Genomic DNA, 46,368 nt, shown 5'->3' on the forward strand with positions numbered 1-46,368 from the left:
AGGGCTGACGAAAAATGACTCACAGTTAGCCATGCTATTCACCTTGGCGAACCTGTTTAAAGTAGACCAGATGTTACGACGACAGCCAAGATCTGTCTGAAATCCGGGAACTGCCTGGAATTAGGTCGAAATTCGGCGTAAAACGGCAGTATGTTGGCCAAAATTGAACAGTTAGCGTTCAAAAATCAGGCGGGCCGCTCAAAACCTCGCTCTATACCTAAATTGCAGGACTTGTTCGCAGTTTCCCTAGACGAGCCCGGCAGTGAGGTGGAGTTTGACTACACTATAAGCCTGAGACAAATTCGAGGCAATCTCAAACAGTAGCGCACGGCTCTGCAAAGAGCCATTCCCCTAGACCCAGAACAATTGGAATAGTTTTGGGTCTTTTTTTATCTGTTTCTCTTAGGGCCTGTTTATCTTTCGCGTTCATTTTTGCAGCATTCTGTATCGATTTTATACAAGGCAGAGCGATTGTAATCTAGTGTGCTACATCAATGAGCGATAACGCAGTAGAAAAATGATACAGACGCTGCCCGCAGGGTTCGTCTTGAGCACGTTCAACGCTTTGTTACTCGGCTTTTATATAGAATAACTATACTCCAAGCCTCCTTCCGCGATTTGAACGTGCTCAATTAGAACAAAATTTGTTCTCAAAAGGTCAACAGGCCCTAGCTGTTTAACTCTTCTTTTAAATACTACCAAAGCGGCAAGGCATTAAACCTGCACCAGTTTGGTCGCGTCTTTAAACAATCTAAAGAAGTTGTCGCCTGTATATTGGGCCAGCTCTTCGTACTTCTCGCCACGCAGCTCGGCGACAAATTCCGCCACATCCCTTACAAAGGCAGGTTGATTCTCTTCGCCGCGATGAGGCACTGGCGCAAGATAGGGCGCATCGGTTTCCACCAAGAGTCTGTCTCTTGGCACCTTACGGATCACCGAGCGTAACTCGCCAGCGTTCTTAAAGGTTACTATGCCGGATACTGAAATATAGAAACCCAGGTCTATGGCGGCCTTCGCCATCTCCCAGTTTTCGGTGAAGCAATGCAGCACGCCCCCCACTTTATCGGCCTGGCCGGCCTTAAGCATGGCGATGGTATCTTCTCGGGCATCTCGGGTATGAACGATCAGTGGCTTATCCACCTCAACCGCCAGGGCGATCTGCTGCTCGAAACATTGCTGTTGCAGCGCCTTAGTCTCGCCCGAGTAGTAATAATCCAGGCCAGTCTCACCGATGGCGATCACCTTAGGGTCTTGCAGATAGCTGTGCAGCTGCTGTGTATCCAGCCCCTCCTGCACATCCAGCGGATGCACGCCCGCCGACAGAAATACCTGGTCGAACGCTGCCATTTTCGCCTGCATAGACGCAAAACCTTGCTGGCGCACGTTGACGCACAGGAAATACTCCACGCCGCGATCCTTGGCTTGGGCTAGCAATGTTTTCAACGAATCTTGATCGGGCGCCGCTTTAAGGCGATCGAGATGGCAATGGGAATCGATAAGCACGCAAAAATCCTAAGTCACTACAAAAGGAGGCAAAGGATAGCTATCTACATGGTGCAGGTCAAATCGCCTGAGGCGAGTTCACGGGAAAGTAGGTTTTCAATATGATGTTTATGGGTTGAGGCGTCGGTAATGATCTTCACCCCGATACCTGCCGGTCGCCCACCCGATGCCCCCAGGGGGTTGATCCACACCACCAGGCCTTGAAACTCATGACGCACGGTCGAACCCGGTAGTTGATAGGCGATGGTAAGCTCTTGTCCTAGATAGTGGCTTTCGGTGGTCGCCACAAACAGGCCCGCGGGCTGAATAAAAGGCATGTAGGCTCTATATAGCTGATGTAATGTATCAAAATTAACCACGAGATCGACCATATTATTTTAACTTGTTGTTAGCGACTGATACTCTAAGATAAACGACTGAAAAACAGCCATAAAATTCACATTAGGCATCATACTCAGGCTATGATACGTGTCCATGACCTTGGCTGCAAATTTTGTTATCTTGATGTTAATTAATGCATCAGCACTTTTCTGCTTCACCAGTTTTTGTCGCAAGACAACATACAAAACTTTAAGTGCATCAGAAACTTGCTTTTCATCTATATTAGTTAAGTTAGCACACAGGTGCCCAGACGACAAACTTTGCACCCAGGCTTTTCTCAGGCCGATCAAGGCCTCGTATCGTCCGTCATTTAAGGCGATAAGCAGATCCACAGGGCCACCGACAACCGGCAGACACCAGGTCACATCGCTGCTCAAGGTAAGCTGTGCAGCCAGCCAGTCTTGCATCGCTTCGCGGCTCGGTAGCTGGCAATGCAGGCGCTGACAACGACTGCTTATGGTGGCCATCAAACGGCTTGGGGTATCACTCTGCAGCAACAGCAGCGTCCCCTTGCCCGGCTCCTCCAGGGTTTTGAGTAGCGCATTGGCCGCCACGGTATTGAGTCGCTCACAGTTCTTAATCACGGCGACCCGCCTGCCCCCCTGCTGGGCGGTGGCTGTCAATTTCTGGCACAGTTCCCTGACTTGGTCCACCTTGATCTGATTGCCGTCGGCCTCGACGAAATAACAATCTGGATGGTTACTTGCGATAAACAGCTGACAGCTCTTACAGACACCGCAGCCACCACTTTGGGTCGGCGACATACACAGACTGGCCTGGGCCAAGGTTTCCGCCAGCTGCATGCCGCCATAGCCCTGGTGGATCCCCAAGAGGTAGGCATGTCCCTGTTGGCCAGTCATCAACTGACCACAGAAAGATTCACGAACAGGCGTTAACCAAGGTAGCTCCATCATCAAATCCGCCGTTGTTATGACCAATCTTGTTGCTGCAACACGGCCAGGATCTCTTTATGCACCTCGGCCATGGTCTGACTGGCATCGATCACTTTGATAGTCTCGTCTTGCTCGGCCAGTTGCAGGTAAGTTGCCCTGGCGCGCTCGAAAAAGCTCAGTGCCTGCTGCTCGATTCTATCCAGTTCGCCTCTGTCTCGGGCGCGCTGCAAACCAAGTTGCGGGTCGATATCTAAGTACAAGGTCAGGTCGGGTTTAAAGTCTTTCAATGTCGCCTGACTCACTGCCTCGACCAGAGGCATGAGTTGACGTCCGCCACCTTGGTAAGCCAGAGAAGAGAGGTTGTGACGATCGCCTAGCACCCAGTTGCCCTGCGCCAATGCAGGTTTAATCACGTTAGCCACCAGCTGCGCCCTGGCCGCATAGATGAGCAAACACTCTGACTCATCACACAGGGGATCGCTAGGGTCGGCGATCTTTACCAGATCCCTAATTCGCTCGGCGAGCGGCGTGCCGCCGGGCTCACGGGTACACACGGGTGCCTGGCCGGTATGCTTCTCGATAAAATCTCTTACCAGGGCAATGGCACTCGACTTGCCCGCCCCTTCCAATCCTTCGATAACGATAAATTTCGCGCTGTTTTGCTTCATCGATTTCTCTGATACTTGTCTACAGCACGATTGTGCTCGGTTAATGTTTTAGAAAAAATATGGCTGCCGTCATTCTTCGACACGAAATAGAGGTAGTCGACATCGGCCGGGCGCGCCGCCGCCATCAAGGATGCGCCGCTCGGGGCCGCAATGGGGGTCGGCGTCAGGCCATGAATGCGATAGGTGTTATAGGGGGTCTGCTCACGCAGATCTTTGCGGGTAATGTTGCCCTGATAACGATCTCCCATGCCATAGATCACCGTAGGATCTGTCTGCAAACGCATCCCCTTACGTAACCTATTGGTAAAAACCGCCGAGATCCAGGGGCGCTCGCTGGCCTTGCCTGTCTCTTTCTCGATAATCGATGCCATGGTCAACAGCTCATAAGGGCTCTTAAGCGGGATGCTCTGATCGCGCTCCTGCCAGGCCTTGTCCAGCTCTTGCTGCATTTTCTGATAGCTCTGCTGCAGGATCACCTTAACCGAATCACCGGCGCCATAGTGGTAGGTGTCGGGATAAAACTTGCCCTCGGGCAGCTTAGACTCATCGCCATTATCCTCGAGCACCTGCATAAAGGCCCCATCCTGCCATTTCAGGCGCGGTAACTGTTTGAGCTGCTCGCGCCACTCTTTAATGCTCTGGCCTTCGACAAGCGTCACGGTAAAGACCATCTCCTTGCCCTGACGAAGCTTTTCGAGTAACTCCACCACAGTGTCGTTGGGGGAGAGTTGATACAGGCCGCTGCGGATCTTGGCAAGCTCAGGGCGCAGCCTAACCAGCAGTTTAAGTTTCCAAAGCTCATCCACCGCGCCGGTTTGCGCCAAGGCGGTGGCCATCTTTGAAAAGGAGGTGCCGCGCGCCAGCTCAAATTCGACGGGCGCATCTAACTTAAGTTGTGCCTGGCCGTAACTCACCACGCTCTGATAGCCCCAATAGAGGCCAATCGCACTCACGGTGAGTAAGGTAAAGAGTGTGGCGAGCACACCTATGATCATTTTTTTCATAAAGTTAGTTTTAGATCGTGCAGCAATTGGGTTAGCAGTGGGCTGTGGCTAAAGCTATGCTCTGCGATGCCGGTCACGGCGACCGCGCCAAACAGGCTATTACTGGCCAAGACGTGGTCAAAATGAGCTAGCTCGCGAGGTAAGACGCTGCGCACCTCAAGATTAAAGCCAGCCTCAACAAACCACAGCATCAACTGCTCGCGCATCACACCGGCCACACCGGCCTGTTGCAGACTAGGCGTGACGATGTTGCGCCCCTGAATAAAGAAGAGGTTAGCCATTGAGGCTTCGATGATATTACCGGCAGTATCGCAAACCAACCAGTCATCATAGCCCTCACTCAGTGTTTGACGGCGAATCAGCACCTGCTCGAGACGGTTAAGATGTTTGATGCCGGCAAGCAGCGGCTGCCGGGCCAGGCTTACCTGACTCGTCTGTAGCCTGATCCCCTGAGTCTGCCAATCACTATAGTGACTTGGGATCTCGTGAAGTGAGATCACCTCAGTCAGCGTCGGCGCAGCAGGCGGTAGGTATCCGCGTCCACCACAGCCTCTGCTAATGAGTAACTTGAGGCAAAAATCCTGTGAGAAGGCGCTAACGCCTTGCGCGCAGGCCTCGGCTAGGTGTTGGCGCAGCGCGTCGTCATCTAGCGTTGGCAAGCCTAACCTGGCGGCGCCTTGGGCTAAACGCGACAACTGACTGTCGAGGAAGCGCACCTCATTGCCACTGCAACGCATGGTGGCAAACAGGCCATCGCCATAGGCGAGTCCCCTATCGAACGCCGAAATGCTGTCCTCTTGCTGCCCGTTTACCCAGATAGCCTTCGACATCACTTGTCCTGGCTAATGCGGCTGGCAAGGGCTTCTTGCTGATCCCTATATTTAGCGCTCTCACGCTGATTATAGGGGCGCGCCACGGGCGAACTTAGGCGCTCGAAGTTGAGGGCACCTATGGTCATCATGGGCTTCAAGGCCAGGGGGAGCTTGCCGCTGTTGTAGAACTCAAGCACTATCTTTCCCTGCCAACCTGGGTCAATACGATGAGCCGTGACATGCACCATGAGCCCGAGCCTTGCCTGGGAGGATCGGCCATCCAACCAGCCGACAATGTCGGCAGGCAGGGTCAGGCTCTCATGGGTCACCGCCAACGCCAGCTCACCCGGGTGAAGGAAAAACGCCTCCCCTTCCGGGATCACTATCTTGTCGCTCATCACCCTGTCTAGCGCCGCCTGTACCTCGGCCTTAGGACCGCTGAGATCGATATAGGGCGCCTTATGATCTTGAAAGACGCGGAACTGATCGCCGAGTTTTACATCGACGCTGACACCGTTGATGGCATCATTGCTCGGACGAGGCTCAAGGATAATAGACCCATCGTCCAGACATGCTTCAATCTCTAAATCAGTTAAACGCATCTCAGCCAAACTCCCCGTAAACAGCGATTATTTTGCTAAAAGGTGCTGAATTCTCGCCTTTAATATATCGGTTGCGATGCGGTTTTTACCACCCCGCGGCACGATAATATCGGCGTATTGCTTTGAAGGATCAATAAATTGCAGGAACATAGGACGTACCGTCTGAGTGTACTGCTGCATCACAGACTCCATGGTACGGCCACGCTCGGCCACATCGCGGGTCAGGCGGCGCATGAAACAGATATCCAGTGGCGTATCCATAAAGACGCTCGCATCCATCTGCTCGCGCAGATGAGGATCTGTCAGTAGCAAGATCCCCTCGAGAATGATCACCTTCTTTGGCGTCATGGTGACTGTCTCGGCCATACGGGTATGCTCGGTGTAACTGTACTGTGGGATCTCCACCGACTCACCATTCTTTAGGGCGCTAAGGTGTTCACACAAAAGCTGATGATCCAGTGCCTTAGGGTGATCGTAATTCGTCAGGACACGCTGGTCCATCGACAGGTGGCTCTGATCCTTATAGTAGGCATCCTCGGCGATAACCCCTATCTGATCTGTGCCTAGATCACGGCATAGCTCCTCGAAAATCGTCTTCGCGATTAGGCTCTTACCCGATGCCGATGCCCCTGCGATACCAATTATGACACATTGCGAATTCATGCTTTGTAAACCTTACTCATCATCTGAAATTGAAATAGATACGACACTCTGTGTCTGGCTCAGGGCAAGTTGTGCCCCCACCTTTCTGGCGATCTCCTTATACAACAAGGCCACTTGGCTCTCACCATCCGCCACTACGCTCGGCGTGCCTCTATCCACATCCTCGCGGATATTAAGTTGCAGCGGTAGCTGCCCCAATAGTGGTACATTATAACGCGCTGCCATCTTAAGGCCGCCATCCTCACCGAAGAGGTGCTCCTTATGACCACAGTCGCTACAAATATGGAAACTCATGTTCTCGACAATCCCTAATACGGGAATGTTGACCTTCTGGAACATGCTGATCCCCTTCTTGGCATCGGCCAGGGCGATATCTTGCGGGGTGGTCACTACCACGGCGCCGCTTACAGGCACCTTCTGTGACAGGGTCAGCTGAATGTCGCCTGTGCCCGGTGGCATGTCGATCACCAGGTAATCCAACTCGGGCCACAGGGTCTCATTAAGCAGCTGCGCCAGTGCGCCCGCCGCCATTGGGCCGCGCCATACGGCGGCCTCATCACCACTGACGATAAAACCGATAGACTGGGCGGCGATGCCATGGGCCTCGGCTGCGGTCATCATCTTGCCGTCTGGTGAGACAGGGTTAAAATTGGGGACACCGAGCATTAAAGGAATAGAAGGGCCATAGATATCGGCATCGAGAATGCCGACCTTGGCGCCTTCTGCCGCGAGCGCCAGCGCCAGGTTAACCGAGGTGGTCGATTTACCCACACCGCCCTTGCCCGAGGCAACGGCAATCACTTGCTTTACATTGGGCAGCGGCTCGACGGCGCCGGCCGAGATCACCGCGGGTTGGAAATCGATTTCACACTCGACTTCGTCGATGGCATCGAGTACCGCCAGCTTGTTGGTGATTGCCATTACCGTATCACGATACTGGCTCTGACAGGGGTAAGGGTAACACAGCCCGAGTTGCAATCGCTTGCCTTCAATATCCAGCTTGGTAACACAACCTGCGCTGACGAGACCTTGCATTAAATAGGGGTCTTGATGGGCATCTAAAATGGCCAAAACCGGACCGAGCAGATCATCATGAAGATGATAATTCTGAGACGCTGAAGACAAAACGACTACCTCCAAAAATAAATTTGGCTAAGTGTATCAGAAAAACTCCTCATATTCGGATAGATTTAGTTCACTTAAAGCAGCTTTTGATGAAACTTTAGCGATGATCGGTTAGTATCTATGCCATTCTTTTTGGGCACTTACTGATTTAGAGACAAGATGGCAACTTCACAACGTAAAATTCTCGTGACCAGCGCACTTCCGTACGCTAATGGCCCTATTCATTTAGGTCACATGCTTGAATATATTCAAACCGATATCTGGGCGCGTTTTCAAAAGCTACGCGGCCACGAGTGTCACTATATCTGTGCAGACGATGCCCACGGCACGCCCATCATGCTTAAGGCACAGCAACTCGGCATGGCGCCCGAGGAGATGATCGCTCAGGTACAGAAAGAGCATCAGCAGGATTTTGCCGACTTTAATATCCAGTTCGATAACTTCCACAGCACTCACAGCGACGAGAACCGTGAGCTGGCGAGCGAGATCTACCTGAAACTGCGCGATGGCGGCTATATCAAGTCTAAAACCATCTCTCAGCTGTTCGATCCAGAAAAGTCTATGTTCCTGCCGGATCGCTTCGTTAAGGGCACCTGCCCTAAGTGTAAGTCTGTGGATCAATATGGCGACAACTGTGACAGCTGCGGCGCAACCTATAGCCCGACGGATCTGATCGATCCTAAGTCGGCGGTATCCGGTGCCACACCTGTGATGAAGGAGACAGAACACTTCTTCTTCGACCTGCCTGCCTTCGAAGAGATGTTGAAAGAGTGGACCCGTTCAGGTTCGCTGCAACAAGAGATGGCGAATAAGCTGGGCGAGTGGTTCGAACAAGGCCTGCAGCAATGGGACATCACCCGTGATGCACCTTACTTCGGTTTCGAGATCCCCGATGCACCGGGTAAGTTTTTCTACGTCTGGCTGGACGCCCCTATCGGTTACATGGGCTCGTTCAAGAACCTGTGTAACAAGCGCGGCGACCTCAACTTCGACGAGTTCTGGGCAAAAGACTCTACCGCCGAGGTTTACCACTTCATCGGAAAAGATATCGTCTACTTCCACAGCCTCTTCTGGCCAGCCATGCTCGAAGGCGCGGGTTTCCGTAAGCCAAACAGCGTGTATGCTCATGGCTATGTAACGGTGAATGGTGCCAAGATGTCAAAGTCTAAAGGTACCTTCATCAAGGCCAGAACCTATCTGGATAACTTAAACCCCGAGTACCTGCGTTATTACTACGCCGCCAAGCTCAGCAGCCGTATCGACGATCTCGACCTGAACCTGGAAGACTTCGCCCAGCGTGTCAACTCAGATCTCGTGGGTAAACTGGTTAACCTCGCCTCTCGTACCGCTGGTTTTATCAGCAAGCGCTTCGATGGCAAGCTGGCCAAGGTAGCCGATAATAGCCTGAGCGAGACCTTCCTTGCCAAGGCCGATGCTATTGCCGAGTTTTACGAGACTCGCGAATTTGGCAAGGCGATGCGTGAGATCATGGCCCTGGCCGATATCGCCAACGCCTATGTGGCTGATGCCGCGCCATGGCAGCTGGTGAAGCAGGAAGATAAGCAAGAAGAAGCCCATCAGGTATGTAGCAATGCGCTGAATCTGTTCCGTATTCTGGTGACCTACCTCAAGCCTGTGCTGCCAAAACTGGCCCAGGATGTTGAAGCCTTCCTGCAACTTGAGCTGACTTGGAATGATCTGGCCAAGGATCTGAGCGGCCATGAAATTGCGCCGTTCAAGGCCTTGATGCAACGTGTCGAGATGAAAAACATCGAAGCCATCATCGAAGCGTCTACCGAAAACCTGCTGGTCGCCGAGGCGCCGAAGAGCCAGCTGGATCTTGACCCGATCAGCGAAGAGATCAGCTTCGATGACTTTGCCAAGTTAGATCTGCGTATCGCCCGCATCGCCAAGGCGGAACATGTGCCAGAAGCCAACAAGCTACTCAAGCTTCAGCTGGATCTGGGCGGCGAGACTAAGCAGGTGTTTGCCGGTATCAAGTCTGCCTACGCACCAGAAGATCTGGAAGGCAAGCTAACCGTGATGGTGGCCAACCTGGCGCCACGTAAGATGCGTTTCGGCATGTCTGAAGGCATGGTGCTGGCCGCGGGGCCAGGTAAGAAAGATCTGTGGATCCTGGAGCCCCATGAAGGCGCGCAGCCTGGCATGCGCGTTAAATAAGTCGCTATGCAGATGATTGGTTGTGTACCGATATGACAAAAAAGGCCGCTACTAGCGGCCTTTTCTTTTAGTTGAGTCGCTAAAAGGTGCGTTACACAGGATTGTCGATATCCACAAAATGGTGAGCCAGGCCAAACTCATTAGCCAGGTGTTCACCCAATGCCCTGATGCCGAACCTTTCCGTGGCGTGATGGCCTGCGGCGTAATAATGAATATCCTGTTCAACCGCACTGTGGAAGGTACGCTCAGACACCTCGCCACTGATAAAGGCATCGACGCCCAGTTCGACGGCGATATCGATATAGTCTTGCGCGCCGCCGCTGCACCAGGCCAGGCGATGAATCGGCTTATCACTCTCTCCAAGGTGTAGGGCCTGACGACCTAGGACGCCGGCAAGATGCGCGGCAAACGCACTCGGCGCCATCGGCTCATCGAGACGCCCCTGCCAGACCAGCCCCTGGGCGACCCCTTCAACCGATTCGGCATCTATGATCCCAAGCTCGCGGGCCAACTCCGCGTTGTTACCCAGCATAGGGTGACCATCTAACGGCAGATGGTAACCAAAGAGGTTAATATCATTGGTGATCAGCGACTTGATTCGGCGATGCTTCATGCCGGTAATGGTTTCAGGCTCTCCCTTCCAGAAGAAACCATGGTGCACCAGCAAGGCATCGGCGTTTAGCTCAACCGCCCTATCGATCAATGCCTGACAGGCGGTCACCCCAGTGACAATCGTCTTGATCCGCTCTTTCCCCTCGACCTGGAGCCCGTTGGGGGCATAATCCTTATATTTGCCTACCTGCAGAAATTCCGTGAGGTATCGAGTCAATGCTGTGCGATTCATCTAAGCTCCTCATATGAATCAGATAACTTTGGCCAATTCTCCGTTCAAAAACGAAAAAAATGGCCGTGGCGATAGCGCCTAGTTTAGCCATATCTGGGCCTCAGTTCATAGAAATACGTTGAATTTCTGTGAAAATTGGACAATTCAGGCCTTTGGACTATAAAATTAGGCCAAACCTTCAATTACACATTAAAAGAAATAGGTTAATACTATGTCAAAGTTGACCAAAGAAGAGGTGATCAGCGCACTCGAGTCTGCATTGAGCAAGGCGCAGGGTAAGAGTGTTACTATCGAGCAGAAAGGAAGCTGGTATAAGATCGATGGTGGTAAGTCTCTTCGCTTTAGTGATTTAGAAGCTATGTTGGCTGAACAAGGTGAGCAAGCTCCAGCAGCTAAGGCACCGGCAAAAGCGGAAAAAGCTAAGGCTGCACCTAAGAAGGCCGCGCCTGCGAAAGCAGCCAAGCCTAAGGCGGAAGCAAAAGCCAGCAAGTCTACCTCTGGTGGCATGACACCGAAAGAACTATGGCGTGCTAAGCTGGCGGGTAAAGGACAGCTTCCTCGCGGCTTCTAACCAAGCAAGATGTTGTTATAAAAAAGGAGCCCTGAGGCTCCTTTTTTATTGAATATAACTCCGCAATAGCTACACGGCTGCTACATCGCCAGATCGACGCGCACGCCTCCCTGAAGATAAACCACGCGTACCTCGTCATCGACGTTGAAGATCATACCGGGATCTAAATCTTGGATCACCATCACCTCCTGGCCATCTTCATAACGTATCATCAGCTCGACCAGCTTTAGTTGCTGATAATAGTCGCCGCCGGCACTATGCCCTATACCGCCCCCTATCAGGGCGCCCAACACTGTGGCCACATCCTGACCGCTGCCGCCACCAAACTGATGGCCTATGACACCGCCTATCAGGGCGCCTCCAAAAGTACGCCAACCTTGGTTACGGTCTTCCACCAACTGAGTCTGAGTAATGTTACGTACCGAGGTGACATAACCATACTCTACCTTCTCGACAGGGACGGCTTGATTGCGCTCATAAGCCGCACTGGCACTAGCACTCAGTCCCAGGCTGGCAACCAAGATAAAAACTGACCAAATGAAGCGAAAGAGGCTGGGTGTAGGTTTCAACATAAGAGGTTTTCCGCTAACTTATAAAGAGGCCGATAACTAATTTTACGCAATTGTGAACTCACTGTCCTATTTAAATCATGAGCTGGCAAAGTTCCCTTCTCCGGAGTTTGCCCTGACCGATCCAAACGGACTCTTGGCCATCGGTGGCGATCTACACCCCAAACGCCTACTCAATGCCTACTATGAGGGGATTTTCCCCTGGTTTAACGAAAACGCCCCTATCCTCTGGTGGTCGCCCGACCCTAGAGCCGTGTTCGTGCCCGGCGCGCTCAAGGTGAGTCGCAGCTTGAAACGTGATATTAAACGCCGTCAATGGCGCTTTAGCGTCAACCGCGCCTTTAATCGGGTGATAGAGCACTGTGCCCTCACCCGCCAAGGCAAGGAAGGCACCTGGATCACCTTAGAGATACAGCAGGCCTATAAGGCATTGCACCAATATAACAAGGCCCATTCGGTCGAGGTGTGGGACGGCGACAAACTCATTGGTGGCCTCTATGGGGTCGCGGTTGGCCAGGTATTTTGTGGCGAATCCATGTTTCACCTGCAAAGCAATGCCTCCAAGGCGGCCATGGCCATGTTGCATCAGCACCTGTTGTCACACAGGTACCGATTAATCGACGCACAGGTCATGAATCCTCATCTGGCCTCACTGGGCGCCAAGGCGTTAAAACGCGCAGACTTCATCAATTTATTGAAGCGCTTTCGCGATACCGAGGTCGCCAGCGACGCCTGGCACCCACAAGAGGTGCAGATTGAACTCTAGATCCGACACCATACAGGTGGGTATGACACATACCTTCGACTGCAGTTACCTGCCCAATCAGCAGGAACAGCTATTGGTGCTGCAGGAGGAGTCGCTCGACTTGACCTTGTTTGAGAAACTGCTCGCCCTGGGGTTTCGTCGTAGTGGTGAGACCATCTATAAGCCACATTGCCCCCACTGTCAGGCCTGTCTGCCCATTCGCATTCCGGTCGATGCCTTTATCCCCTCACGGCGCCAGAAACGCACCCTGAAACAGAACAAGGACGTAAGTTGGCACTTAGTCGACACCTGCACCGATGAGCACTATGCGCTCTATGACAGGTACATCAAGGCGCGTCATCATGACGGTCCCATGTATCCACCATCGAGAGAGCAGTACGATCATTTCGTGCAGTGTAGCTGGCACCCCCCAAAACTGTTGGAGCTTCGCCTGAACGACGAGCTGATTGGCGTGGCGGTCACCGACCTCCTACCCAACAGCCTGTCGGCCATCTATAGCTTTTTTGCGCCAGAATTAGACAAACGCTCTCTGGGTTCTTTGATGATCCTGCTGCAGTGCGAACTTGCCAAGCAGATGCGCAAGGAGTACCTCTACCTGGGTTATCAAATCCATGAGTCACGTAAAATGAATTACAAGACGGCCTATCATCCCTATGAGATATTGACCGCAAACGGTTGGCAACGAAGCGAATAACGGCATTTAATTAGAAAAAATAAAGCAAACAGATATTTGCCCAGATAACGAACACCTCTTTACAGAAGCGCTAATTTGCGGCATGATACGCCCGTTTTTAATATTTGAAGGCTAACAGGATAACTGATTAATGGCGAAAGAAGACAACATTGAGATGCAAGGCACTATTCTTGAAACCTTGCCAAATACAATGTTTCGAGTAGAGCTAGAGAATGGTCACGTAGTAATCGCCCATATCTCAGGCAAAATGCGTAAAAACTACATCCGTATTCTAACGGGTGACAAGGTCACTGTTCAGCTGACCCCTTATGATTTGAGCAAAGGGCGCATAGTCTTCCGTTCACGCTAAACGTTAGCTTACGAATGATAAAAACCGGCAGTGCCGGTTTTTTTGTTCCTAATAGATAACGATACCGGGCTAACGACGCGCAATATTAATGCGCGCCCTCATCGCCTAAGGCGAATTATAGCAATCACAGTAAGTGAGCAGAAATAGCACAGGAAAAACGCTTGGGAACAAAGCAGGATTTTTAGGGAAGGTGCGAACAAGTCGTCGCACAGCTCTGGCTTTGATAGCAGCGACAGTTCAAGGCATTCAACTGAGGGCATGCCGAGGCCTGCTGAAGTTGAATAACGCCGAAATGGTGTTGCTATCAAAGCCCCGCAGGGCGAGGCTTACAGCGGTATTTGCTGCGTTACAGTTCTTGCGAAGGACTAGGGCCATTCGCTGCAAACTGTGCCTTGCATCTATCCACTTTAAGCACACGCAGAGCAAGCACACAGCTCTGGCTTTGATAGCAGCGACAGTTCAAGGCATTCAACTGAGGGCATGCCGAGGCCTGCTGAAGTTGAATAACGCCGAAATGGTGTTGCTATCAAAGCCCCGCAGGGCGAGGCTTACAGCGGTATTTGCTGCGTTACAGTTCTTGCGAAGGACTAGGGCCATTCGCTGCAAACTGTGCCTTGCATCTATCCACTTTAAGCACACGCAGAGCAAGCACGGGACTTATTCGCACCTTCCTTAGATAAGTAGTTATTCTACAATTAAAAATACTGATGCCGTTATTGAGCGTTTTAACAAGCTTAAATGCTCAGTTAATTATGACGATTGGTATTAGCCAAATCATGAAAAAAGGCTGCAGATGCAGCCTTTTTATTACCTCTGTATATTATGCCTGTGTCAGCCGCTCCGACTGTTCGACCTTGATGGTCAACTTGTCGCCGTCGACATCCACATGGGCAATACCACCCTTCTCCAGCTTGCCAAAGAGGATCTCATCGGCAAGTGGCCGCTTGATCATCTCGGTAACCACTCGAGCCATCGGCCGTGCCCCCATCGCCTTATCATAGCCCTTCTCGGCCAATAAGGTTCTGGCATCGTCGCTGACATCCAGCACCACAGATTTCTCATCCAGTTGCGCCTGTAGCTCGACCAGGAACTTGTCGACCACCTTGGCGATGACCGTCATATCCAGATGATTGAACCAGATGATCTCATCTAAGCGGTTTCTAAACTCAGGCGAAAAGACGCGATTGATCTCCGACAGCGCATCCTGACTATGATCCTGCTGCTTAAAGCCGATAGATTTACGCACCGTCTCCTGAACGCCCGCGTTGGTGGTCATCACCAGGGTTACGTGCCTAAAGTCCGCCTTGCGGCCATTGTTGTCGGTCAAGGTACCGTGGTCCATCACCTGAAGCAGCAGGTTATAGACATCGGGGTGAGCCTTTTCTATCTCATCAAGCAACACCACACAGTGCGGGTTCTTGATCACCGCATCGGTTAACAAGCCGCCTTGATCGTAGCCAACATAGCCTGGTGGTGCACCAATAAGGCGAGACACTGTGTGACTCTCCATATACTCGGACATGTCGAAGCGCACAAACTTAAGGCTGAGACATGACGCCAGCTGGCTGGTCACCTCTGTCTTACCCACACCGGTCGGGCCTGCAAACAGGAAGCTCCCCACGGGCTTGTGGGCGCCGCTCAAACCACTGCGTGACAGGCGAATCGCCGAGCTTAAGGCTTCTATCGCCTTATCCTGACCAAACACCACCATCTTGAGATTGCGCTCGAGATTCTTCAGCATATCCTTGTCGGTTGCCGATACTGTCTTCTCAGGAATGCGCGCCATCTTGGCAATAATCGACTCGATCTCCGCCTGGCCTATGGTCTTCTTGCGTTTACTCACTGGCTGCATCGCCATACGCGCGCCCGCCTCGTCGATCACATCGATCGCCTTATCCGGCAGGTGCCTGTCGTTGATATGCTTATCGGCTAAACGCGCGGCTACCGACAGGGCCGCCAGGGTATAACGCACCCCGTGATGCTCCTCGTACTTGCTCTTGAGGCCCTGCAGAATCTTGGTGGTTTCTGCCACCGAAGGCTCGTTAATATCGACCTTCTGGAAACGCCTGGCCAGGGCACGATCTTTCTCGAAGATGCTCTGATACTCCTGGAAAGTGGTCGAGCCCATACAGCGAAGATGACCGCTAGAGAGCAAGGGTTTTAGCAGGTTCGAGGCGTCCATCACGCCACCGGACGCAGCCCCAGCGCCGATAATGGTGTGGATCTCATCGATAAACAAGATAGCGTGTTTGTCTTGCGAGAGCTCTTTAAGCAGGCTCTTAAAGCGTTTCTCGAAGTCACCACGGTACTTGGTTCCCGCCAACAGAGCGCCGAGGTCCAGCGAGTAAACCGTGGCATCGGCCATCACCTCGGGCACCTCTTCGTTGACGATACGATAGGCGAGCCCCTCGGCGATCGCCGTCTTACCGACACCGGCCTCACCCACCAGCAATGGGTTATTCTTGCGGCGACGACAGAGGATCTGAATCGAACGCTCGATTTCATCGCTGCGGCCGATCAGGGGATCTATGTTGCCCTTACGTGCCTCTTCATTCAGGTTTGCGGTAAATTGCGACAGCTTGCTACGCTCTTCCGATTCGCTGTGATCTTCAATCTGCTCAGGTTCCTGGGCATTATCCAGCTCATCACGCGCCACGCCATGGGAGATGTAATTCACCACATCCAGGCGGGTGATCTCACCGTTGCGTAGCAGGTAAACCGCCTGAGACTCCTGTTCACTGAATATGGCCACCAATACGTTGGCACCAGTGACTTCGTTACGCCCAGAGGATTGCACATGAAAGACGGCTCGCTGCAATACACGCTGAAAACCTAAGGTGGGCTGGGTTTCTCTGTCGTCGTTAGGATCGCTGATGATAGGTGTGGTCTGTTCGATAAAACTCGACACCTCTTCTCTTAACTTGTCGAGGTTTGCACCGCAGGCGAGCAGCGCCTCTTGCGCCGCTGGATTATCGATTAACGCCAATAGCAGATGCTCTACGGTCATGTATTCGTGTCGCGCGTCTCTGGCTTGTTGAAATGCCAGATTCAAGGTGACCTCTAAATCTTTATTTAACATAAGCACCCCCTAAAATAATCACAAAACTTCGATATTCAGGCTTTCTCTAATGAACACAGTAACGGATGTTGGTTTTGTCTTGCAAACTGATTTACCTGTGCGACCTTGGTTTCTGCAATGCCGAAAGGGAAAACGCCGCAAATTCCCTTACCCTGATGATGAATTGCCAACATGATATCTGTGGCTTCTTGTTCATTTTTATTAAAAAAGAGTTGTAACACCTCGATGACAAAGTCCATCGGGGTATAGTCATCGTTGTTTAAGATCACTTTGTACATCGAAGGCGGCATGAGTTCTGTTTCCGCACGCTCTTCAATATGCTCAATATTACCTACTTTACCCATATTTCAATATTAGCCTCTAGTTTTGGCTTCTTCCAAAAGTTGCTGACCAGCCGGGATAAACCTGTTACTCATCCGACCATTAGAACCAATTGCTGACGAATATAACGCAAATGTTGCCTTTTTGTTAAATTGATCTTGACATCCGCTTTTACTGGTTTCATTCTGTTCAACGAGCGGTGAATTTACCCCGTCTCATAAGTTTTACTATCTTACTGGTCAGTAAACAACAGAAGGAAGTGGAAGTATGGCAAACGGAACTGTGAAATGGTTCAACAACGCCAAAGGATTCGGGTTTATCTGCCCTGAAGCTGGTGGTGAAGACGTTTTCGCACACTATTCTACCATTGAAATGGAAGGCTATCGAACTCTAAAAGCAGGCCAATCAGTCCAATTCGAGGTGGAACAGGGGCCTAAAGGGATGCACGCGTCAGCGATATCGCCCACTAAATAGTTAGTGGGGCCAAAACAAAAAAGGCAGGGTTATCCCTGCCTTTTTTATTGCATTTTTAAACGCCCATCAACACCTAAAACAATCAATAAAAAAGGGCGCCATGGCGCCCTCTTTATTTACTTAACTTTTATTAGCTCAGCAACTGATTCAGCGTTGCGCTCGGACGCATCGCCGCTTCGGCCTTAGTGATATCCAGGCGATAGTAACCACCTAAATCAACCGCAGGACCCTGAGCACCATTTAACTCGGCAACTATCTTGGCTTCGTTACTGGTCAAGGCTTCGGCTAGCGGTGCAAACTGCGCCTTTAGCTGGCCATCAGTCTCCTGAGCGGCCAGCGCCTGTGCCCAGTACATCGCCAGATAGAAGTGACTACCACGGTTATCCAGCTCACCCACACGGCGTGATGGTGAGCGGTTTTCATCGAGGAACTTACCGATTGCGTTATCCAGCGCATCGGCCAATACCTGTGCCTTAGGGTTGTCGTAGTTCTGGCTTAGGTGTTCGAGTGACGCCCCCAGTGCTAGGAATTCACCTAGAGAGTCCCAACGCAGGTGACCCTCTTTCTCAACCTGCTGAACGTGCTTAGGCGCGCTGCCGCCTGCACCGGTTTCAAACAGTCCACCACCACTCATTAGCGGCACGATAGAGAGCATCTTGGCACTGGTGCCCAGCTCAAGAATTGGGAACAGATCCGTCAGGTAGTCACGCAGTACGTTACCCGTTACCGAGATGGTATCCAGACCCTGCTTGATACGCTCTAGCGAGAAGCGTGTTGCGGCCACAGGCGCCATGATGTGGATCTCTAACCCATCGGTATCATGCTCTGGCAGATATTTGTTTACCTTGGCAATCAGCTGCGCGTCGTGGGCACGGTTCTCGTCTAACCAGAATACGGCAGGTGTCGATGACAGACGCGCACGGTTAACGGCAAGCTTAACCCAGTCGCGGATAGGTGCATCTTTAACCTGACACATTCTCCAGATATCACCGGCTTCGACATCGTGAGACATCAACTGATTTCCGGCGGCATCGACAACCTTGACCACACCGTCTGCGGCGATCTCGAAGGTCTTGTCATGGCTACCGTATTCTTCGGCCTTCTGAGCCATCAGGCCCACGTTTGGCACGCTGCCCATGGTGGTTGGGTCGAAGGCACCATTCTCTTTACAGAATTGGATAGTCTCCTGGTACACGCCAGCGTAGCAACGATCTGGAATAAGCGCCTTAGTATCCTTCAGCTTACCATCTGGGCCCCACATCTGACCGGAAGAGCGAATCGCCGCCGGCATAGAGGCATCGATGATCACATCGCTTGGTACATGCAGGTTGGTGATACCACGGTCTGAATCGACCATAGCCAGGGCTGGACGCTCGGCGTAGATAGCCGCGATATCGGCTTCAATTTCGGCCTTCTTGTCTGCAGGCAGGTTAGCAATCTTGGCATACACGTCACCAAAACCGTTGTTAACATCCACGCCGAGCTCTTCAAACAGCTCACCATGCTTGTCAAACAGCGACTTGTAGAACACCTTAACGGCGTGACCGAACATGATAGGATCTGACACCTTCATCATGGTGGCTTTTAGGTGCAGCGACAGCAGCACATCTTCGGCCTTAGCCGCCTCGATTTCGCGCTCCATGTAGGCAACCAGGGCTTTCTTGCTCATGGTCGATGCGTCAATCACCTCACCCGCCAGTAACTTAAGGCCAGACTTCAGAGTCTTAGCGCTGCCATCCTTACCTTCAAACAGGATATCTATGCTAGTCGGCTCGTTGATGGTAACCGATTGCTCGCTACCATAGAAATCACCCGCTTCCATGTGCGCAACATGAGACTTAGAGTCACGGCTCCAGGCGCCCATTGAGTGTGGATTCTTCTTGGCGTAGTTTTTCACCGACGTTGGCGCACGGCGATCTGAGTTACCTTCACGCAGCACAGGGTTAACGGCACTACCTTTGATCTTGTCGTAACGGGCCTTGATATCGGCTTCTGCGTCATTTTGCGGCTCATCAGGATAGTTAGGCAGTGCATAACCTTTGTCTTGCAGCTCCTTGATACAGGCCTTCAGCTGTGGGATCGAGGCACTGATGTTAGGCAGCTTAATGATGTTGGCTTCTGGCTTAGTGGCCAGTTCACCCAGCTCGGCAAGGGCATCAGAGATCTGCTGTTCTGGGGTTAAGAATTCGGGGAAATTGGCAATAACGCGGCCAGACAATGAGATGTCACGTGTCTCGACGCCGACACCCGCAGCTGCGGTGAAATGCTTGATAATAGGTAACAGAGAGAGGGTCGCGAGAGCCGGAGCTTCATCGGTCTCCGTATAGATGATCGTTGGATTATCGTTCATTATTACTTCCTACGTTTTTGTAAAATAAATCGTTTATGAATCAAACAACTATGATGTCATTATTATAATTTTACGATGGCGAATGCGAGGCATGAAAAGGAGAAACTGTAAGGGTGAACGCCCTGGGGCCATGCCCTGACACTTAAACCGATTTAATGCAAAACAAAGCGCGTTTAACATCTCAAAAGCTGTTCACGTTTTGCTATCGATCACATTTAGTTGGCCGACATCATAAATCATTCACGCCAATATTCAAATTCCACTAATGGCCAATGCACAGTACAATGTCAGCATTAGCATACACTCAGCCAAAAGTTTGTCTCGTGACCCAAAAAACACCCGGAGCCAATCAGCCAGTTAATAAACGCAGGGGCGCAAGAAAAGACGCCACATCGTCCAAATCTCCTGACTTCAATGCCAAGGGGAATCATCGCCAGCACAAGCAGGGCTCGGCAGCACCATCGGCAAAAGGCGTTAAGACTAAAGGTCACTACAAGCCCCGTCCCAAAGGCAAGCCAGGGACTAAGCCGAAGCCAAGGCCGCAAAACCCAGTCATAGTGCTATTTAACAAGCCCTTTGACGTCTTATGCCAATTTACCGATGAACAGGGACGTCAGACATTGAAGGATTTTATCCCGATTCAAGATGTCTACGCCGCCGGCAGACTCGACAGAGACAGCGAGGGGCTGTTACTGCTCACCAACGATGGTCAGCTCCAGTCGCGTATCACAGAGCCTAAGAAGAAAACCGACAAGATCTACTGGGTGCAAGTCGAAGGCATTCCCAGCGACGAGGCGCTCAAAGCGCTCAGAGAGGGGGTTAGCCTAAAAGATGGTCCGACTCTGCCCGCCAAGGTCGAGCGCATCGACGAGCCGAATATCTGGCCCCGTAACCCGCCGGTGAGAGAGCGTAAACAGATCCCCACCAGCTGGCTGGCGATCACCATCTGCGAGGGACGTAATCGTCAGATCAGGCGCATGACCGCCCACGTGGGCTACCCGACCCTAAGATTGATTCGTTATAAAATAGGTCAATGGAGCCTGGATGAGATCGCAAACGGCGATTATAAGGTGCTGCCCCAATCCTAATGAGGTAATAGATGGAACGTTATAAACCCAATGTCACCGTCGCCTGCGTGATCGCCAGTGAAGACAAATACCTGATGGTCGAGGAGTTAATCGACGGCAAGCTCACCTATAATCAGCCCGCCGGTCACCTGGAAGCCTTTGAGAGCCTAAACCAAGCCTGCGAACGTGAGGTATGGGAAGAGACAGGCCTTAGCATCCAAGTGCAGTCGCTGATCAACATCTATCAGTTTCAGGCAAATGAAGACCTGGCCTTTCTGCGCTTCACCTATGCTTGTGTCCTCAATGAGCAGCTAACGCCCGCCCCGCAGGATAGCGCGATTCGCCGCGCCCTGTGGATGACATATGATGAGATAGCCGAGCTTAAGACGCAACTCAGAAGCCCCTTAGTATTGCAATGTATTGACGACTTTCATCAGGGAACACTCTTTTCGACAGAGGTGGTCAATAGCCGCTTTCTCTAGTTAGCCCAAAGTCACAATGCATGATAGAATATGCCCCCGCATATTATGGTGGTGGTTTTCCCAGCATGTAGTGCGCAATTTACTTGTAAGAAGGCACTCAACTAAGCAGGCAAAAGAGCGCAGGCAAATGAGCTTGCTCAACCGCAGAAAACGTCACCATAGCTACACGAATTTAATGGTTTTAGGATTTATGGCAGCAATCGAACCCAATCCAAACGGTAAAAAAGTGATCGTCGGTATGTCCGGCGGTGTCGACTCATCTGTTTCGGCGTATCTCCTCATGCAACAGGGCTATCAGGTCGAAGGCCTGTTCATGAAAAACTGGGAAGAGGACGATACCGACGAGTATTGCGCCGCAGCCGAAGATCTTAAAGATGCCCAAGCCGTTTGTGACAAACTCGGGATCAGGCTGCACACGGTCAACTTTGCCGCCGAATACTGGGACAATGTGTTCGAGTATTTTCTCGCCGAATACAAGGCAGGCCGTACCCCTAACCCAGACATCATGTGCAACAAAGAGATCAAGTTTAAGGCATTTCTCGAGTTTGCCGACGATATCTTAGACGCCGACTACATCGCCATGGGCCACTATGTACGCCGCAGCGACGCCTCGGGCCAAAGCCAGATGCTACGTGGCGTCGATGGTAACAAAGACCAGAGCTACTTCCTCTACACCTTGAGCCACGAGCAGATCGCCCGCTCCCTGTTCCCTGTAGGTGAACTGGAAAAGGGTGAAGTGCGCGAGATAGCCAAGAAGATGGGACTGGTTACTCACGACAAGAAGGACAGCACAGGTATCTGCTTTATCGGAGAGCGCAAGTTCACCGATTTTCTGCGCACCTTCCTGCCGGCGCAACCCGGCAAGATAGAGACAGCCGAAGGCGAAGTCATAGGTGAGCATCAGGGCCTGATGTACCACACCCTAGGCCAACGCAAGGGGCTGGGGATCGGCGGCATGAAAAACAGCAATGACGATCCTTGGTATGTGGTCGATAAAGATCTCGAGCGCAACGTGCTGGTTGTCGGTCAGGGGGGGAAGCACCCTCGCCTCATGTCCGTTGGTTTCTATGCCGATCAGCTACACTGGGTCGACAGAAAAGGGCCAAAAGATGGCGCTAAAATCACGGTCAAGACCCGCTACCGTCAACAGGATGTGGCTTGTACCCTCACCTATGAAGGGGAAGATCGCATCAAGGTGCTCTTCGACGAGCCCGTTGCGGCCGTGACCCCGGGTCAATCTGCCGTCTTTTACGACGGCGAGGTCTGCCTGGGCGGTGGCATCATAGACAGTTTGATTAGAGAGTAAGCCGTGAGCGAACCGATATTCGACAGAACCATGGCCTTTGCCGGCATACTGCAGGCGATTGGTCAGGTACAAAAGGTTGCCAGACATGGCCAGGCTGACGATGAGATGCTTGGCGCCTGTCTGAACACCATCATGGTCACCAATCCCGACAGCACCGCCGATGTCTATCAAGACAAGGTCGCACTGAATCGAGGTTACCAGCTGATTTTGAATCAGCTGGGCGATGACAAACAGAAAGATGTCGAAGTGACCCGCTATCTTATCGGTATCCTGGCGTTGGAGCGTAAGCTATCACGCAACTCAAATGCCATGGGCATGTTGGCCGAGCGCATCAATCAAGTACATCGCCAGCTGCACCACTTTGCCATTACCGATGAGCAGGTGGTTGCCAACTTCGCCGGCATCTACAGCGATATAATCAGCACCTTAGGCCCCAAGATACAGATCTCGGGCAATCCCGAGTACCTGAAACAACCTATGGTGCAACATAAGATACGCGCCCTGCTGCTAGCTGCCATGCGCAGTGCAGTCTTGTGGCGCCAACTTGGAGGCAAGCGCAGGCACCTTGTCTTCTCGCGAAAAACAATAGTTGATACAGCTAAGAAAAGCCTCACCCTATAAATAATAAGTTAAGTTCATTAAAGGAGCTTCTAATGGAACTTTCCGCACTAACTGCTATCTCTCCGGTAGACGGCCGTTATGGTAGTAAAACCGCCTCATTGCGAGGGATTTTCAGCGAGTACGGCCTGACCAAATACCGTGTTCAAGTCGAAATCAACTGGCTAAAGCTGCTGTCCAGCTGCCCAGAAATTGAAGAAGTTCCTCCTTTTAGCGAAGCCGCATTGGCCTTGCTCGACCAGATCAAAGACAACTTCAGCGAAGAAGATGCGCTACGCGTTAAGACCATCGAGGCCACCACTAACCACGATGTGAAGGCAGTAGAGTACTTCATCAAAGAGAAGATCGCCGATAACAGCGAACTTACCGCCATCGGCGAGTTTGTTCACTTCGCCTGTACCTCGGAAGATATCAACAACCTGTCTCACGGCCTGATGCTCAGCGAAGCCCGCGAGCAGGTGCTGGTGCCATACTGCCAGCAGATCGTCGACGGCGTGAAGAAACTGGCCCATGAATATCGTTCGGTCCCCTTGATGTCACGTACCCATGGCCAGCCTGCCTCACCTTCTACTTTAGGTAAAGAGATGGCTAACGTTGCCGTGCGTCTTGAGCGTCAACTTAAGCAAATCCAAGCCGTCGAAATCATGGGTAAGATCAATGGCGCCGTGGGTAACTACAACGCTCACCTGTCGGCCTACCCTGAAGTTGACTGGCACACGCTGTCAGAGCGCTTCGTGACCAGCCTGGGCCTTAACTGGAACCCGTACACCACACAGATTGAGCCACACGACTATATCGCCGAACTGTTCGATGCCGTTGCTCGCTTCAACACAGTGCTGATCGACTTCGACCGCGACATCTGGGGTTATATCGCCCTGGGCCACTTCAAGCAGAAGACGGTTGCCGGCGAGATCGGTTCATCGACCATGCCACACAAGGTTAATCCAATCGATTTCGAAAACTCAGAGGGTAACCTGGGTATCGCTAACGCCCTGATGCAGCATCTGGCAGCTAAACTGCCTGTGTCTCGCTGGCAGCGTGACCTGACCGACTCGACTGTGCTACGTAACCTAGGTGTCGGCATGGCGCACTCGCTCATCGCGTATCAGGCAACCCTGAAAGGGATCAGCAAGCTCGAAGTGAACGAGACTCATCTGCGTGAAGAGCTGGATCAGAACTGGGAAGTCTTGGCCGAGCCAGTACAAACCGTTATGCGTCGCTATGGCATTGAGAAGCCATACGAGAAACTCAAAGAGCTGACACGCGGTAAGCGTATCGACGGCGAGCAACTGGCGCAGTTCATCGACAATCTTGAGCTACCAAGCGACGTGAAGGTTGAGCTGAAGAAGATGACGCCTGCCAACTACATTGGCCGCGCCGAAGCGTTTGTGGATGACTTAAAGTAATCATCCCTTAACACCCAACAAGAGGCGGTAGGCAGCAGCTTACCGCCTCTATTATTTTGACAACAAGTAGTTTAAAAATAGCTAGTTTTTAAAGCAAGTAGCTAGTTTTTAAAGTAAGTAGCTTTCAGAATAAGCTTAATTTTCGGCATATACTGCCCCCTATTACTCAGGCCAGACGACCGACCCCATGTATACTCCCAACTTCGACACGCAAGCATTTTTAGCCAACCACTGGCAGAAACAACCTCTGGTGATCAAGGGCGCCTTCGCGCACTTTCAAGACCCTATCGCCCCAGATGAACTGGCGGGACTCGCCTGCGAAGAAGAGGTCGCCTCACGCATCGTGCTGACGAAGAAAGACAACTGGGAGATCATCCAGGGTCCCATAGAAGATTACGCCCCCTTCGGCGAGGCCAACTGGCAGCTGCTGGTACAGGCCGTCAACCATTGGTACCCGGATGTGGAACCACTCGTTAACGCCTTTCGTTTCATTCCCGACTGGCGCTTCGACGATCTCATGGTCTCTTATGCCACGCCAGGCGGCGGAGTCGGCCCCCATATCGACAACTATGATGTCTTCTTGCTCCAGGGCGAAGGCAAAAGGCGCTGGAAAGTCGGCGCCAAGGGGCAATACGCTCCCCGCGGCGGTGATACCCACACGGCGCTGATCGATGATTTTGAGCCCATCCTGGATGTGGTACTCGAAGCCGGCGACATGCTCTATATCCCGCCGGGCTTTCCCCACCGCGGCGAGACACTGGAAACCGCGCTAAGCTACTCCATAGGTTTTCGCGCGCCCAGCCAACAGGAGCTATTTAGCAGCATTGCCGATCACCTCATCGACACCAACGGCGGCAACAAGCGCTTTACCTCAAATCAAGAGCCGGCGAGCCCTGGCCTTTTGAGTGTTGAGCAGCAACAAGGCATGTTAGCCCTGGTCTATGAGATCTTATCTCAGCCCGCTCACTATCAAACCGTACTGGGCCAAACCTTGAGCCAGAACCGCTTCGAGCTTGACCTGTGTGAGCAAGGAGATAACTACACCCTAGAAGAGGTAATGGGGGCATTAGAAGACGGCGCCACATTGCAGCGCATCGGCGGGCTTAAGGTGATTCGCCTCGAAGGCGATAAACAGACCAGACTCTTTATCAATGGCGAGATCTACGCCTTTAAAGAAGCCGATGAGTTGGATGATAAACTTATGCTGCTAGCCGATGCATTCAGCTTCGAGGGCGAGCAGGCATTGAGTCTCTGCCAGCAGCAAGCCATTGGGCAATATTTTGTCTGGCTGCTCAACTCGGGTTATGCCTATCTGGCCTAAAAGCGCTTAGAGCATAACTGATACCCAGTAAATAGTTGACAGAAAAGACCGAAAAGCCGCCTCAAATGGGCGGCTTTTTTATTGCGCTAAAGGCTGTTGTTACAAGCTTTGGCTGTTTAAAACGCCTAGCCTTCTTTCCACAATTTCTCGTCGTTTTGGATCTGATACAGACTCTCGGCGCGTGACACCAACAGCTGGGCAAACTGCGCCTGAGTCTTGTCTTTTACGGCTCCAGATTTAATCAGGTTTTCCGCCTTAAGTTGCCACATCATAGAGAAATGGCGAATGGCTTCGCGAGCGGTGGCGGCCACCTTAACATCGACATAGTCTGAAGGCAGGTCGCCAGACATCACCCAGAAGGTCTGTGGCTTTGGCTGCTTAGACTCCATCTTCCATACCGCGAGGAAAGGCGCAAGGTAACGGCTCTCTTCGGCAATCACTTTACTTGGGATCACCCCTTTTTCTGCCAGGAAGCGATTTGCCTTCTGAAAATGCTCTTTAACCCATTGTTGTGTCAGGGCTTCTTGTTCTTCTGGAGTGAGCGTTTTGGTGTTTTCGACTGCTTGTTCCGTCATACTGCTTCCTATTGTTATAGTTATGCTGTGAAGGGCGAAATGGTGCTGGCAAGCCGCATATTGCGTGAAAATTCACACACAACTTTACGTTAACGTAAAGTGGAAAGCAAAATTGCCACGCCGATCACAATTAATACCAATCTTTGCTTTGTTGAGAGTATCGCTAAATGCTATCGTTCTGCAATAAATATAACAAGCCGTCGAAGCAGCCTCTCTGGCATTCGGCGTTTTAATTCCCAAGCGGAGAACTCATAAAGTGGCAGTATTTAATCATATCTCATTTGATGACCACGAACAGGTCGTATTTTGTCATGATAAAGAAAGTGGCTTACGTGCAATCATAGCCATCCACAACACCAACCTAGGCCCAGCAGTCGGCGGTTGTAGAATGTGGAACTATGAGTCTGATGACGAAGCGCTGACCGACGTTTTGCGTCTTTCTCGTGGCATGACCTACAAGAACGCCCTCGCCGGTCTGGCCATGGGTGGCGGTAAGTCGGTGATCATCGCCGATCCAAAAGTTGAAAACCGTGAAGCCCTGTTCCGCGCCTTCGGTCGTTGTATTCATACTCTGGGTGGCAAGTACTACTCTGCAGAAGATGTGGGCGTGTCGACCAGTGACATCATGATCGCTCACCAAGAAACCCCATACATGGCGGGTCTTGAAGGTCAGAGCGGCGACCCATCACCATTTACAGCGCTTGGCACCTACCTGGGTATCAAGGCCGCCGTTAAGCACCAGCGTGGTCTGGATAGCCTCAAGGGCCTTAAGATTGCCGTTCAGGGCGTTGGCCACGTAGGTTACTACCTATGTCGTCACCTGCACGAAGAAGGCGCCGAGTTGATCGTCACCGATATTCACCAGTCATCACTGGACAAGGTTGCCACCGAATTTGGCGCTACCGTTGTTGCGCCTCAAGATATCTACCATCAGGATGTCGATATCTATGCGCCATGTGCCCTGGGTGCCACCATCAACGACACCACGATTCCGCTGCTGAAGGCCAAGATTGTCGCAGGTTGCGCCAACAACCAGCTTGCCGAACTACGCCATGGCGAGAAGCTCAAAGAGCTAGGCATCCTGTATGCGCCTGATTATGTGATCAACGCAGGTGGTATCATCAACGTCTCGTTCGAGAAAGATTATGACGCGCAGAAGTCTACCGCCAAGGTAGAAGAAATCTACAACACACTGCTGAAGATCTTCGAACTTTCTGATGCGCAAAACCGCACTACTGCCGATGTTGCCGATGAACTGGCCCGCGCCATCATCAATGGCGAAAAGTAGTAAATAACGATTGCCGAATAGAAAAACCACCGACAAGTTCGGTGGTTTTTTATTGCCCGTAATCCATATCTTGCACAATGATATTCCCCTTCGACACGCACCAGAATCCCGCAAAATTTTTCTACTTAGATTTTTCTTTTACCGCCAAAGAGATAATTTTCAGACACAGATTTTTCACAGAGGCGTACTGGAAAATGTCATATTCCTCTGCTTGACTTAGAGGCTCATCATCTTCGCTAGGATTGCATTATGATTAGTTTCAAGTACCACTTTAATCAGGATTTGGTGGAGTTACAGGCCAGTAACTGGATAGGCCTTGAGCAGGTATTTGTTAACGGCAAGCGGGTGTCGCGTAAGCTTAATTTCGGCCCCAAGAGCGAACATGAGGTGAAACTGAACAGTGGCGCCCCCTGTAAGTTTCAACTGTTAATCGATCCCAACAGCGAGCAGATGATCTGCCGCATCTACAAGCAAAATCGCCTGATCACCAGCATCAAACAGGGAAAGGAAAACCTGATGCAAAGTCGTATGCTGCTGCAATCTGTCATCATAGTCATGGCTGTATCTAGCCTAGGCATGCTATTGGCGGTGTGACCCCAAGTAACAATATTATTCGGCGCCTACAGCATCCGGAACACACTAAGGAAGGTGCGAACAAGTCGTCGCACAGCTCTGGCTTTGATAGCAGCGACAGTTCAAGGCATTCAACTGAGGGCATGCCGAGGCCTGCTGAAGTTGAATAACGCCGAAATGGTGTTGCTATCAAAGCCCCGCAGGGCGAGGCTTACAGCGGTATTTGCTGCGTTACAGTTCTTGCGAAGGACTAGGGCCATTCGCTGCAAACTGTGCCTAGCATCTATCCACTTTAAGCACACGCAGAGCAAGCAGTGCCTGGCTAGCCTTCCCTGTACTGGCGCCCTGGATGCTCAGATAGTCGATTATTGCCACCCTCACCGAGTGACCACTAAATCCTGTTGCATATGCCTATTATTCGCCTGTACGCTCCTTGAAATAGTGCCGTTGCATGCAAGCCCTAAGTGAATCAAAGCCATCTCTCCTCGAGATATCGATACCAGCGGACAGACTCAGGACTGATACCACCATGACTAAAGGTTTCGGCGCTTTACCATGTGTTGCAATGAGTGGAGTGAGATATTAGGCCCTAGGATAGGCCATTGATCTTATTGAGGAGGTAGATAAATTGCTGGGATTCGTCTTCAGACAGATTACCGAGAAACTGCTCGTTGACCCGTTCGGCCTCGCAGATAAGATCTTGCTCTAATGCCTTGGCACTGTCTGTAAGGAAAATTTTAAAGGCGCGACGATTGTCCGCCTCTTGATGACGGGTGATATAGCCCTGTACCTGCAACTGATCCAACAGGCGGGTCATGGTGTAGTTAGCCACATCACAGCGCTTGGACAGCTCGGTCTGGGTGATCCCCTCCTCCTGCCATAGGGCAAACAGGACAGGCCAGAGTTTAATGTCCAGCTCATAGCGCTTTAGCCTCTCATCCAAGGCTTTTTGAAGCTCGATATTAAGATGAGATACCAGGTATCCCAAGCTTTCATAGTGTTTCAATCAGCACCTCCAGATACAGTGGTCATGCATTAATACTAACATCTGGTCCTAAAGAAACTAGGGCTCGGCTAACGCTAATTCGTAACGAAAAACCAATTGTCTTATCTTAGAAAGGGTTAAGCATTACTTAACGTCGCCCTCTGGATTTAGCAGGTATTGCTCGATAAAACGATAATAACAGGCTCTTCCAAGTTTAGCCGATAATCCCCTCCCTAAGGAGACAGATATTGCCGCCTCGTCCACCACAAAGGCATCACGCCCGGCCAGCTGGAACTGAGTGCCGATAGAGCTGATCAGGATAAAATTCCCATCTTGTGTCTCTTCATAATCATTGATAATAAAGGGAAACTCGGCGACGTCCACCCTCACCTTCTCAACCGGGGTCATCAACAGATATCCCTCAGGCGTTAGATGTAAAATGGTGGCAAACAGGCGACAAAATTTATCGGGCAACGGCTCATTTCGGTAAAACCAACCCCCCTGGTTATCGATATGAAACAGGGGTGCCTCATCACACAGGGGAACACCCTGCGTGAATTGCTGCAACGCCGAATCCGGCTGGTTATTAGCCATGGTCGATAAGACCCAGTAGCGCCTGCACCGGATGCTTAGGCTTGAAGCCACCGAAGCGTTTAACCTGACTACGACAAGAGTAACCCGAGATCAATATCTGCTCCTTGGGCATCGACTCTATGGCCTTCTCCCAAGACATCTCATACAGGGCCTTGGAGCGCCTAAGATTGTCGCTCTCATGGCCATAGGTGCCCGCCATGCCGCAACAGCCCAGGCTGACGGTACTTAGCTCGGCGCCAAATGCGCTGAAGATCGCCTGCCACTCTTTAGCCGTATTGGGTTTGGCCGTCGATTCGGTGCAGTGGCTGAACCAGGTAAACTGCTTAGTCGACTCTTTCGCCTCACCCAAAGGAGCCTTGGCGTCAATCACCTTAAGCAGCCACTCATTGGCCAGCAGCACGTTGAAATCACCACGACGCTCGCCCAGGATCTCTTTATATTCATCGCGATAACAAAGCACCATGGCAGGATCGACCCCCACCATAGGCATACCCAGGGCGTGCACCTGATTTAAGAAATCGGCGCTGGACTGAGCCGTCTTGGCAAATTTATCCAGGAAGCCCTTAATATGAATCGGCTTACCATTAGGTTTAAAGGGCAGTAACACGGGCTTAAGGCCCAGCTTCTCGATCAGCTTGATGAAGTGATAAACCGTCTCGGCCTCGTAGAAACTGTTGAAGGGATCCTGTACCACGAGCACATATTGATCGCGCTCGGCTTGTGGGATCTGTTGCAGCGCATTCAGATCATAGCCACGACAGGCATGATTCTCTAGACGCTGCTTGAGCGTCGGCACCGACAGCGCTGGCGCATCCACGTAGCCGATAGATTGCTTTATCACCCACTGACTCAGCCTGTTCTGTGAGGCAAAATTAGTCACCTGGGGCATCTTGGCCATCAGGGGCAGACTCTGCTCGATACCCGCGACTAGGTAATCTTTTACCGGACGCAGATAACGCTGGTAATAGATGTTAAAGAACTGCGCCCTAAACTTGGGCACGTCTACCTTCACCGGGCACTGCGACGAGCAAGCCTTACAGGCCAGGCAGCCCTTTAATGACTCCATCACCTCGTGGGAGTAATCATACTCACGCTCTTTCTTCAGGGTGTTCTGGGTACGCTGCAACCAACCAAGGGGCTTGGCCTTCGCCAAGGCCTCGACATCGACCCCTTCTGCCTCCAAGAGACGCAACCATTCGCGCATCAAACCTGCACGTCCCTTGGGCGACTGCACTCTGTCTCCGGTCACCTTGAAGGAGGGACACATAGGCGAATAGGCACTGTAGTTAAAACAGAGGCCATTGCCGTTACAGTTCATCACATCGGGGAAAGCTTCACGAGTTGTGACCGGGATCTGCCGATCAAAAGCGCCGCGCTTAACGCTGTCGACGTTATAGAGCAGCGGACCACTGCCTTTGGGCGCCACCAGCTTACCCGGATTAAGCTTGTTATGCGGATCGAAATAACCTTTCACCTCTTCGAGCAGACCAAACAGGGTTTCGCCGAAGACCGACGGGCCATATTCGCCTCGCACCCCTTTACCATGCTCACCCCACATCAGGCCGCCGTACTTGAGGGTCAAGGCCGCCACCTGATCCGATACCGTCTTGAGCAGTCGCTCATCCTGCGGGTCGCACATATCCAGCGCCGGGCGCACATGTAAGACACCCGCGTCCACATGGCCGAACATGCCATACTGCAGCTGATGACTGTCGAGCAGTGCCCTGAACTCCATGATAAAGTCCGCCAGCTTCTCCGGCGGCACCGCGGTATCTTCGGCAAAGGCGATAGGCTTACGGCTTCCCTTGGTCGCGCCCAGCAGTCCCACCGCCTTCTTGCGCATGGCATAGATGGTGTTGATGCTCGCCTTATCGGCGGTAACCTGATAACCCAGCAGGCCAGCCTGGTTTTCCGCTAGCTGAGTATCTAGCATCGCCTGCAGCTGCTTAACCTTCCCCTCGACCTCCTCTGGTTCACCGGCAAACTCCACCATGTTGAGGCCATCGATTGAGGCACCTGGCACCTCTTCGATCAGCGATGACACCGAATGCCAGATGATATCCTGCTTAGCCAGATTCAGTACCTTGGAATCCACGGTTTCAACCACTGTCGCCTTGGCCTTAACCAAGTCCGGCGCATGGCGCAGCGCAGACTGGAAAGAGTCATACTTGATGTTGACCATCATGCGGGTCTTAGGCAGCGGCGTGATGTCCAGCTTGGCCTCGGTGATCACCGCCAAAGTGCCTTCAGAGCCGGTGAGAATGCGCGACAGGTTAAACTCATCAAATGCCGCGTTCCAGACGTTTTTCAGGTCATAACCGGTCAAGAAACGATTGAGTTTGGGAAAACGCTTCTCCACCTCGTCGCGGTGGGTTCGGGTCATGGCCGCGATATCACGTTGCAGCGCCTCCCCTAAACTGGGCAATTCGAGCGCGTCGAGCGCCTCAAGCGATTGCAGGTCCAGTGGCTTGGTTTCCAATACGCTGCCATCATGCAGCACACTGGTCAGCTCGAGCACGTGATCCGAAGTCTTACCATACACCAGCGAGCCTGCGCCCGAGGCGTCGGTGTTGATCATGCCACCCATGGTCGCACGGTTAGAGGTTGAGAGGTCCGGACTAAAGAAGAAACCATGGGGGCGCAGCGCATCGTTTAGCGCATCCTTGACCACCCCGGCCTGTACCCTCACCCAGCGCTCTTTCTCGTTAATCTCGATCACCTGATTGAAGTAACGGGACAGATCTAAGACCAAACCATGGGTCAGCGCCTGACCGTTAGTGCCGGTACCGCCACCACGAGCACTGAAGACCACCTTATCAAACTCAGGCTTGGTCGCCAGGGTCATGATCAGCCTGACATCGGCCTGAGTCTTAGGATATAAGACCGCCTGTGGCAAAAATTGGTACACAGAGTTATCCGTTGCCTGGGCGAGACGCGCACTGTAACGCTTATCTATGTCACCACAATAATTGCTTTGAGCAAGGGCGTCGAGATACGCCAAGTAAACAGGCTCTAGGGTCTGTTGATGGGATAACTTTGGGAGCATGATGACTTCTTTTCAATTGGTGTTTATTAAAATAATGTTGCCATTATAAACAAAAAAAAGCCGCTAAAAAGCGGCTTTCGTCAATTAGCTTATTCTATCTAAAGAATAATTAGGCGTGAGCTTCGCCCAGGTATAACCAGGTATCAATCACTGTATCTGGGTTAAGCGATACTGTGTCGATGCCCTGCTCTACCAGCCAGGCAGCGAAGTCGGCGTGGTCCGAAGGACCCTGACCACAGATGCCCACGTAAGCGCCTTTCGCCTTAGCGGCCTTGATAGCCATCGCCAGCAGGGCTTTAACGGCTTCGTTACGCTCGTCGAACAGGTGGCTGATGATGCCTGAATCACGGTCAAGACCTAGGGTTAGCTGGGTCAAGTCGTTCGAACCGATTGAGAAACCATCGAAGATCTCGAGGAACTGGTCGGCTAGCAGGGCGTTAGAAGGCAGCTCACACATCATGATGACGCGCAGACCATCTTTACCACGCTCCAGACCTTGCTCTTTCAGCAGCTCGATAACCTGACGGCCTTCTTCCAGCGTACGAACGAATGGGATCATGATCTCTACATTCGTCAGGCCCATCTCGTTGCGTACACGCTTAATTGCTTCACACTCAAGGGCAAAACAGTCGCGGAACGACTCAGAGATATAACGGCTCGCACCACGGAAGCCCAGCATTGGGTTTTCTTCTTCTGGCTCGTAACGGTCACCACCGACTAGGTTAGCGTACTCGTTAGACTTGAAGTCTGACATGCGTACGATAACTTTCTTCGGATGGAAGGCCGATGCGATAGTCGCGATACCTTCAACCAGACGCGCCACATAGTATTCTACTGGTGACTCGTAGCCGGCGATCATCTCATGGATCTCTTGCTGCAGCTCGGCGCTTTGGTCGTTAAACTCAAGCAGTGCCTTAGGGTGAATACCGATCATACGGTTGATGATGAACTCAAGACGCGCAAGGCCCACACCTTCGTTAGGCAGGCGAGCAAAGTCGAACGCTCGGTCTGGGTTCCCCACGTTCATCATGATCTTCATCGGCAGTTCAGGCATGGCATCGACGCGAGATGACATGACGTCAAACTCTTGAATACCTTCGTAGATGTAACCTGTGTCGCCTTCGGCGCAAGAAACAGTCACTTCCTGACCATGCTTGATCTTGTCGGTGATGTCGCCACAACCAACGACTGCCGGTACGCCAAGTTCACGGGCGATGATCGCCGCGTGACAGGTACGGCCACCACGGTTAGTGACGATAGCGCTGGCGCGCTTCATGATTGGTTCCCAATCTGGGTCAGTCATGTCGGTAACCAGTACATCACCTTCTTGGATTTGGTCCATATCTTCGATAGAGGCCAGTACCTTAGCGGTACCGTTACCAATCTTGTGACCGATGGCACGACCTTCGCCAATCACTTCGCTCTTGGTCTTGAGGTGGAAACGTTCGATCAGCTGCACGTCTTCACGTGAACGTACGGTTTCTGGACGCGCCTGTACGATGTACAGCTTGCCGTCGTTACCATCTTTGGCCCACTCGATGTCCATTGGACGACCATAGTGTTTCTCGATGATCATGGCCTGCTTAGCCAGCTCCATCACCTCTTCATCGCTGATAGAGAATTGACGACGCATCTCGGCTGGCACATCTTCAATCTTCACCTGCTTACCATGGCTCAGGTCATCAGAGTAAACCATCTGAATCAACTTGCTGCCGATGTTGCGGCGAACAACCGCCTTGTGGCCGGCTGTCAGGCTTGGCTTATGAACATAGAACTCATCCGGGTTCACCGCGCCTTGTACAACCATCTCACCCAGGCCAAATGAAGAGGTCACGAAGACCACATCGTTGTTGCCTGATTCTGTATCCATGGTGAACATCACACCTGAAGCGGCGGCGTCTGAACGAACCATACGCTGTACGCCAGCAGAAAGCGCAACGCCTTTGTGGTCATAACCTTGGTGTACACGGTATGAGATAGCTCGGTCGTTAAAGAGCGAGGCGAATACATGCTTGATGGCAACCAGTACCGCGTCGAAGCCTTTAACGTTCAGGAAGGTTTCCTGTTGGCCGGCAAATGATGCATCTGGCATATCTTCGGCGGTCGCTGAAGAACGCACGGCGAACGATGCATCGCTAGTTTCTGAGGCAAGCTTGTCGTACGACTCACGTACAACCTGCTCAAATTCACTATGGAATGGGGTATCGATAACCCACTGTCGGATCTGTGCACCTGCGGTCGCGAGTGCATTCACGTCATCGACGTCTAGAGCTTCTAGCGTCTCGTATATCTTCTGGTTAAGTCCGCTTTGTTCAAGAAATTCATTGAACGCAAAAGAAGTGGTCGCAAAGCCACCAGGCACTTGAACACCTGCATTAGCTAGATTGCTGATCATCTCCCCAAGAGAGGCATTTTTACCGCCTACCTTGTTGACGTCACCCATGCCTAATTCTTGATACCAGAGTACATATTGCTGCACAGTTCTATCTCCGCAAGTTTATTTCAGTGTGGCCCCTTCACACGAGGGCAGCGGCATTTTACACTCCACAGCAAGACGCGTAAATCTATAATTTTATTTGTAATTTTATTACTACAAGAGGTCAAAATGTCACGTAAAGTCTTTTATATCTCAGATGGGACGGCGATCACGGCCGAGGTTTTTGGCCATGCGGTACTGTCTCAATTTCCAGTTGAGTTTGAAGCACTTACTATTCCATTTGTCGAGACAACCCAGAAAGCCGAGGCGGTAAAAGCACAAATTAATGATTGTTTTATTACAACAGGCGAACGACCACTTGTGTTCCATTCCATCGTAAAAGCCGAGATTCGAGACATCATCTATAGCAGCGAGTGCATCGACTACGACTTCTTGAACACCTTCGTCGCCCCGCTGGAAGATCAATTGGGCGTCAAGGCGGTCCCGGTTACCCACAGAACCCACGGCAAGGCCAATCACAGTTATGAGGCGCGTATCGACGCCATCAATTACGCCATGGAAAACGACGACGGCCAGACCCTGAAACATATCGACAAGGCCGACATAGTGCTGCTGGGCGTATCACGTTGCGGCAAGACCCCCAGCAGCCTCTATCTGTCGATGCAGTTTGGTATCAAGGCTGCCAACTATCCTTTTATCGAAGATGACATGGATAACCTTAAGCTGCCCGAAGTACTCAAGAGAAATAAACACAAGCTGTTTGGCCTGACTATCGATCCGGTGCGCCTGCATGAGATCCGCCAGAGCCGCATGGAGAACAGTCGCTACTCTTCACTTAGACAGTGCCGTATCGAGGTGAAAGAGGTAGAGATGATGTATAAGCGTGAGCGCATTCCTTTTGTTAACACCACCAATCATTCGGTGGAAGAGATTGCCACCAAGATCCTGGATGTTACCGGCCTAGAACGTCATATGTTCTAAACAGACGGTCATAAAGGGCAAGCGAAAGGCCCCAAATGGCAAGCTAACTGCACAGATGTAGACAAATACCGGAAATTTTCATCTGTTTACCCCTGTGCAGCTAGCAACTATTCGTTATAATCCGAGGCAATCAGGCGAAAGCCAAGACAAACGCTCGGTATATTGAATGACCATTAAAACAGACGAACTACGCACCACATTACTATGTAAGGCCATTTCACCTGCTAAACTCGCATCTGAATACCCGCTTACTCAAGACGCCGCCGACTACCTGGTTCAACAGAGACGTGAAGTTGAAGCCATTCTCACCGGTGAAGACAAACGTCTTCTGGTGATCATCGGTCCCTGCTCTATCCACGACACTCAGGCCGCCATCGACTATGCCAAGCGCCTGGCCGTGCTGCATAAAGAGCTTAAAGACTCACTCTGCATCCTGATGCGCGTCTATTTCGAGAAACCCCGTACCACTGTCGGTTGGAAAGGGCTAATTTCCGATCCGGATCTCGACGGTAGCTTCAATGCCAACAAAGGCCTGCGCCTGGCTCGTCACCTGCTGCAAGAGATCACCGAGCTTAATCTGCCTATCGCCACCGAATTTTTGGATATGGTCAACGGTCAGTATATTGCCGACCTCATCACCTGGGGCGCGGTTGGCGCTCGCACCACAGAGAGTCAGATCCACCGTGAGATGGCCTCGGCGCTCTCCTGTCCAGTCGGCTTTAAGAACGGCACCGACGGCAACATCAACATCGCCATCGATGCGGTGCGTGCCGCCAAAGAGCCACACATCTTCTACTCGCCCGATAAAGATGGCGCCATGGCCGTTTACCGCACCAGTGGTAACCCTTATGGTCACATCATATTGCGCGGCGGTAAGCAGCCTAACTACCATGAGGCCGATATTCAGGCCGCGGCGCAGAAGCTAAAAGAGGTGGGCCTGTCTCACCGTATGGTAGTAGACTTTAGCCACGGTAACAGCCAGAAACAGCACAAGCGTCAGCTCGAGGTCGCCAAAGATATCATGGCACAGGTAGCCTCAGGTTCGACGGCGATCGCCGGCATCATGGCCGAGAGCTTTATCGAAGAAGGTAACCAAAAGGTGGTGGCGGGTGAGCCGCTCACCTATGGTAAGAGCATCACGGATGCCTGCCTCGACTGGGCCGACTCAGAGCAGCTGCTAAGGGATCTTGCCAAGGCTTCTAAGGCCCGCATGGCAAAACTTGGCTAAGCGAATTGAGTACACGATAAAAAAGGCTTCTTCGTGAAGCCTTTTTTATTGCCATGAAAGGCGCCACATTACCGGGTTACAGCGCTGTCATTTAGCCGTGATTGTCAGTATAATCCGCCGGTTTTTTTCAATGCATAACCTTAAGGTTGCCGTATGCCCCTAACCGATACAGAAACTCAGTATTCTGAGGCGATTCGCGCCCGCATCGCACAGTCAGAAGCCCGAGTGATCAAAGCGATTTTTCCCTCTATCACCAACCACCACAATACGCTCTTTGGTGGCGAGGCGCTGGCCTGGATGGATGAGACCGCCTTTATCGCCGCCACACGCTTCTGCCGCAAGACCCTAGTGACCGTCAGCTCAGACCGTATCGACTTCAATAAGTCAATTCCCGCCGGCACCCTGGCTGAGATCATCGCCAACGTTATCTATGTGGGAAACACCTCCCTCAAGGTTGAGGTCAACATTTTCGTGGAAGATATGTACCAGGATCATCGCGAGCACGCCATTCGCGGCGTCTTTACCTTTGTGGCCCTGGATGACGAGCGTAAGCCCACTAAGGTGTGGAGCGAAGGCTAGCCTCCAAAGTGCTTTGTGTCGGTAGGCAAATGCCTGCCGACCTAGCTGTAAAACCTTTCTTGCTTCACGGCCCCAGCTCCCATTCTTCTGCTCCAGCTCCTGTTTCGCTACTACCTCACCCTTTTTCTACCTCCCCCTTTTTCGACTTCGCCTTTCTATTTCTCGAACGCCCAAATCATTGGCACGCCCGCATCCATATTAGACTTAAGTCTAATAATTACTTGTAAAAACGAAAAAATCCCGCTGCCCAGGCACAAAAGTATTAGAATACTGAGTCATTTATCTGTTACATTGACTTTACCTTCAAGTGCAACAAAGATAATCAAAAAGCAATGAAGCTAGAAAATTTGCACATCATCATCGCCGATGATCACCCGTTATTTAGAAATGCGCTGCGCCAGGCACTGAGCGGCGCATTTGCCGACACCCAGTGGTTTGAAGCCGATAGTGCCGAAGCCCTACAAAGCCTATTGGAACAAGGCGACACCGCCTATGACTTAGTCCTGTTAGACCTGCAGATGCCGGGCTCCCATGGCTATTCCACACTGATCCACCTAAGAACCCATTTCCCCGAGCTGCCTGTTGTGGTGATCTCCGCCCATGAAGATGCCATGACCATCAGCCGCGCCGTCCACTATGGCAGCGCCGGATTTATTCCAAAATCCGCCTCTATGGACACCCTCTCTGAGGCCCTCACCTCAGTGCTATATGGCGATATCTGGCTGCCGAGCAACATCGAATTACAAGAGATAAACGAAGATGCCACGGATCAGATGGCGGCCAAGCTCGCCGATCTCACGCCGCAGCAGTATAAGGTGCTACAGATGTTTGCCGAAGGCCTGCTCAACAAGCAGATCGCCTACGACCTGGGTGTCTCCGAGGCGACCATCAAGGCCCACGCCACCGCCATTTTTAGAAAACTTGGGGTAAGAAATCGCACCCAGGCGGTGATCGCCTTGCAGCAGCTAGAGATGGAAAAAGTCGAGCTTTAACCTAGGTGGAAGATCCTAGGATCTTCCCTTAGCTCCCTGCCAATTTGTAAGCGCAAAAAGATCTCAGCCAAAAGACACCCGCATTCCGCAAGATAACATAAGCGCCTAAGGCGAATAACTGGCGAATAACCGAATCTGTCGCCTGCTTTCGATAGCACCTGTCTACGGCATTCCATTCAAGATTGATAGCAACGAATAAAGTTATCTACGGCATACTCTGCGTAAATGTTTATTTCATCAGATGTAAGAATTTTTCCACCGTATAAGGCTTCGAAATGACGATTTCCCTTTAATGCACCAAGAAATTGTTCACTCGCTATGGCTAAATCTGTGATGACGAGTTTGTCCATCGCTTGTCGATGCATCAAATAATCCTGTAATGCCTGTTGAGAATGGCCTGAACTTCGCTCAAGAAAAAATGCCACTAGTTCCGGTGCGCTTTTTGTCTGCGTCATCAGTAAGCGCGCTAACTTCAAGAGTTCAGGGTGATAGATAAACGCCAAATATTTCAACGCGAAAGACATTAACTCTTCCCTAAATGCTCTATCGGCATTTACGTCTATGCTTAACCCCAGTTGCAGGCGTTCGGTCAGTTCAACAACCACGGCTTTTAACAGGCCTTGCTTATCATTAAAGTAGTTATACAAGGTAAGCTTTGAGCCACCACAATGCTCTATCAGTTGATCTAGGCTGGTGCCTTCATAGCCCTGCTCTAAAAAGAGTTCTGCGGCTACCTGCAAATACTTCTGCCGCTTTTTCAAACTCGATGGTCGCATAGATGCCTCCTCTAACTTTTGATACCCGATAGTACACTTTTTTATAGGATAAGGTTGCATCCTTTTCGAACGATAGATGTGATACTGAACGGTACAGTATTATATCTATGGTCATCATCATGAAACAACTCCTTCGCAAAACACAGAGCAATAAAATCAAAAAAGCAATAATTATCAGCAGCATGATGTTATTCGCTTCCCTGTTTTATTATTACCAGTTCCCAAAAGCAGGCTTGATCAGCACAGATAACGCCTATGTTCAGGGGGAAATTTCGCAAGTGAGTACCGAGGTATCGGGCATTATTAATCACGTCTACATAACCGATAACCAATATGTAGAAGCGGGTGAACTGCTGGCACAAATTGACGACAGAGATTATCTGGCGCAATACAATCAAGCCAAGGCAGGACTGTCCATGGCGCAGGCGGCAATTGCCAATATAGATGAGCGTATAAAGCTACAACAGATATCGATAAAACAGGTATCGACTCAGATAGACTCGACTATGGCCGATGCGGTATTTCATCGGGCAGAATGGCATCGACTGCAAAACCTGTTAGATAAGGAACTCATTTCTCAATCACAGTTTGAAGCGCAAACCAATAAGACCAATCAGGCGAAGGCCAAACTGGCCGCGAGTCAGTTGCAGTTGAGTTCAGCCAAGCAGCAACTCAATACCCTCAGGAGTGACAAGGCTCGTTTGGTTGCCCAAGCCGAGCAGGCCAGCGCCTTGCTGGCACTGGCCAAACTAAGGTTAGAAAATACACAGATCAGAGCCCCAATTGCCGGCATCATAGGTAATCGTGCCCTGCGCGCCGGACGCTTCGCCAGTAAAGGGGCTCCCCTGCTGACTATCGTTCCCGTCGAAGCTATCTGGATAGAGGCTAACTATAAGGAAACCCAGATCACCGATATACTCCCGGGGCAGCTTGTGGAGGTGACGCTCGACAGCTTTCCCGAGCAACACCTTGAGGGACGGGTAGTGAGCATTGCGCCGGCGACAGGAGCACAATTTGGTTTACTGCCACCGGACAATGCCACGGGCAACTTCGTCAAGATAGTACAACGCGTTCCCATAAAAATTACCTTCAAGATCCCAGAGGCACTGCGGGGCCGTATCGTGCCGGGTCTCTCAGCAGAAGTGACGATTAATACCAAACATCTCGACGGTAAGTCCTCATGAATAAACCCTTTATAACGATTCTGCTCTTAGCACTACTGGCGATTTTCCCCCAGAGTGTAACCAGTCAAATCTATAGCAACAGCGCCAGCCAGATAGCGGCGAGTATCGGCCTGTCGCTGGATGAAGCCAGCTGGTTTAACACACTCAATACCTTTGGTTTACTGATTGCGCTTCCGCTCGGCGCATGGCTGGCTCGTCGTTTCGGCTATCGGCAGCTATTTCACATCGGTGCGGTGCTAGGCCTAATCAGCACGCTCGTCAGCAGCCTAAGCATGCAGGCTGCTCCTCAGATGTTGAGTTGGTTTGGCCACGGCGTCTCGGCGAGCCTGCTAGTGCTGTTCGCCCACGCCATCATCTTAAAGAACCTCAGCTTCAGGGCTATCGCCTTGGCCGAGAGCCTAGTGCTGCTGTTGGCGGTATTAATTCCGCTGGGTATCTACCCATACCTACTGTCTACCCTGGCAGAAAACAATCTGTGGCGGTGGGCTTTTTCACTACAGCTAGTGCCCTTCTTACTCATGCTCGGCTGGGCACGATATGGTCACTGGCCCCATCAGGAAGAGACACAGGAGATCGGCTTTAACTGGATACAAGCCCTGTTGCTGACGATCGCCAGCTGTGGCATTGCCTACATACTGCTGCGGGGCGAACGCTTTGACTGGTTTGAGGCGCCAAGCATGGTCTGGATCGCACTGCTCACCGCCTCGGCAATTGCGCTATTAGGCTTAGCAATAAGAAACCGCTGGGGACCTGGCCAATATCTAGACGCAAGTGTCTTGGCCAGCCGTATTGGCAAGCTGAACATGTTACAAGCCGCCGTCGCGGGGTTTGTCGTATTGGCCATCTCCATGCTCACCTCTGTGTATATGACGAAGATAATGCAATACAGCGCCGCTAACGCAGGCTATATCAACCTCATCGGCTTTGTCGGTATGCTGGCCGGCCTTGGTATTGCATTCTTTGCCACCAGCAACCCCGACCGAGATCCCTTCAAAGTCGTCCCCATAGGGATCGTCATGATGATGGGTACCTGTATTTGGCTAACGGGAAGCAATGCCTTTATAGCCAGGCATATCTTTGGCCTGCAATATTACTTAAAGGCTTCGCCATAGGACTGCTAAACATCACGCTGACCATACATATTCTGCGTAGTTTACCTAGGCAGCACCTGCTCGAAACGATCGCCTGGTTCTATCTATTTCGTAATCTAGGGTCATTGTCTGCCATAGGCGAGTTTTCTCGTTTCATGACGATAGAAACCAGCAACGCCATGCAAAAGTTAGCCGAAAACTATGACCCTCTAAACGAGACATTCATTCACCACCAACAGCTGATCACTGCCAGCCTACAGCAGTCGACGCTGGCGCCGACGCCCGAGCGCTCGGCCCTGCTGTTGATGAGCCAACTTAAGACGCAGGCGCTGTCTGTGGCCGGAGTGAACAACTATCAATGGTTAATCGCTACCACGCTGGTCATCATACCCAGCATGGTACTCACCATGAAATGGGCTAACCGCGCCACGACTTAACCTTGGAAATACTTGGCATGAAACCTGAGGTGGTCTTCGATAAAGCTGGCGATAAAGTAATAGCTGTGATCATAGCCCTCCTGCATGCGCAGGATCAGCGGATACTCCTTCTCCTTGGCTACCGCAACCAAGGCTTCGGGCCTTAACTGCTCCTCGAGGAAATTGTCACTGCTACCTTGATCGATAAAGATCGGCAGATCGCATCTGGCTTGCTTCATCAACTCACAGGCGTCATAGGCCAACCATTCATCACGGTTCTTACCTAAGTACTGACTAAAGGCCTTCTGCCCCCATGGACAGTTAATGGGGTTAACGATAGGGCTAAAGGCCGAGATAGACGTGTAACGTCCTGGATGCTTAAGGCCTATGGTCAGGGCGCCATGGCCGCCCATGGAGTGGCCCGCTAGCGCTCGCGCCTGGGTCACAGGAAAATGTGCTTCGATAAGCTCGGGCAACTCCTTCACCACATAATCGTACATCTGATAATGGGCCTGCCAGGGTACTTGCGTCGCATTGAGATAAAATCCGGCGCCTTGGCCCAGATCATAGGCGGCATCATCGGCCACCTCCATCCCTCTCGGACTGGTATCGGGCGCGACAATCGCCATACCAAGCTCTGCCGCAATACGCATGGCACCGGCTTTTTGCATGAAATTTTCATCCGTGCAGGTCAGACCCGACAGCCAGTAAAGCACAGGCACCTTCTGTTCGCTGGCCTGGGGCGGCAGATAGATAGCAAAACGCATGGCGCAATTTAGTACGCCAGACTGGTGCTGATACTGTTTATGCCAACCACCGAAACACTTGTTGCTGCTGATATTTTCTATGGTCATACTCTCATCCCTAAAGGGCACAGACGCTAGCGTCTGTGCCCTGTCTAAACCAACTAATGTTATCGATTGAAATGCACTACAGAGCGGATACTCTTGCCTTCATGCATAAGCTCGAAGGCGGTGTTGATCTCCTCCAGCGCCATGGTGTGGGTGATAAAGTCGCTGAGCTTAAACTCGCCGCGCAGATACCTCTCCACAATTTCAGGCAGTTCTGAGCGTCCTTTTACGCCGCCAAAGGCGCTGCCACGCCAGACTCGGCCGGTAACCAGCTGGAAGGGACGGGTCGAGATCTCCTGGCCTGCTCCGGCAACGCCTATGATCACAGACTCACCCCAGCCTTTGTGGCAACACTCGAGCGCCGAGCGCATCACGTCCACATTACCGATACACTCGAAAGAGTAATCCACCCCGCCGTCGGTCAACTCGACAATCACTTCCTGGATAGGCTTATCGTAGTTTTTAGGATTAATGCAATCTGTCGCACCTAGCTGACGGGCCAGTTCAAACTTGCTGTCGTTGATATCGATGGCGATGATACGACTCGCACCCGCCATGGTCGCGCCTATGATGGCTGACAGGCCTATGCCACCTATGCCGAAGATGGCGACACTCGCCCCCGGCTCAACCTTGGCCGTATTGAGCACAGCGCCCATGCCAGTGGTCACGCCACAGCCCAGCAGACACACCTCTTCCAGTGGCGCCTCTGGGTTTACCTTAGCCAGCGAGATCTCAGGCAGCACAGTATATTCAGAAAAGGTCGAGCAGCCCATGTAGTGGAAGATCGGCTGACCGTCCTTAAAGAAACGTGTGGTGCCATCTGGCATCAATCCCTTACCCTGGGTCTCACGGATCTTCTGACACAGATTAGTCTTACCCGACTTGCAGAACTTACACTCGCCACACTCTGGGGTGTACAGCGGAATCACGTGATCCCCTACCGCCACACTGGTCACTCCCTCACCGACGGCCTCGACGATACCGCCGCCTTCATGGCCCAAAATTGCCGGGAAGACACCTTCAGGATCGTCACCAGAGAGGGTAAAGGCATCGGTATGGCAGACGCCGGTGGCCACTATCTTCACCAAGACCTCACCGGCCTTGGGATACATCACATCCACCTCTTCTACCGATAGCGGCTGGCCCGGACCCCAGGCGATGGCGGCCTTAGATTTAATAAACTTGTCTGTCATCTCGCTTACTCCAATTAGTGTCTGTATCTGTGTATCTGTCTGCCCACTTCAATGTAGTCGCTGACCATTACCTTGTCTCGCCAGCAGTTACATCACGGTGGATTTGATCATTTGAGTCCATTTTATTTATTTCACACAAAATGATAATCTCTATTTTTTACAAATGATTTTTACCATATGGTAATAATAGGTTTTGACCATGCATGAGTGGGAAGGGGTAAGCGAGTTTGTCGCTGTGGCGGAGACCGAGAGTTTTACTCAGACTAGCAAGCGCTTAGGGATCTCCACCGCCCAGGTGAGTCGCCAGGTAGGTGCGCTGGAACAAAGGCTAGATACCAAGCTGCTGTATCGCACCACACGTAAGGTCTCTCTGACAGAAGAGGGTCACCTCTACTACCGACACTGTCGTCAGGTACTCGATGGCTTGGAAGAGGCAGAGCGCGCCCTGAGTAGCCTAAGGGGCTTGCCCCAGGGGGTACTGAGGATGACGGCGCCCGTGGCCTATGGCGAAAAGTACATTATGCCTATCGTTAACGACTTCCTGCTCGCCTACCCCAACGTCGAGGTCGATATCACCCTCACCAACCGTCAGGTGAGGCTGGTGGATGCGGGCATAGATCTGGCCATTCGCATCGGCAAGTTGGCCGATTCCAGCCTGATCGCCAAACGCGTCAGCCAGCGCATCAACTATGTCTGCGCGTCGCCCGATTACCTCAAGCGCTTCGGTGAGCCCCATAGCCTGTCCGAACTCAGTCAACACAACTGCCTTATCGGCAACCATGACTACTGGCGCTTCATCGAGCAGGGCCGAGAGCGTCAGCTAAAGATAAAGGGCAATCTCAGGTGCAATACCGGCCACGGTCTGAGAGACGCGGCCCTTAAGGGGCTGGGGCTGGTCCAGCTGCCCAACTATTATATCGGTCAGGATCTTAAAGCCGGGCACCTGGTGTCTGTGCTCAACGCTTATCAGGAACCTAACGAAGGTGTCTGGGCACTCTATCCACAGAACCGCCACCTCTCGCCCAAGGTAAAATTGATGGTGGAGTTTCTCGGCCGCGCCCTGCCCTGAGTCTGCACTTTTTTGAGAGCATAAAAAACGCCCCTCCATCTGATATGAAGGTGCGTTTAGCTTGTTACAGCACTTAATTGAACTAACTTAGCGTCTAAAGTTAACGTCCTAAGTTAACGTCTTAAGTTAACATTGTAGTGGCATAGTGAATTTGGCCACCTGAATAGACGAAGTGATAGATTCACTTCCAGAGAAAAGGTGGTAGAAATGATGAACACAAGACCGACATTCAGTGCAGAGTTCAAATTAGAAGCTGCGCAGCTGGTAACGAAACAGGGATACAGCATAACTGAGGCTGCAAACGCGATGGGCGTGAGTCATTCAGCCATGCGTAAATGGGTAAACCAGCTTCGACAGGAGAAGCAAGGCGTATCCCCCAAAGGCGCACCGCTCACCCCCGAACAACAGCGGATCCGTGAGCTGGAGAAGAAAATCCGCCGCATTGAAGAAGAGAACACCAT

Annotated in this window: 45 protein-coding genes; 23 read left to right on the forward strand and 22 right to left on the reverse strand. The window is 51.7% G+C overall.

Annotated elements, in window-relative coordinates; all coding sequences use genetic code 11:
* Window positions 1-714: 714 nt before the first annotated feature.
* Genes L1D47_RS12995 through apbC form a run of 9 tightly spaced genes read right to left on the reverse strand, consistent with a single transcriptional unit; the run spans window position 715 to window position 7,651 of the window.
* Complete coding sequence (locus tag L1D47_RS12995) at window positions 715-1,503, reverse strand: TatD family hydrolase (protein WP_239885396.1); 789 nt, start codon at window positions 1,501-1,503, stop codon at window positions 715-717.
* 44 nt (window positions 1,504-1,547) lie between these two features.
* Window positions 1,548-1,874: a PilZ domain-containing protein gene (locus L1D47_RS13000; RefSeq protein ID WP_041511631.1), complete on the reverse strand. Its 327-nt coding sequence runs from the start codon at window positions 1,872-1,874 to the stop codon at window positions 1,548-1,550.
* A 6-nt stretch (window positions 1,875-1,880) separates the two neighbouring features.
* Complete coding sequence (gene holB / locus L1D47_RS13005; protein ID WP_239885460.1) at window positions 1,881-2,795, reverse strand: DNA polymerase III subunit delta'; 915 nt, start codon at window positions 2,793-2,795, stop codon at window positions 1,881-1,883.
* Between the two features lie 17 nt (window positions 2,796-2,812).
* Window positions 2,813-3,445 carry a dTMP kinase gene (gene tmk, locus L1D47_RS13010; protein WP_239885398.1) on the reverse strand — a complete coding sequence of 211 codons (633 nt, stop codon included), beginning with the start codon at window positions 3,443-3,445 and terminating at the stop codon, window positions 2,813-2,815.
* On the reverse strand, window positions 3,442-4,449 hold the full coding sequence (gene mltG / locus L1D47_RS13015) for an endolytic transglycosylase MltG (RefSeq protein ID WP_239885401.1): 1,008 nt from the start codon (window positions 4,447-4,449) through the stop codon (window positions 3,442-3,444). Before mltG ends, tmk begins: the two co-directional genes overlap by 4 nt.
* Window positions 4,446-5,279 (reverse strand): aminodeoxychorismate lyase, encoded by an 834-nt coding sequence (gene pabC, locus L1D47_RS13020; protein WP_239885403.1) that lies wholly within the window; start codon window positions 5,277-5,279, stop codon window positions 4,446-4,448. Before pabC ends, mltG begins: the two co-directional genes overlap by 4 nt.
* The gene (gene dcd, locus L1D47_RS13025; RefSeq protein ID WP_239885406.1) at window positions 5,279-5,863 is read right to left on the reverse strand and encodes a dCTP deaminase; all 585 of its coding nucleotides are present in this window, start codon (window positions 5,861-5,863) and stop codon (window positions 5,279-5,281) included. The genes pabC and dcd overlap by 1 nt, the downstream gene beginning before the upstream one ends.
* A 27-nt stretch (window positions 5,864-5,890) precedes the next feature.
* A complete protein-coding gene (udk, locus tag L1D47_RS13030) occupies window positions 5,891-6,526 on the reverse strand; it encodes a uridine kinase (protein WP_041511637.1) in 636 nt (211 codons plus the stop codon).
* A gap of 12 nt (window positions 6,527-6,538) precedes the next feature.
* A complete protein-coding gene (gene apbC / locus L1D47_RS13035) occupies window positions 6,539-7,651 on the reverse strand; it encodes an iron-sulfur cluster carrier protein ApbC (RefSeq protein ID WP_239850232.1) in 1,113 nt (370 codons plus the stop codon).
* A gap of 159 nt (window positions 7,652-7,810) precedes the next feature.
* On the opposite strand from apbC, the gene metG reads away from it, so the two are divergent.
* The gene (metG, locus tag L1D47_RS13040) at window positions 7,811-9,832 is read left to right on the forward strand and encodes a methionine--tRNA ligase (protein WP_239885408.1); all 2,022 of its coding nucleotides are present in this window, start codon (window positions 7,811-7,813) and stop codon (window positions 9,830-9,832) included.
* 91 nt (window positions 9,833-9,923) lie between these two features.
* Here the strand turns inward: metG and L1D47_RS13045 are convergent, their stop codons facing one another.
* Complete coding sequence (locus L1D47_RS13045; RefSeq protein ID WP_239885410.1) at window positions 9,924-10,676, reverse strand: Nif3-like dinuclear metal center hexameric protein; 753 nt, start codon at window positions 10,674-10,676, stop codon at window positions 9,924-9,926.
* A gap of 211 nt (window positions 10,677-10,887) precedes the next feature.
* Here L1D47_RS13045 and L1D47_RS13050 point away from each other — a divergent pair, with 211 nt between their 5' ends.
* Window positions 10,888-11,247 (forward strand): hypothetical protein, encoded by a 360-nt coding sequence (locus L1D47_RS13050; RefSeq protein WP_239885412.1) that lies wholly within the window; start codon window positions 10,888-10,890, stop codon window positions 11,245-11,247.
* 80 nt (window positions 11,248-11,327) lie between these two features.
* Here L1D47_RS13050 and L1D47_RS13055 read toward each other — a convergent pair whose 3' ends face one another.
* A complete protein-coding gene (locus L1D47_RS13055) occupies window positions 11,328-11,819 on the reverse strand; it encodes a glycine zipper 2TM domain-containing protein (protein WP_239850228.1) in 492 nt (163 codons plus the stop codon).
* A gap of 52 nt (window positions 11,820-11,871) precedes the next feature.
* Here L1D47_RS13055 and aat point away from each other — a divergent pair, with 52 nt between their 5' ends.
* The 3 genes from aat (at window position 11,872) to infA (ending at window position 13,625) form a co-directional block, all read left to right on the forward strand.
* Window positions 11,872-12,582, forward strand: a complete 711-nt coding sequence (gene aat, locus L1D47_RS13060) for a leucyl/phenylalanyl-tRNA--protein transferase (RefSeq protein ID WP_239885414.1) — start codon at window positions 11,872-11,874, stop codon at window positions 12,580-12,582.
* Window positions 12,572-13,276 carry an arginyltransferase gene (locus L1D47_RS13065; protein WP_239885416.1) on the forward strand — a complete coding sequence of 235 codons (705 nt, stop codon included), beginning with the start codon at window positions 12,572-12,574 and terminating at the stop codon, window positions 13,274-13,276. Before aat ends, L1D47_RS13065 begins: the two co-directional genes overlap by 11 nt.
* A gap of 130 nt (window positions 13,277-13,406) precedes the next feature.
* Window positions 13,407-13,625 (forward strand): translation initiation factor IF-1, encoded by a 219-nt coding sequence (infA, locus tag L1D47_RS13070; RefSeq protein WP_011865366.1) that lies wholly within the window; start codon window positions 13,407-13,409, stop codon window positions 13,623-13,625.
* Window positions 13,626-14,445: 820 nt separating this feature from the next.
* Here the strand turns inward: infA and clpA are convergent.
* A complete protein-coding gene (gene clpA / locus L1D47_RS13075) occupies window positions 14,446-16,704 on the reverse strand; it encodes an ATP-dependent Clp protease ATP-binding subunit ClpA (RefSeq protein ID WP_239885418.1) in 2,259 nt (752 codons plus the stop codon).
* A 35-nt stretch (window positions 16,705-16,739) separates the two neighbouring features.
* A complete protein-coding gene (clpS, locus tag L1D47_RS13080) occupies window positions 16,740-17,048 on the reverse strand; it encodes an ATP-dependent Clp protease adapter ClpS (RefSeq protein ID WP_011865364.1) in 309 nt (102 codons plus the stop codon).
* 244 nt (window positions 17,049-17,292) lie between these two features.
* On the opposite strand from clpS, the gene cspD reads away from it, so the two are divergent.
* Window positions 17,293-17,499: a cold shock domain-containing protein CspD gene (gene cspD / locus L1D47_RS13085; protein WP_011865363.1), complete on the forward strand. Its 207-nt coding sequence runs from the start codon at window positions 17,293-17,295 to the stop codon at window positions 17,497-17,499.
* Between the two features lie 130 nt (window positions 17,500-17,629).
* Here the strand turns inward: cspD and L1D47_RS13090 are convergent, their stop codons facing one another.
* Complete coding sequence (locus L1D47_RS13090) at window positions 17,630-19,849, reverse strand: NADP-dependent isocitrate dehydrogenase (RefSeq protein ID WP_239885420.1); 2,220 nt, start codon at window positions 19,847-19,849, stop codon at window positions 17,630-17,632.
* 323 nt (window positions 19,850-20,172) lie between these two features.
* Here L1D47_RS13090 and rluE point away from each other — a divergent pair, with 323 nt between their 5' ends.
* From rluE to L1D47_RS13120, 6 genes are all read left to right on the forward strand, one after another.
* Window positions 20,173-20,937 carry a 23S rRNA pseudouridine(2457) synthase RluE gene (gene rluE / locus L1D47_RS13095; protein ID WP_239885422.1) on the forward strand — a complete coding sequence of 255 codons (765 nt, stop codon included), beginning with the start codon at window positions 20,173-20,175 and terminating at the stop codon, window positions 20,935-20,937.
* 11 nt (window positions 20,938-20,948) lie between these two features.
* On the forward strand, window positions 20,949-21,398 hold the full coding sequence (locus L1D47_RS13100) for an NUDIX hydrolase (RefSeq protein ID WP_239885424.1): 450 nt from the start codon (window positions 20,949-20,951) through the stop codon (window positions 21,396-21,398).
* A gap of 190 nt (window positions 21,399-21,588) precedes the next feature.
* Window positions 21,589-22,704 carry a tRNA 2-thiouridine(34) synthase MnmA gene (gene mnmA, locus L1D47_RS13105; protein ID WP_239885426.1) on the forward strand — a complete coding sequence of 372 codons (1,116 nt, stop codon included), beginning with the start codon at window positions 21,589-21,591 and terminating at the stop codon, window positions 22,702-22,704.
* A gap of 3 nt (window positions 22,705-22,707) precedes the next feature.
* A complete protein-coding gene (hflD, locus tag L1D47_RS13110; RefSeq protein WP_239885428.1) occupies window positions 22,708-23,325 on the forward strand; it encodes a high frequency lysogenization protein HflD in 618 nt (205 codons plus the stop codon).
* A 32-nt stretch (window positions 23,326-23,357) separates the two neighbouring features.
* A complete protein-coding gene (purB, locus tag L1D47_RS13115) occupies window positions 23,358-24,728 on the forward strand; it encodes an adenylosuccinate lyase (RefSeq protein WP_041511650.1) in 1,371 nt (456 codons plus the stop codon).
* 187 nt (window positions 24,729-24,915) lie between these two features.
* Window positions 24,916-26,049, forward strand: coding sequence for a cupin domain-containing protein (locus L1D47_RS13120; protein WP_239885430.1), 1,134 nt, complete (start codon window positions 24,916-24,918; stop codon window positions 26,047-26,049).
* A gap of 125 nt (window positions 26,050-26,174) precedes the next feature.
* On the opposite strand, the gene L1D47_RS13125 is transcribed toward L1D47_RS13120, so the two are convergent.
* Window positions 26,175-26,624 carry a DUF4826 family protein gene (locus tag L1D47_RS13125; protein ID WP_041511651.1) on the reverse strand — a complete coding sequence of 150 codons (450 nt, stop codon included), beginning with the start codon at window positions 26,622-26,624 and terminating at the stop codon, window positions 26,175-26,177.
* Between the two features lie 256 nt (window positions 26,625-26,880).
* Here L1D47_RS13125 and L1D47_RS13130 point away from each other — a divergent pair, with 256 nt between their 5' ends.
* Both L1D47_RS13130 and L1D47_RS13135 read left to right on the forward strand, forming a co-directional pair.
* The gene (locus L1D47_RS13130) at window positions 26,881-27,912 is read left to right on the forward strand and encodes a Glu/Leu/Phe/Val dehydrogenase dimerization domain-containing protein (protein ID WP_041511652.1); all 1,032 of its coding nucleotides are present in this window, start codon (window positions 26,881-26,883) and stop codon (window positions 27,910-27,912) included.
* Between the two features lie 249 nt (window positions 27,913-28,161).
* Window positions 28,162-28,506 carry a hypothetical protein gene (locus tag L1D47_RS13135; protein ID WP_239885432.1) on the forward strand — a complete coding sequence of 115 codons (345 nt, stop codon included), beginning with the start codon at window positions 28,162-28,164 and terminating at the stop codon, window positions 28,504-28,506.
* Window positions 28,507-29,074: 568 nt separating this feature from the next.
* Here the strand turns inward: L1D47_RS13135 and L1D47_RS13140 are convergent.
* The 4 genes from L1D47_RS13140 to ppsA form a co-directional block, all read right to left on the reverse strand.
* Window positions 29,075-29,491: a MarR family transcriptional regulator gene (locus L1D47_RS13140; RefSeq protein WP_041511654.1), complete on the reverse strand. Its 417-nt coding sequence runs from the start codon at window positions 29,489-29,491 to the stop codon at window positions 29,075-29,077.
* Between the two features lie 123 nt (window positions 29,492-29,614).
* Entirely contained in the window at window positions 29,615-30,064 is a 450-nt protein-coding gene (locus L1D47_RS13145; RefSeq protein ID WP_239885434.1) for a DUF1285 domain-containing protein, read from the reverse strand.
* Complete coding sequence (locus L1D47_RS13150; protein ID WP_239885436.1) at window positions 30,057-33,110, reverse strand: FAD-binding and (Fe-S)-binding domain-containing protein; 3,054 nt, start codon at window positions 33,108-33,110, stop codon at window positions 30,057-30,059. Before L1D47_RS13150 ends, L1D47_RS13145 begins: the two co-directional genes overlap by 8 nt.
* A gap of 109 nt (window positions 33,111-33,219) precedes the next feature.
* On the reverse strand, window positions 33,220-35,589 hold the full coding sequence (gene ppsA, locus L1D47_RS13155) for a phosphoenolpyruvate synthase (protein ID WP_239885438.1): 2,370 nt from the start codon (window positions 35,587-35,589) through the stop codon (window positions 33,220-33,222).
* Between the two features lie 126 nt (window positions 35,590-35,715).
* Here ppsA and L1D47_RS13160 point away from each other — a divergent pair, with 126 nt between their 5' ends.
* From L1D47_RS13160 to L1D47_RS13175, 4 genes are all read left to right on the forward strand, one after another.
* Window positions 35,716-36,528 carry a pyruvate, water dikinase regulatory protein gene (locus tag L1D47_RS13160; protein ID WP_239885440.1) on the forward strand — a complete coding sequence of 271 codons (813 nt, stop codon included), beginning with the start codon at window positions 35,716-35,718 and terminating at the stop codon, window positions 36,526-36,528.
* Between the two features lie 166 nt (window positions 36,529-36,694).
* Entirely contained in the window at window positions 36,695-37,756 is a 1,062-nt protein-coding gene (locus L1D47_RS13165) for a 3-deoxy-7-phosphoheptulonate synthase (RefSeq protein WP_239885442.1), read from the forward strand.
* A gap of 153 nt (window positions 37,757-37,909) precedes the next feature.
* A complete protein-coding gene (locus tag L1D47_RS13170; RefSeq protein ID WP_041511660.1) occupies window positions 37,910-38,335 on the forward strand; it encodes an acyl-CoA thioesterase in 426 nt (141 codons plus the stop codon).
* Window positions 38,336-38,667: 332 nt separating this feature from the next.
* A complete protein-coding gene (locus L1D47_RS13175) occupies window positions 38,668-39,327 on the forward strand; it encodes a response regulator transcription factor (RefSeq protein ID WP_041511661.1) in 660 nt (219 codons plus the stop codon).
* A gap of 176 nt (window positions 39,328-39,503) precedes the next feature.
* On the opposite strand, the gene L1D47_RS13180 is transcribed toward L1D47_RS13175, so the two are convergent.
* Complete coding sequence (locus tag L1D47_RS13180; RefSeq protein WP_239885444.1) at window positions 39,504-40,103, reverse strand: TetR/AcrR family transcriptional regulator; 600 nt, start codon at window positions 40,101-40,103, stop codon at window positions 39,504-39,506.
* 182 nt (window positions 40,104-40,285) lie between these two features.
* On the opposite strand from L1D47_RS13180, the gene L1D47_RS13185 reads away from it, so the two are divergent.
* The 3 genes from L1D47_RS13185 (at window position 40,286) to L1D47_RS13195 (ending at window position 42,815) form a co-directional block, all read left to right on the forward strand.
* Window positions 40,286-41,287: an HlyD family secretion protein gene (locus L1D47_RS13185; RefSeq protein WP_239885446.1), complete on the forward strand. Its 1,002-nt coding sequence runs from the start codon at window positions 40,286-40,288 to the stop codon at window positions 41,285-41,287.
* The gene (locus L1D47_RS13190; protein WP_239885448.1) at window positions 41,284-42,399 is read left to right on the forward strand and encodes an MFS transporter; all 1,116 of its coding nucleotides are present in this window, start codon (window positions 41,284-41,286) and stop codon (window positions 42,397-42,399) included. The genes L1D47_RS13185 and L1D47_RS13190 overlap by 4 nt, the downstream gene beginning before the upstream one ends.
* Before the next feature lie 134 nt (window positions 42,400-42,533).
* On the forward strand, window positions 42,534-42,815 hold the full coding sequence (locus L1D47_RS13195; protein ID WP_239885450.1) for a hypothetical protein: 282 nt from the start codon (window positions 42,534-42,536) through the stop codon (window positions 42,813-42,815).
* Here L1D47_RS13195 and fghA read toward each other — a convergent pair.
* Window positions 42,812-43,648, reverse strand: coding sequence for an S-formylglutathione hydrolase (fghA, locus tag L1D47_RS13200; protein ID WP_239885451.1), 837 nt, complete (start codon window positions 43,646-43,648; stop codon window positions 42,812-42,814). The two genes, L1D47_RS13195 and fghA, sit on opposite strands and share 4 nt — an antisense overlap.
* A 59-nt stretch (window positions 43,649-43,707) precedes the next feature.
* Entirely contained in the window at window positions 43,708-44,838 is a 1,131-nt protein-coding gene (locus L1D47_RS13205; RefSeq protein WP_041511664.1) for an S-(hydroxymethyl)glutathione dehydrogenase/class III alcohol dehydrogenase, read from the reverse strand.
* A 199-nt stretch (window positions 44,839-45,037) separates the two neighbouring features.
* Here L1D47_RS13205 and L1D47_RS13210 point away from each other — a divergent pair, with 199 nt between their 5' ends.
* Window positions 45,038-45,907: a LysR substrate-binding domain-containing protein gene (locus tag L1D47_RS13210; protein WP_239885453.1), complete on the forward strand. Its 870-nt coding sequence runs from the start codon at window positions 45,038-45,040 to the stop codon at window positions 45,905-45,907.
* A gap of 207 nt (window positions 45,908-46,114) precedes the next feature.
* The coding region (locus tag L1D47_RS13215) for a transposase (protein ID WP_239885455.1) at window positions 46,115-46,368 on the forward strand (254 nt) is incomplete at its 3' end.

This window comes from Shewanella sp. Isolate7 (assembly GCF_022398425.1).
In the GTDB taxonomy this organism is placed as follows: domain Bacteria; phylum Pseudomonadota; class Gammaproteobacteria; order Enterobacterales; family Shewanellaceae; genus Shewanella.

Bases quoted from the DNA above. Each gene is read 5' to 3' on its own strand.
- L1D47_RS13000 (WP_041511631.1), bottom strand. From the start codon at position 1,874: ATGGTCGATCTCGTGGTTAATTTTGATACATTACATCAGCTATATAGA.
- holB (WP_239885460.1), bottom strand. From the start codon at position 2,795: ATGGAGCTACCTTGGTTAACGCCTGTTCGTGAATCTTTCTGTGGTCAG.
- tmk (WP_239885398.1), bottom strand. From the start codon at position 3,445: ATGAAGCAAAACAGCGCGAAATTTATCGTTATCGAAGGATTGGAAGGG.
- mltG (WP_239885401.1), bottom strand. From the start codon at position 4,449: ATGAAAAAAATGATCATAGGTGTGCTCGCCACACTCTTTACCTTACTC.
- pabC (WP_239885403.1), bottom strand. From the start codon at position 5,279: ATGTCGAAGGCTATCTGGGTAAACGGGCAGCAAGAGGACAGCATTTCG.
- dcd (WP_239885406.1), bottom strand. From the start codon at position 5,863: ATGCGTTTAACTGATTTAGAGATTGAAGCATGTCTGGACGATGGGTCT.
- udk (WP_041511637.1), bottom strand. From the start codon at position 6,526: ATGAATTCGCAATGTGTCATAATTGGTATCGCAGGGGCATCGGCATCG.
- metG (WP_239885408.1), top strand. From the start codon at position 7,811: ATGGCAACTTCACAACGTAAAATTCTCGTGACCAGCGCACTTCCGTAC.
- L1D47_RS13045 (WP_239885410.1), bottom strand. From the start codon at position 10,676: ATGAATCGCACAGCATTGACTCGATACCTCACGGAATTTCTGCAGGTA.
- L1D47_RS13050 (WP_239885412.1), top strand. From the start codon at position 10,888: ATGTCAAAGTTGACCAAAGAAGAGGTGATCAGCGCACTCGAGTCTGCA.
- L1D47_RS13055 (WP_239850228.1), bottom strand. From the start codon at position 11,819: ATGTTGAAACCTACACCCAGCCTCTTTCGCTTCATTTGGTCAGTTTTT.
- infA (WP_011865366.1), top strand. From the start codon at position 13,407: ATGGCGAAAGAAGACAACATTGAGATGCAAGGCACTATTCTTGAAACC.
- clpA (WP_239885418.1), bottom strand. From the start codon at position 16,704: ATGTTAAATAAAGATTTAGAGGTCACCTTGAATCTGGCATTTCAACAA.
- clpS (WP_011865364.1), bottom strand. From the start codon at position 17,048: ATGGGTAAAGTAGGTAATATTGAGCATATTGAAGAGCGTGCGGAAACA.
- cspD (WP_011865363.1), top strand. From the start codon at position 17,293: ATGGCAAACGGAACTGTGAAATGGTTCAACAACGCCAAAGGATTCGGG.
- L1D47_RS13090 (WP_239885420.1), bottom strand. From the start codon at position 19,849: ATGAACGATAATCCAACGATCATCTATACGGAGACCGATGAAGCTCCG.
- L1D47_RS13100 (WP_239885424.1), top strand. From the start codon at position 20,949: ATGGAACGTTATAAACCCAATGTCACCGTCGCCTGCGTGATCGCCAGT.
- mnmA (WP_239885426.1), top strand. From the start codon at position 21,589: ATGGCAGCAATCGAACCCAATCCAAACGGTAAAAAAGTGATCGTCGGT.
- purB (WP_041511650.1), top strand. From the start codon at position 23,358: ATGGAACTTTCCGCACTAACTGCTATCTCTCCGGTAGACGGCCGTTAT.
- L1D47_RS13120 (WP_239885430.1), top strand. From the start codon at position 24,916: ATGTATACTCCCAACTTCGACACGCAAGCATTTTTAGCCAACCACTGG.
- L1D47_RS13125 (WP_041511651.1), bottom strand. From the start codon at position 26,624: ATGACGGAACAAGCAGTCGAAAACACCAAAACGCTCACTCCAGAAGAA.
- L1D47_RS13135 (WP_239885432.1), top strand. From the start codon at position 28,162: ATGATTAGTTTCAAGTACCACTTTAATCAGGATTTGGTGGAGTTACAG.
- L1D47_RS13145 (WP_239885434.1), bottom strand. From the start codon at position 30,064: ATGGCTAATAACCAGCCGGATTCGGCGTTGCAGCAATTCACGCAGGGT.
- L1D47_RS13150 (WP_239885436.1), bottom strand. From the start codon at position 33,110: ATGCTCCCAAAGTTATCCCATCAACAGACCCTAGAGCCTGTTTACTTG.
- L1D47_RS13160 (WP_239885440.1), top strand. From the start codon at position 35,716: ATGTCACGTAAAGTCTTTTATATCTCAGATGGGACGGCGATCACGGCC.
- L1D47_RS13165 (WP_239885442.1), top strand. From the start codon at position 36,695: ATGACCATTAAAACAGACGAACTACGCACCACATTACTATGTAAGGCC.
- L1D47_RS13170 (WP_041511660.1), top strand. From the start codon at position 37,910: ATGCCCCTAACCGATACAGAAACTCAGTATTCTGAGGCGATTCGCGCC.
- L1D47_RS13175 (WP_041511661.1), top strand. From the start codon at position 38,668: ATGAAGCTAGAAAATTTGCACATCATCATCGCCGATGATCACCCGTTA.
- L1D47_RS13180 (WP_239885444.1), bottom strand. From the start codon at position 40,103: ATGCGACCATCGAGTTTGAAAAAGCGGCAGAAGTATTTGCAGGTAGCC.
- L1D47_RS13185 (WP_239885446.1), top strand. From the start codon at position 40,286: ATGATGTTATTCGCTTCCCTGTTTTATTATTACCAGTTCCCAAAAGCA.
- L1D47_RS13190 (WP_239885448.1), top strand. From the start codon at position 41,284: ATGAATAAACCCTTTATAACGATTCTGCTCTTAGCACTACTGGCGATT.
- L1D47_RS13195 (WP_239885450.1), top strand. From the start codon at position 42,534: ATGACGATAGAAACCAGCAACGCCATGCAAAAGTTAGCCGAAAACTAT.
- fghA (WP_239885451.1), bottom strand. From the start codon at position 43,648: ATGACCATAGAAAATATCAGCAGCAACAAGTGTTTCGGTGGTTGGCAT.
- L1D47_RS13205 (WP_041511664.1), bottom strand. From the start codon at position 44,838: ATGACAGACAAGTTTATTAAATCTAAGGCCGCCATCGCCTGGGGTCCG.
- L1D47_RS13210 (WP_239885453.1), top strand. From the start codon at position 45,038: ATGCATGAGTGGGAAGGGGTAAGCGAGTTTGTCGCTGTGGCGGAGACC.